This is a genomic window from Silvanigrella paludirubra (assembly GCF_009208775.1).
GTDB lineage: Bacteria > Bdellovibrionota_B > Oligoflexia > Silvanigrellales > Silvanigrellaceae > Silvanigrella > Silvanigrella paludirubra.
The window spans coordinates 408,996-466,666 of sequence record NZ_WFLM01000001.1 but is presented as its reverse complement, the minus strand read 5'-3'; the positions used below and the strand labels follow the sequence as shown (position 1 = coordinate 466,666).

Sequence of the window (57,671 nt, the reverse complement as noted above, 5' to 3'; positions counted from 1 at the left end):
GATCTGGATTTAATTCAATTGCTAGTCTTTTTTTTGCCCAATTTGAACATGACTTTCTTAATAAAGCAGAACCCATATTTGAAGGATATTGACTAATATCATCAATATTTTCAATTAATGCTTTCTTGATAAAAGAAGGAGTTGGCTCTTTAGGATCTCCTAATGTAAAATCAAATACTTCAATTTTTTGAGCCTCTAATTTACTTTTAATCTCTTCATTTTTTGTTAAACCAAAAGGATTTAAGGATAATAACCAAGAATTAAATTCATTTAAATTTGCCATAATCACCTCAAAAATGATAACTCCAATTAAGAGATATATCTTGAGGAGAGATATTCAGCAAGTAAAGGATTCAAATCGCTGTTTTTTTCTTATTTGATAAATTACTTAAAAAAAAGAGATAACTATCGGGGTTGTGATCAAATTCCATTTTTTGTTTGCAATTTGGGCATAATCTTTCAGGGCCATCAGTATAATTTTTTTCACCTGCTTGTATATCAAATCCTACAACTAGAGTTACAGTTTGAGAAGTATTGCAGTTTTCACATACATATCTTGCATCAAAAGATTCTACAAAACATTTTTTATTCAAAAACTCTGGAACCATAGACAATTGATCTACAACTGAAAAAGAACAGTTGATATAATGAATTTCAACATCTTTTAATTTATCTAAAGCTAAAACCCACTTGCGAACGCCACTACTATTAATTCTATGAATATTTTTTAAATCCAAAAATAGAACTTCATGATTTTTTTTAAATAATTCACTAAAATCAGAACTTTCGTCGATCATTCCACTTATCGTAACATAATCTTCTTTTTTCCATTCAAAAGACAACACATTTGTCATGCAGGCTCACCTGTATTGCGATTAGAATTCATTCTTTCAATAATATGAGCACAAAATTTTGATAATTCTTCAGGATTATCACAACAAGATATTAAGGTACCAAGTCTATGTGCTAAAATAGTCGAAATTTCATCGGGAGGAAGAGAGTCGTCTAAAACTCCTTTTTTAATTAAATCATCAATTTCCATTGATAATCGCCACAATCTAACCGTTTGCGCATCGGGAGCCTTCTTTTTAGATTTTGATAATTTTTTCTCTTTTTCTATTTTCTTTTGCGATAGATGAACAATTTCTCCCATGTACACCCCTTTTTTTATCAAAAGCCCATAGATCCCATCTTACCATAATAATTTATCGGCTTCTTCTGGGATATTCTTTTTAATCCACATCCCTGCCGCTTCTTTGACAAGTGGTTCTTTCGCTTCTTTCAATAACTTACGGTAAATTGCCTGAACTTCTTGATCTTTATTTCCTCTTTCCTTTTCAATACGTTGCACATATTGAAGCCAATCTTCTGCCCCTTTATCTATTCCTTGTTTTTCTAAAAAGGGTAATAAAATTTGACTATCTAAATAAACAGTTGGATTTCTTAAGGAAACAGTAAATAAGGCTTTAGCAAATGCCGTTTCACATGGCATTTTTTGTTCATTTTTTTTATCTGTTAATAAGTTTAACCATTCCTTTTTATCTTTTGTCTTAGCTATGGATTCCCATTTTTCCGAATTAAATTGAGAAGATGATCTTAACATCCAATAACAAAAAGTATTAGATGAATAAATTAATTTTGGTTCATTAAATAAATCTTGAGAAACAGCATTGTTCAATAAATTATTTGCTGATTTTGAGGTTAATAAATCAAATTTCATTAGCTCTCTTAAAGTTAACATTTCCCAAAAATCTTCTTTTAATATAGCTTCAAAACTAGATTTTTCTATTGTTTTTACTTTTTTTACCCAATTATCGCTCGATTTTTTCAAAGAGCTATATGCTAACAGAGCATTTTCAACAGAAGGTTTCTGAGATAAATTATAAAAAAATGTATGCAACGGCTCTCCATCTTTACCTATTTCCGTTTTTCTCATTTCTTTCCATAAAGAAACATTATTAATAAAAGCACTACATCTTAATAGCTTTAAATTTTCATCGTTCCCCCATTTTAATCCATTTACATAATGATGATTGCTATTTTTTAATTTTACAAGGGAGTCTTTATTTTTCAAATAATATTCAATTAATTTATTACAAGCATTTTCTGATGCTAAAAAAGTTCCAACAGAAAGTTCCAGCTCTTTTATTCTGTCTGTAAATAAAACTAAAAATTCACTATCTGGAAATTCTTTGGCATATTTATCAATAGCTTCTTTTTGTTTTAATGACTTTTCGACAACAGTCGTTTTAGTATCTTTAGCTGAATCTTCTTGTAAATTTTCTAAATCAACCTTTAACATACATGCTTTTGCTTGCTTTTTTAAGACATCTCTTGAATTTTTAATTTTTTCAACAACTTTTTGATATTCAACTTTTTTTGTGTTTTTAGTTAAGCCATTTTGGTATAAACAAAATAATCTAACTTGTGCATCTGCTGCAACAAAATGACTATTAAATTTTCTTAAAATTACTTCATAATAATTCTTTGCATTATTACTGTTACCTTTTCTTTCTTCAATCTCAGCTAAACGAAGATACGCCCAAGGACTAAATTCAGGATCTCCAATTAATTTTAAGAATCTTTCGTATGATTTTTGAGCTACATCATATTTACCATACCAATAAGCACTTTCACCGCCATAAATTAATGAACTTGGTACTTTTTCAGCAAAAGATTTTGAAAATAACTCTGCCCAAGAATAGGATCTTCTTGCCCACCTTAATAAGTCAAGATCAAAATAAGCATTTCCTGATAAATTAAACATAAGGGCAGATATTTCGGGATGCCCTTTTCTTAAAATACCACTTGAAATATATTCTAAGGATTTAGCAGGATCTTTTGCAATTAACATGGCTGTTGCTCTAAATAAATCGGTTGCTGCTAAAAAATCGGTATTATTTTTAGGCGCTATAAAAATTTCATTTTTTACTAATGAAGGTGATTTAACAATAAGCGGTGAGTCTTCTGACATTTTTGGGTAGTTAAAGTTTTGAAAATAATTTTCAATTTTTTGAGCAGAATTAAACGCTCTCTGCCAAAGCATTATTCCTTGATTCATAGCCATTGTATTAGCATATGCCAAAGGCATTACAGTTTGAACCCATTTTAATGGATCGATTGGATCTTTTAGTAAAGTAACAGAAGTTTTATTTCCCCATACTTTTGCTGTTACTCTAAAATAAACAGGAGATTCAAAAATATTTTTATAAATAGGTTCAATTATATCTGTTTTTTGTTTTGGTAAATAGATTGTATCATCTACTTGGGTAGAAATGTATGAAAAAAGTACTCTTGAAATAGCATAATGATCACCTTCAGTAAAATCTTGGGGAATTGGAGGAGCTGTTTTAGGGTTCCATATGTGAACATTTGTTACATCATTCGTTGCTAAATGTAACAAAAAAAAGGCATGTAATAAATTCACTTGAAGACGCTCTAAAGAATTTATCGGAATTTTATCATTTGCTAATTCAAGCTGTAGAAAGAAAAAACAGTCATAAGCAAATTGGAGTCTATTTTCAGCCCAAAATCCCTGACAAACGTTTAGTTTTGAAATATATGGATTTTCAGTAACAAAATAGGCTAATTTTGTTAAGTTATAAGCTGGGTAATAAATAGTAAGAGGAGGTCTTTTTAATTCTGGTGGAAATCCATATTTCAGTGAGTTATCTGGATTTTTATGTGAATCAAACCAATTTTTAGGCTCTTCTTGTTTTGTACTACTAATAAAATCAGCGATAAAGTAAAATGAGTTTAGTATTTTTTCTCGAATCTTTTCTTGTGGCATTTTTTGTATATCTTTAGTTTGTAACTTCTTAATTTGTTTTAACTCAGATTTATTTTGAGGAATGATATCTTCATTGATAAATAAACTAGGCCATTCTTGAGCAAATACTATGCCATTGTTTAAACTGAATAATAAGAAGATAAAATAAATTAATTTTAATATTTGTAATAAATATCTTATTTTTAACATTTTACCCTCCTAACTGAAAATCATCGGTTAAATCATCTTCAGTTCGAATAGGGAAAATTTGTTTATATATTTTCTGCCATCTGAGAATAAATTTCATGCCTATCTAATAGGGACTCTTCTTTTTCTTTCAAGTTAAGAGAATTCTCATACTTTATTCTTTCATCCATTTTATTCAAAATATCTTCTATTTTTTCACGGACTATAATACGAGCTCCACTTAATATGGTTATGGTAGTATCAGGAAGTGTTTCTATCCATTGAATGTTAGCTGTATTAAGAAATATCGCTTTTCCATCTAATCTCGTTAATTGGATCATAATAAACCCCCTCCTCCTTTTATATTTGCCAAATTGTTTGTTTTTATCCTAACGTACATTCTATAGAAATAGGTTAGCACTTTCTTTTCTAAGATAAAAATAATTTAAGAAAGAGCCTCCAAAGGAGTTTGTTTTGCAGCATGAAAAAATTCAAAATAAAATATTAAAAATTATCTTCTTTACCATTTTTATTGATCTAATTGGCTTTGGAATGTTTCTCCCTATCCTCCCGCAAATTGCCCGAGAATTCCATGTTTCTGACTCTCAAATTGCCTTGTTAGCTACTTGGTTTGCATTTGCATCTTTTATTTCAGGAGGACTTTTAGGATACACTTCTGATGTTTTTGGGCGTAAAAAAATTTTGTTGGCTACTATTCTTATATCTTGTCTTTCGCAATTTTTAACAGGTGTTGCGAATTCTTATTTATTTTTAGTCCTAGCAAAAATATTATCAGGAATAGGATATGGAAATATTGCGACCGCTCAAGCATGTATTTCTGACATCACAAGCTTTAAAGATAGAGGACGTTATATGTCAATTATCGGATTGGCATTTGGAGGAGGTTTTACGGTTGGCCCCATTTTCGGGACAATTGTTGTTTTATCAATTGATAAATTTCAATTATTTCATGGTAGTTACATATTCGGAATAGCTATGCTTGCTGTTTTTTTAAATGTATTAAATTTGATTTTTGTTGCTTATTATCTTCCCGAAACGCACTTTAAATTCGCTAATGTATTTTATAGAGGTATTTTCGAAAAAATAAATCCAGAGTATCTCCCAAAGAATACCACATTTAATTTAAATAAACAAAGTATAATGTATGCGATAAGGGATATTCTAAAAATAAAAATATTTATCGCATTTATGGTAATTTTATTTATACAAATTCTTGCATTTAGTGGTGTAGAAACTTTATTGCCTTTTATTTTAAAAGATGCCTACTTTTTTGGGAATTTAGATATCTACAAAAGTTATATTATCATTGGAGTATTTTCTATTATTGCCAATGCATTTATTGCTAAAAAAATTCTCAAAAATTTTAAGGAATCATTGGTATTAAAATGGGGGTACATTCTTTTAATTTTAAGTATGATTGGAATTCCCTTTTATGCACCTCATCCTTATTTTTTGTTTTTGAGTCTATCTTTTTTATGCGTTGGCATTGCTATTGCAAATCCATCCATAAATACATTAATAAGCATTTCCACCCCTCATAAATATCAGGGTTTCGGATTTGGATTAGCTCAAGCCGTTTCTTCCTTAGCAAGAATGATTGGCCCTGCTTTACTAGGTCTCACCTATCAAAATGGGATCGGGAACTCATACTTTATAAAAGAAAAATCTCTTTACATCTCAGCTATTATTCTTTTTACTGGTCTCTTAATTGGCATGGCCTTTTTAAAAGGCTCTCGCAAAAACAGTTAAATTATTATAATTATTAAATTTATTTCAAGGATTCTTTTAGAATGAACAAAAACATCTCTATTCCCCTAGTAAAAATTGGCAGTGAAATGATAGTTACTTTTGGTAAGTCGAACTCAAATCTTAAAAATGTATATCATATAGACACAATTTTATCGGAGTGGACAAAATCTTTTTTAAACGAATATTCTTTAATTTCGGATGACAAGGACTATCAGGAATTATCTGGAATTTTAAAATTGATTAAGGAACAAGGAGTTTATCGTATAGAAGGAAATATTGAGTTTGAACCTTTATTAGAATGTGTCCGCTCCCTTACCTTATTTAGAGAAAAAATTAGCGCCGAAGTTAAAGGTTTTTTTGTCCCAATAAACTCCCAAAAGTACCAACAATCTGGAATATCTAAATTTTCTAATGCAAATGAGAATGATGAAATAGAGCTTTCTGAAAGTGATTTAGAATCCTATGCTTTTCAAGGAAACTCAATTCAATTAGATGAATTACTACTTGATACTATGTTTTGTGCCTTACCAGAGCTCCCATTATGCAGAGAAGATTGCAAAGGTCTTTGTTCTGAATGCGGAACCGACTTAAACGAAACAGATATGGCTGGAAAGATAGTTATTGTTGAACATAATAAAAAATGCTCACACCACAAACCATTGAAAATACAGTAATAATTATTATTTTAAAAAATCTTTAAATATAATTTTAATAACAAAAGTAACTAAATAATAATTTTAAAATAATTTTATAATATTAATATAATCACAAATTAAATCCGAATACATATATAGTTTTTGCCCTGAATTTACAAGGGAGTTGTTCATTATGTTTCTTTTAAAAGTCATCAATATATTAAAAATACTAAAATACGTATTTATTATTAGTATTTTTATCGTATCTAGAGATGCAATGGCTTCCGATGATTTATTAGAATATAAGGTAATGCCAAAAGATACAATTACAACAATATTGCAAACACTTTCCTTAAAACCAATTTATGGTAAAAATGGTTCTCTAGCAGAAGTATTAAAATTAAATCCTAAAAAACAAGAAAGTTTAGGAAATTGTATTTACGTTGGTGAAATTTTATTATTGCCTAAAAAAATTGTTAAAATAGAAGCAAATAAATTAAATGAAAATATTAAAAAAGAAAAAGTTTTAACAAAAAATAAAGAAAAAGAAAGTGAAATCAAAATAATTCAACCTGAAAAAAAGGTTCTTATTCAAAAAGAAATTGTAAAAAATCCAGTTCCAATAAAACCTACAGAAAAACCTAAAGAGAAACCTGTCGTGATTAGTAATCCACCAGCACAAAGTAACAATGTAAATAAACCTGTTATTGCTAACATTCCACCCGTTCAAAATAACACTGTAAACAAACCTGTCGTGATTAGTAATCCACCAGTGCAAAGTAACAATCTAAATAAACCTGTTATTGCTAACAATCCAGCTGTTCAAAGCAACAATGTTAACAAACCTGTCATTATTAATAATTCAAATTCACTTGAAAAAAAATCAAATGAAATTTTTATAGCAAATCAGAATGGAAATTATTCAAACAAGAATAATATCAATTTAATAAATCCTCAAAATCAATCTTCCATCAAGAATGAAGGTTTCTTCTTTTCAAAAACTGCATTGCCTGCATTACCATTAAGAACTGAAAAAATTCCAGTTAATAATGAAGTTTTAAATAGAAACTCAAATACAAATAAAATGAGTCCCGAAAGTGAATATGAATTTAATTTGGACACAAAAAATAGCTGTAATATCAATCAAAGCTGCAAATCATGGTTATGGGAACCATCTATAAAATGCTGCAAACCTACTAAAAGATATTTTCTATACTATGAAAATAACTCACTTTAAAAAGTACTAATAAAGTCTTTGCAATAAAAAATTGATCCAGCCTTTAAGTTGCTGCCACATGGTAAGTGAATTTTCTTTTGATGTAATATGAAGTCCAATATAAATAGCAATAAATATAAAACACCAAAATAATAAAAAATTAAAGTATTTTTTTAGCAATGATAATAAAAACTTTTTTCTTACTTTTTTAAATTCTTTTTCAAGAGCGAATTGAGCATCAATCCATCCCGTTACATATTCTTCAAAAATGCGCTTTTCTAAATGACTAAAATAAAAATGAGAACTTTTTGAGTCTAAACCAGATAATTCAGTCACATTACATTGCATTAATAACCAATTAGAGCGTGTCTTTTTTATTTCTTCTAGAGCCGTAACTATAAATTTCTTTTTAAAATAATGATATGACAAAAAAGAGAACAATCTATAAGGAGAAATTTTTGAATTTGCGGCTAATGATTTTTTTAATAAAGATAGAAAAACATCTGAAATATCTTCGGAACCCGATTTGATATTTGAAAAAAGTGCAGCCTTAAATAACGCATTTGTGCCAATATCAAAAGCTTCTATTTCGCTTCCGATCACATCGGCTAAAATTAAATTCCGATTATTGCGCCCTTTTTTGCTATAGATGCTGGAAGTTGTATTCACAAAAGATCAATCTCACTAAAATTACTTAAACCACTCACTTCTGGCAAATACTCTATATCGTTCTTTGGTACAAGTACTTGACGTTCAGCACCTCTAATATGAGCAACATAACGAGAACATTCTTTATGAGAGTTTTCTTTGAAAGGAGCAAATGGACACTGCGCGCCACATGCCGATTTTACCCCACAAACATCACTAAGCACTAATTTCCCTTCCGTATCGACTAGACCTTGCTTAACATGATATGGGCATCTGCTTTCCTTCATATTTCACCCCATGGTTATTAATTTGGAACAAAATATTTCATGCGCAAAAATTTACGCATTTCTTATTTTGACACATTTTTAAGCTTGTATTGCTTTAAACTGAGTAAAGCATATTGGTTTTACCTAGTCAAATTTTTTTCAATTCAAATTAATAAACAAGACTTAATTTTACATGTCATTTTTTTGATTTAGTAAGAATATGGACAACCAGAATAAAATTCTACTCAAATTTTAAAAATCTATCTTTAATAAAACGAATAAAATAAATATTATTTTGATTTCTCTTTGAGTTTTCAACATATTTTTTAATAGAAAGAAATAAAATGATTAATTATAACAAATATACTAATATAACAAAAGAAGAACTTTGGCTTCTTCAATCAAAACTAAAAAACAATGAAATTAGAAAAGTAACAACTTATCTTACAAATAAAAAGGATAATTCCAATTTTAAATTTTCAGAAATTTTAGACATATGTAATATAGATAATAAATATGACTTATTAAATTTTTACAATGACTTAAAAAGAAAAGAAACTTCTATAGATAATAAATTCATAGATCGTTTTTATCTTGAATCCATATTACAAAAAAAACTACAACATCCTTCCTTACTCGCTTTTCAATATTTAGGAAATCCTAAAATTTTATCAAAACCTGTTGTTGCTATAATTGGATCACGAAAACCAACTTATTATGGAAGACAACAAGCGCAATATTTTAGTAAAGAACTCGCTATAGCCGGTTGCACCATTTTATCTGGTGGCGCAATTGGAATTGATGCCATTGCAAATGCCGTAGGCTACGAATATGGTTCCACTTGCGCAATTATAGGGAGCGGAATAAGAAATTTTTACCCCTCTTCTAATTTGAGCCTTTTTCAAAAAATAGGAAATTCAACAAATGGTTTAATTCTAAGTGAATTTAATTCGTTTGAAAAACCACAAAAATGGAATTTTCCAAGAAGAAATCTTTCTATTGCTGCTATTGCTCATTTTGTTTTAGTTATAGAAGCTGCAGTTACAAGTGGGAGTTTAATTACGGCTAATGCAGCGGCCGAATTTGGGATTGATGTAGGCGCTCTCCCAGGAGCGGTTAATCATGCAAATAGTTTAGGTGCTATTGAGCTCATAAAAAATGGAGCATTTTGTATTCAATCTCCAAGAGATGTATTAGAAAGAATTTCGTTTCTGAAACAATATAAAACTCTTGATTAGGGCTATAAAATTGAAAAAAGAATATGTTGAAAATTCTATGTTTCTTTGCAATTATAAATCATTGCAATTATTTGTTGATGAATTTATAAAACATTATAAAAATGATTTAAACACTCAATGGTCAATTGTTTGTGAAAGAAAAGAAGATTTAGTCACAATTCGAAATCAAGTTTTGTTTGAAATTGAAAAAAGACTATTTGATAATAAAACAAATACAAAATCTTTTTTTGGAATTTCAATGTATACTTTAGACAACCTTGCTCGTAATTTTTGTGCTTCTTTATCTTCTACATCTTCATTAAAAATTAAAAATGAAATTCCTAAATTTATTTCCTTACCTTATCTTGATGTTATAAATCAAGAACTATTAATTGAAAATATTTTAAAATTATATGGCTATAATAGTAATGACTCACTACCAATAGCAAAACAAATTTTATCCTTAATTGATATAAATTGGCCTGAAGATTATAGTTTTGCAAAACTATTAATCAGTACACAAAATAAAGAAAATATTAAAACAGTTCAAGAAATAAATGAAATTGCTTTAAGACAAATACTTGGAAGTTTTCAGTATGGCACATATGAATTAGCAAATTATAGTAGACTCCAAAGTTTGGTCAAAGACTATTTACAAGGAATATTTATCGATCACTTATCTGAATATTCAGATAAAATTGTATTACCTTATCAATTTTTGAATGGAAATATTTTATGGATTTCTGCTCCTGAGCTTTTAAATGAATTACCTATAATTGCCGAATCAAAAAAAGATTATAATTCATGCAATACGATAAAACCTGGTAATTTTCAAAGTTTTTATGTTGATGAATTTAAAAAATCTATATTAAAAGCTCGAAATATATTAAATATAAATAATTTATTTATTTCTTCGAGAACAATTTTAAAAGAAGCACAAAATGAAATTGAGCTTAAACATGATCATATAAGTTATTATATATCAGAAAATAGGCATTGTTTTTCAGAAAATTCCAAAAATATATTAAATGATCAAAATACATTTTGTATTTTAGCCGATTTTGATCCTGGTAAATTTAAAGAATCACAACCAGATGCCGCTGGTAATTATCAAATTACGAAACAAATGATATCAAATTGGGAAATGAATAATACAAACTATACAGATGCAAAAGAAATTTTTCCTCAAATTGATAACTTATTTGAAAAATTTATTGAACAATTATCTTTAATTGGAAATGAAAAAAAACTAAATGAAATTGGAAAAATTTATGATTTAGATGTCAAACAAAAAAATGATGAATTCATAAAACATCTCTTTTATAAATCTATTGAAAATGAAAAAATTCAAATTGGAAAACCACACCCTATTTCATTATATCCTAAAGCTCTATCTTATTTTTCAACAAATAAATTACCGCAAAAAATAGTCTCTATTGGCAGAGCGCATGCGCCAACAGGTTCAAGCTTTCATGTTAAAGTTTTAAATAATGCGATTTCAATTTTAAGAAAACAAGGAATTTCAATTGATCTTCCGGCAAGTGAAATTATGTATCGTGGTTTTTGGAAAAATATAGCTAATCTTGGCATTCCTCTTGAGTTTTGGCTAGAGAATCTTTCAGAAATAAATGATTTCCCAAAATATTTAATCCCCAAAAAAAATATTTTTAAATTTGGAATTTCTTTTCCAGAATCATCTGAAAGTCATTTAATAGAATTATTAACTCAAAAAACAGAAAATAATAATAATATTTTTCCTATTTGGAATGAATATCTTATTCAATGCAATTATAAAATTTCAATAACAAGTTTTGAAAAATATGTAAATTGTCCACTCCAGTTTTTATTGCAAGATGTTTTAGGAATTAAACAAAATGATAATAGCATTCTTAAAACAGATCATTTAGAAATTGGTAGTAAAATGCACCTCATTGCGGAACAATTTATAACACGAATTGTTACAACTTTAGGCAATAGTAATTATAGTAAAACTATGCTTCCCATCTATGAAGATATCATTTTTAATTTAAAAAATGAAAATATATTTTTAAGCAATAATAAATCAGATTGGATAAAAATATTTTGCAATGCTATTGAAAAACATGGATTTTTATTTGAAGTATTTCTCAAAGAAGCATCTATAGAAGCAATTGATAATTTATGGAATATAAATAAAAATAATGAAAAATCTAAATTCATACTTATACAGGAACGGGAGATATTAAAAAGAACATTTTATCGTTTTATCCAAATAGAGAAAAAATTTGCTGAAGATATTGATGAAAAACTGACAGGAATTGAACGAGAAAGACCAATATCGCTTTCGCTAGGGGGGCTCGTTTTTTCTGGTAAAATTGATAGAATAGATGCTACTCAATTTGGTTTAAGAATAATTGATTACAAGACATCAAATATTCCTAAAACAGAAAAAAAACTTTCTATACTACCATCTGAATTAATTGAAATGAAAAGCTCTAAATTAAGTGTCCAAGGTGCATTATATTGTTTAGCTTGGTCTCAAACAAAATTAGTAGAAGAAGATGATTTATTTCGCAATCAAATCAGGTCATTTTCATTATATCATTTAAAAAACCTAGATGAAAAAGCGAATCCTATATTAAATTATGAATTTGGCGGCGATGGATTAAAAAAAGATAATATACATTATCAAAAACTTTACAATGAATATTTAGTCTATGCAAATAACTTAAAATCTGGTAATTTTTATCCAAAACCAATCAAAAAAAATACATGTGAATTTTGTGATTTTAAATCAATATGTCCTATATCGAAAAAACAAAATGATGAAGATAATACAGATAATAATACGAATTAATTATTATGAGTTATTTTTAAAGGTAATTAAAATGAAAAAATTTACCATAGAGCAAGATAAATGCATCCATTTTTACCCAAATAAATTGGATTTAAAACAAAATTTATTGATAGAAGCAGGTGCTGGTGCTGGTAAAACAGCTGTATTAACCGAACGAACAAAATGGTTATTATCATATAAAAAATTAAATATAAGCCCATCACAATTATTTATAGTAACATTTTCTAAAGATGCCGCTTCTCAAATTCAAGAAAGAATTGAAAAAGAACTTTCACAAATAGATCAACTTTCTGATGCTATTTCTTTTATACATATTTCTACAATAGATAGCTTTTTTTCAGAACTTGTAAATTGCATTTATCCAACATGGTGGGAATTAAATCAAAAAAGAAAAAACTTTTATTCTATGCCACCTCGCCTGCAACTCATTGATGAAGAAATAATTTGTAATGAAGTATACAAAGCCATTCAAAATTATTTAATTAATAATAATTATAGCGAGTATCAGTTATCTTTAACAATTGATTTTATATTATCGGGAGCGCTAAAAAAGGGTTTTAATAACAATCGCGGAACACTAGATTCTATTTTAAAAACTTTATGTGACGCTACTTTTTTAGCTGCAAGTTCTGAAGAATTAAGAATCGCTGCTAAAAAAATACATCCTTCTACCCAAATATTAATTCATGATTTCCATAAAATTGCGCGTTTAGAATATGAAAAAAGAATTATTAAAGGTGAATTTACCTATTCAGACAGAACTTTATTTTTAAAAGAAAATTTAAAGAATCACGTACCAATTCAGCTTCAAGAATTGATTGTGGATGAATATCAAGACACAAACCAAATTCAACATGACATTTTATTTGATATGGTTCAGGAATGCAATGGACGCATGGTTGTTGTCGGTGACCCAAAACAAAGTATATACGGTTTTAGAAATGCGAGTGTCGATGTTTTTCAAAATTTAAAAAATAATAAATCTTGGGAACACATTGAACTAAAGAAAAACTTTCGCTCTAATCCAAATTTACTAAATGAAATTAACCAACTTTCAAAATTGGCATTTCAATGGGATAATCCTAACTTTCCCGATGAATTTAAAAATTCGTATTTTTATGAAGAAGCAATTAAAAAATATACCCCAGAAAATGCTCTTGAAGCAGGTAAAACAAATAATTCTTTAAATAATGAAAAATACATTCATCTGGTAACAGCATCACTGAATGCAGATCGTTTTACTTCAGAAAATCAAAATGACATCATAATAGAAAATGGTTTAAAATTAGAAAGATATTCAATAGAATGCTACGTTAATTTTATAAAAAACTATCAAAAAACAAATGACTTAAAATGGAAAGATATGGTTATTTTATGTGAAGAAAATAACGATGCATTTAAAGTTGTTCAATCTTTGAAAAAATCTTCTATCCCTGTTTTATATATATCAAAAAATGAAAAAGACATTGAATCTAATTTAGAATTTTTAGTTGCCCTTGCACTGGCTAAATCTCTTTTAAATGAAGAAGATGATTTAGATATATATCATATTTTGCATAGTCCTTTATCTTTTATGAGTCATTCAGAAATTGAAAATTATTTTTTTCATCGAAAAAATAATAAAATTATTTTTAATGAAATAATACAAAAAATTGAAGAACATAAAATAATAGCAAAAGATAATTTTTTTAAAGCATGGCAGTTATTACGATGGGGCTTAGTAAAAATACATAAAAAGATAAACTCAAAAACAAACGCAAGTTTATTTTGCGCAAGAATGGATTTATTTTCTTATACTTTAGCTCAAAAACTTGAATCCCCGACATTCAGAGATTCATTAGAAGATAAAGTCAAAACGAACTTAGACAATTCAATCCTTAAAAAAAATACAAATCCATTATTTCCTACCGCACTTTCACAATGGCGCTTAGATTCTTGGGAGAGTGAATCGACTGAGACGGACGATCTACTTGAAGTAAAAACAGTACATAAAGCTAAAGGCTTAGAATGGAAACATGTCATTTTTTATCCAAAGCATGGAAGGGCTAAAAATTTAGGAAAATTTGTGAGCTCTAATTCAGGTAAATATTTAGATATAACTTGGCTTCAAGATGATACTGAAAATCTTTCTGTAGTCCATCGAATTGAGAACAAGTACTTTGCTGAAACAGATTCATTTACCGAATATAAAACAAATGGAGATGTTAAAACGACCTTCTTTTTTCCTGAATTAAGGAAACAAGCTGAACAAGACTTTGAAAGACAGCGTGTTTTTTATACAGCATTTACTAGAGCAGAAAATGCATTTATCTTACTTCAGCCCAAAAGATTAAAAAAAGATGGTATAAGAGATGATTTAGGAAAAACGACACACAGAGATCCTCTTCCTTTTCAAAAATATATAGAAGAAGATATTTTTCTTAAATATTTAGATTTTCATTTTGACTTAAGAGGTTTTCCAAAGCCAAAAGGAAAACTTGCCAAAACAAACGAAACCAAACCACCTCCAGAGCCTTGGTTTCAAAATGATGAAACATATCCTAAACCCTATTTGAGTGAAAATAAGTTTGTTTCTTATTATGAATATGGACCTCATTTTTTAGAAAATATAATTTTAAAAGAAGCAAAATCAGAGCACTTTAATAATGAAAATTATTCCATTAAAAATTCAATTTCTTTAAATTATTTTTTAAATAAATACCCTTTTTTGGAAGATTCTAACTTAGAAAATGATTTGATTAAATCTGAAAATGTTGAAAATAATGAAATTCTAGAATTAAATGAAAGTAACAATTTACCAAAATATTCTAATTTAAAAAGTAAAATAGAAAATGCTAAAAAAACCAGAGATCTTGTAAATAAAGGCATATTATACCATGCTGCTGCAGAAAATAAAAAAGCTTCAAAAAAATCTTTACAATATTTAATAGAATCCTCTTCAATTCAAGTATTTCATGAGTTTGAAATTTGGTCAAAAAAAGATGATAAAAATCATTTTATAAATACTTCAAGACATATCATAGATTTCTTAGCTATTATTAAGATTGAAAATTTTTTAAAGCTCCCTTTTCAATCTCTCTTTTCCATAAAAGAAGAATGTTATTTTCCATTTCAAACCGCTTTAAACAATTATAAACCAAGCACTCATATCTTATTTGTAATTGATTACAAAACAGGTAAAAAAGAAAATCAACATATAGACCAGATTTTAGAATATATGGATTTAACAAAATCTTTAAGTAATTTAGAGTATTTTTATGGAGATAAACTTAAGGAAACAGAATTTATAACACTTGGGGGTCTTTGTTATAACAAAAAATCGGAGGCATCAAGCCCCCTAAAATACATGGGGAAAGATTTACCTCCAAACCTAATTTTTGAAGAAGAACAGGTCTATCTTTTTGTATAAAAATATTCCTAGCAGAAATCCGACGTATTTCTTTGACCAAAACGTTAAAAAAAGTAAGAATTTTATAAAATCATTATTATAAGGACAATGATGTCTTCACTTTGTTTTTATATAACAGAAAATCTTAGGAAAAATATTAACCAGAATCAGCTGGATGCGATTCAGCATGCCTGTCAATCGACCTCTACGACTCTGAGTAATGAATCCTTAAATACAGAAATTATTTCGAGCATAAAAAAAGATACCGAATATTTTATTTTATCTGACGCAATTGATTTTGTTTATTTCGTTTCAAAAGCTAAAAATCTTATTAGCTCAAATTTTATTATCATGCCTAACGATAAAGAGCTTTCTCTTTTTGAAAAATACAAAGAAGAGATGAAAAGTATAAGGTATTTAATAGGAATCATTCATATTGATTTATTAAAAACAATTTTAGTTCAAATAATAACTTATAAATCTAATGCAAGTAAACCACTTATTCATAATTTAAATTTGTTGAATCCAACTATATTTACTCATAAAGTAATGCATTCTTCTGAAAGATCTGAGCTTCAATCAAAAGTAACAGATTTTTTCCACAATGAAATTCAAAAAAATAAAGATAAACTTGTTGCGGGATCTAATTCATATTCTAAAATACTAGGTGATATTGTTGATGAATTTTTAATGAATGCCATTTGGGATGCTTGTCCTACGAGAAATAATATTGATCGAACCATACCTGTTGCCTTAAAAGATGAAGAAAGCATAGAATTAAATTGCTTTTTCGAGGGTGTTAGTTTTGTTATGAGTGTTTGTGATAAATTTGGCACTTTTCAAGGCGATGGTATTACGAAATATATTCGATTTGGAGTCGGATATAAAGAAACAGAAGCCGTTAAAGAAGGAACCCCTGGGGCTGGTCTCGGCATTTTTATGATATTGCAAAAAATAGGTGTTTTAGTTTTTGAAGTTGAAAAAGGCAAATTAACGAGAGCGATTGCCATAGCAAGAGGTGATCAGTCTATCCGAGATGTTCAAAAGAAGCCGAAAACTGTATTGTTTTTTGAGAAATAATCAAATTTAATGACTACATCCTGAGCGACAAATATGTCTCATTGCCATTTGCGCAGCTTTAGCAGATGGAGAATCCTTATTTTTATGAAAACTTTGATATAAATCATTTTCACTTAATGAGGAGTCTTTTGTTTTATTTGTTACACTAAACGAAGTAACAGCACGGTGAATTTTATGTCCGCACGTTGGGCAGGCTTGAAGAGGCTCGTCCTTAAATGATTGAATTATTTCAAAAAAACAACATTCTTTTACTTCTTCATTTTCAGACCATAATGTAGGTTCATAGAGATAAATTGGCAAAATAAAGCCTCACTTAATAAAGTAAACAAATTGTACAATAATAAAGAATATTTTATAAGTCAATCTTCTAAATTAAAGAACTCCATATTGATCTTTTAGATATTCAAATTTATGTTCATTTGTCTTTAAAATTTGTTTTATTCTAAGACAACAAAGAAAAAGGAATTTATTTTGGAAAAATATCAAGAAAAAGTAGCATACTATTTAAATGAATTCCAAAAATATGAAAAAAAATATGGCAATGGAATTCCTTATTCCATAACTATAAATAAGGGAAAACATTCTGGTCATATTATTTTTTCTTCTCTTGTTCATGGCAATGAAGTTGGCTCTTTGCCTGGTATTCTAAAATGCATTGATGATATTATATCAAATAAAATTAAATTTTTTGGAAAAGTTTCATTTTTTCTTGGAAATATTGAAGCGTGCCTTAAAAATTTACGTTTTGTTGAATCCGATTTAAATCGGAGTTTTGGAGAAAATTATAAAGGCGCATTAAGTAAAGAAAGAAAAAGAGCTCTTGAAATCATGCCTCTGTTAAAACAAGCTGATGTTTATTTCGATTTTCATCAAACCATTATGCCCTGTTTAAAACCATTCTATATTTTTGAAATGAATAAACAAAGCTATTATTGGGCAAGAGCAGCTGGAGTTGCAAATACTTTAGTCACAAGGAAAAAAGGTGTTTCTTTTTCTTCTGCAGGAATGTGCACCGATGAATTTGTAAGATCTCTTCATAAAGCAGGTATTACGATAGAGTTAGGTGAAAAAGGCTTTCATAAAGAATCGGAAATTATGTCGTATGAAATTATGAAACGCTCTCTAAAATGTTTAGATAAAGTCTTTCTAAACCATAGCTCAATTATAAAACTTTCTCGCAAAAATATAGATTTTGAATTTTTGAATATTGTTTACAGAGAACCTTTTCATCATGCTAAAATGCAACTGAATGAAGGAATTATAAATTTTAAATCCATAACGACAGAGACAAAATTAGGCGTGAATCAATTTGGTAAGGACATATTTTCTAAATATTCTGGTTATATTTTATTTCCAAAATACCCCAAAAGAACTGAAAATGGTGAAGCAATACCTCCATTACCTGGAGAAATATTTGTTGTCGCAGATAAAACAAAAGAACACCCCTTAGTTTGGAAAGAATAATATTTCTAAATAAAAACTTTATAAATCTAAATAAAAACCTAGTCGAACTCCATATTCTTGATACTGCAAATTTATTGGTGTTGTTTTTAAATTTAGAGAATTATAATAAAATTTACTTTTTATACCCCAATCATTTCTTTCGTAAGTAAAAAGAAGTGCTGTTTCAAATCCATTACCACTTATGTTACCATAATTCGAATCGTTATTAGGAAATACAAGATCATATGCTCCCTCTGCATGTATTCCAAAGGATGAATAATTTAAAAATGTAATCCCGCCACCCATATTTAATTTTGATATAAATATACTTTCAATTTTAACAGATTGAAGATTTAAAGCACGAAAAACAAGGATTCCTCCATAACTATATTCTGTTTGTAAATATAAAAAAGAGAAGAGATTATATTTAGCGCCAGCAACAAAATTTATTTCTCTATTAACACTATTATTTATAGTAATTCCTGCATTGGAGTCTGAAACTTGTAAAATTGAATAGTTTACTCCTAAATAGGATTTAAAATCTTTATGCCAATTTTGAATAAATCCTACTTCTTCAAGAGAAGCAGCTCTAAATGTTAACTTTTGTGAAACATTATAAAGCTGATCTGTACCAGATATAGAAAAATAACGAAACTCACCATCTAAATAAAATGAATTAAATGGTTTGTCATTCTCTTTTTTTTCTTTCTCTGAATTATTACTTGGGTTATTTAATTTTTCATTATTTAATTCTGATTTTTGTTCCGTTTTTTCAGTTTCTATTGCGGCAGCTGTTGTTGTCAGCTCTTCCGCATGCAAATCGTATGATAAATAATATGAAATTAAAATAAGTATAAGTAATTTAATATATCTTATTTTTCTATTAAACAATATGAATCCTCCTTATAATTCATATTAATTACCAATACTTAAGGGAACGCTAAATTCACCTATGATACCAAAATCATTTATATTTGATTTCACTTGAGGTGTATTTACATTTCTATTTAAATAATATAACCTGCTACCAAATTCAAAAATGGAAAATTGTTTGTTTATTTTAAAAGACAATTCATATCCATTTCCTACACTTACAGGATTATATCCAAAAGGTAATGTGAATATATAACCAGCTTCTGTTGCAATTTTTAATGAATCTGTCTTAAGAAAATAAACACCTCCAGATATTTTATTATTAAAAGTAAATATTTTTTGTAATGAATTATTGTTACTATAAGGTTTATAAATGACATCTTGTGAAAAAGATAAGTCATTTATTACATACAAATTTTTATAAAAATTATAAAATAAGCCTAAATGGAAATTAAATAAATAATTTGGATTATTTGCAATGTTATAAAAAGATGAATTTAATAAATCTATATAAATAAAACCTAATGAAGAGTAAGTGGAAAATTCTTTTGTCCAATCTAATGAATATTTAAAATCGAAACTAGGACTTACAGATGAATTTAAAACGACATCAGTATTATTCTGTGTATTATACTCATGATAAGAAAGATAAGAAGTACCTAATGAATATTTAAATGCTGAGGGAATATCAAAGCCTTTATATGAAGTAACACTAATTTCATTAGAATTAGCAATTTCAACTCCGGAAGATTTTGCAGTTATCATGTAGGTATATGTTTTATTTGGAGCAATAGATTCATCTGTGAAATTAAGTGAATCTAAATTATCAGCAATAACTCTATATTCTTCGCCTTTTACAGTTGCTCGTTTAACCTCATATGTTGCTTTATTATTTTTATCATATTCCTCCCATTTCAATTCTATTTTTTTCTCATTTAATTTACCTGAAAGACTTTTAAAAAATATGGGGCTGTATAAAATTGAAACTTCATTTGAAGTAATTGTTTTTCCAGATGAATCAACTCCATTTACAATATAATAATAAGTATTATTTAAAACCAAATCCATGTCTTTAAATTCATTTTCTTTGATATTTTGTGAAAGGATCCTATACTGAGTTCCACTAAATAATGATCTTTGGATTTCAAATGTAAGAGGTTGTTGTTGATCTTTTACATCCCAGTTCAAAATAACATCTCTTGAATCCAATTTAGATTTTAATTCAATAGTCGTTTTTACTTCGGGTGGTGGAGGTTGTAATTCTTCATTTTTTTGTTGAATTGTTTTTGCAGGTAATTTTTTATTCACTAATATTGGAATTTTTATTTTTTCTCTTGGGTAAATTAAATTACCTTTTGTTTTCTTTTTATTAGGGTTTAATTCAAGAGTCTTTTTTAAGTAACCCTTTTTACCAAATATAGGAAATAATTTATATTTTTTAAGAATTTTATATAGGGTATCGTGTTTTTTTACGTTATAAATTAAATAATTTTTTTCAGCCGCATTTGTAATATCGTGTATAAAGGATAAGGCAACTAATAATATTATAAATATTTTATTTAAAAATCCTTTAAAACGATTCAAAATTAGTCTCTCCAAAAAATTTAATCTTTTATAAATTTCGGAAAGGATCTGAATGTAATAAATTCCTAGATGTTAAATTATTGACACATAAAATAAATTTTATTTTATATGCGATTGTAAGTCCGTTAAAGCAGTTACGGAATCACCAACTTTTAAGTGATTTAAAATTTCCCAAACAACATAAAATTCATGAAATTTAGCTTGTTCAAGAGGATATATAGCTGCTGGATTGTCTGTATCTTTATTTTCATTAAATTTATTTATGTTTTTATAATTCATAACAGGACGCAAAAGAAGAACATCCCCGTTGCCATAGGATTGAATTTCATTGTTTTGGTCAATAGACATGAGGTGCAACAGGTTTCGGATAATACCACCATGGGTAGACCATATATAAATATTGTTTGAGGTATTTTCTATTAATTTTTTTGATAATTTATTTTGCTCTTTCTCAAATGAAATAAAATTATCATTTAATTTTTTTAAATTTTTTGAAATTCTTTTTGAAACCATATGCCAAGACTCAGCTTCTTTTCCAGGGAATTTCGTGTTCCAAGGATCTTCTTTATAGGATTTAAAATATTCTTCTATTACTTTAGGATATTTTTCTGAATATTCATCTATGGTATAATTTGTTAATTCACCAGAATGGTATTCACGTAAAGAAACAGTTTCTATAAAACTTAATTTGATATTTAAATTTTTTTCTATCAGTTTAGACACAGTTTGCGATGTTTCTTTTGATCTTTGAAGATCAGATGTTAAACATTCTATTATTTTAGAATTGCTATTTTTAGTTAAAAGCAATTTTAGCAATTCAGTAATATGTTCAGCGGTTTTATGAGCTTGTTCAATGCCATTTGGGTTAAGTGAGCAATTTATTTGTCCTTGAAAACGCTTTTGTGCATTGTAATCAGTCTGCCCATGACGAAACAAAATTAATATTGGTAAACGATGTGATTCCTCAATTTGCATTTTTATTCCATAGTTAATTCATTAATATTCTCAAAAAAAAGTAAAGAATCAGGATTTGCCATAGACTCTTTATTTTTTACTTCATTTTTATTTACAATATTTTTTACTGCAATTTCTACAATTTTACCCGATTTTGTTTTAGGGATATCTGGTACAGCAATAATTTTAGCTGGAATATGTCTTGGCGAACAATTTATTTTTAATTTTAATTTTATATCCTGAATAAGCAAATCACTCAAATTTTTTCCTTCTTTCATCTTAACGAAAAGAATAATTCGAGAATCATTACCCCATTTTTGATCTATGGCTAGAGATTCTATTATTTCGTCAAACTGTTCTACTTGCCGATATATTTCAGCAGTTCCAATACGAACTCCACCAGGATTTAATGTGGAGTCAGATCTTCCATAAATAATGATACCACCATGATCATTTATTTCCATCCAGTCACCATGGTGCCAAACATTTTTATATTTATTAAAGTAACTTGCTTTATATTTTGAATTATCTTTGTCATTCCAAAAATATATTGGTTGAGATGGAAATGGCAATGAGCAGACAAGTTCTCCTTTATCACTATAAATCTTTTTGCCCTCATCTGAAAAAACTTCAACTTTCATTCCTAATCCACATGACTGTATTTCACCACGATAGACTTTTCCTATAGGGTTTCCAAGAACAAAACAGGAAATAATATCTGTACCACCTGATAAAGACGATAAACAAATATTTTGTTTTATATTTAAATAAACATAATCAAAACTTTCAGCAACCAAAGGCGACCCAGTAGAGCCAATCGTATCTAAATATTGAAATGAATACTTTTCTTTAGGAATTAAATTAATTTTTCGAATGGAATCTATAAACTTAGCAGAAGTACCAAAAAATCGAGCTTGTTCCTTATCAATATATTCAAATAAAACATCTGGTGATGGATAAAAAGGAGAACCATCATAAAGCAAAACAGTACATTCTGAAGCTAAACTTGATACAAGCCATTGCCACATCATCCAACCACATGTTGTATAATAAAATACCTTATCTCCAGATTTAAAATCACAATGCAATTGATGTTCTTTTAAATGTTGTAATAAAGTACCACCTGCCCCATGAACAATACATTTTGGAATTCCCGTTGTTCCTGAAGAATACATGATGTATAAGGGATGATTAAATGGCAATTGTTTAAATGAAATTTCTTTACTAGAGTATTCATTTAAAATAGAATGGTAAAATTTAAAATTTTCTTTTAAATTTTTAGAAAGCAAAAATTCACTATTTTTCTCTGAAAAATAGGATATCTCAACAATTTTTTTAATTGTAGGAAGCCTTTTTAAGGATTCATTTACTTTTTCAATAGTAGATATTTTTTTTCCATTGTATAAATAATAATCTGAATATACAAATACAGTAGGTTCTACTTGACTAAAACGATCGATAATACCCTGCACCCCAAAATCTGGAGAACAAAAAGTACAAATAGCACCAATACTTGATGCCGCAAGAAGAAAGACAATAGCCTCTGGTATATTTGGAATAAATAAAGCAATACGATCTTCTGTTTTTATATTATTTTCAATTAAAAATTGCTGAATTTTTGAAACATTTTGATTTAACTCCAGCCAAGTTAAATTACGTGAAAGAATATTTTCACCTTTAAAAAGGATGGCATTATCGTTATTTTTTTTCCTTAAAATATTTTCAGCGAAATTTAGCTTTGCTTCTGGAAACCATTTAACATTTTCAAAAGAAGTTAAATTTTCTGCTATTATATTTCCTTTTATAGTCGATTTTATATTCGTATAATCCCATAAAAAGCTCCAAAAATTTTCTACATTTTTTAAATGATCTGTCCCAATTGACCAGCGATAAAGCTCTTCAAAATTAGTAATATTTAAATTAAATTTTAAGTTAACAGCTTTTATAAAATGATACAAATTGGAAGAATAAACTTTTTCTTGTGAGGGTTCCCATTGACATTCGGCAGAACTTGTAAAAAATGTTTTAAATTGTTGAGCTTTAAACATAAATTAGCTTTCCTCTAATACAAAATTATGGTGGGTAGATCGGCCAAATTTATCTATTTTCACAAACACGAGATCGCAGTTTAAGATAGTACGTAGTCTATCTTCTGTGTCAATCTGTTTTGCTCTTGTTACGCATTCTACCGTGATCGATGTTTTGCCAACAGATTTAACGCAGCACAAAAACTCTAGAACGTCACCTAGTTTAGCGGGCTCATTAAAAAGAACTTCCGATATTTTTTTTGTTACAACATGATGCGTTTTTAAAATTTCCATGACATAAATACCAGCACACTCATCAGCCCATTGAACAAGAAGACCACCAAAAAGATTATTCGCTGCATTTAGATGCGCACTTAAAACTAAATGAGAAGTGACTCGAATATAAACCTTATTATTAATCACTACTTCGCTTGGGCTTACGACCCTAATTGGATTATTTGTTGACATTAATGTGCCTCAAAAGTTTAGGTTGGCTAACTTAAAATGATAAAATAATGTTTAGTACGTAAAAAATCAAATTACTAAGGAAAAAACAAAATGACGCCTGCACAAAAAGCAGCAGCTATTCTTGCTTTAGCTGGAGAAGAAAATGCTAGTAAATTAATACAAAATATTCCTGAATTTGAAGTCAAAAAAATATTAAGATCTTTTTCAAGAATACCAATGCTAACAGAAACTGATATTGAAAATATTGCAAAAGAATTCTTAAAAATAATTAAAAATTTAAACTCAGATTCTGCTAAATTCTCAATAGAACATGCAAAAAAAATATTATACGCTGCTAATAATACAATAAAAGACCCCAAATGGATTGATAGTATTTCAGATTCTTTTTTAATTGATGAAATTAGAAAAATATTAGATGAACTAGATGAAAAAATTCTTTTTAACTGGCTTAAATTAGAACTTCCACAAACAATATCTCTTGTTCTATCTATTTCAAATCCAGAAAAATCAAGCTCCCTATTTAAACGTTTTGAAGATTTTATTCGCTGTGAACTTATTTTACGTATCAGCCAAATGAATCATGTCGATACTCCCGAATTAGAAAATTTATATGAGGAGCTTGATAAACTAAAAAGAAATGTAAATCCTAGAGAAATCAATGCGGGTGGTTTTGAAAAAATTAAAAGTGTTTTGCAAGTTTCTTCAAAAGATCAAAGAGAAAAACTCCTTGAAGGGATAAAATTAAGAGACCCTGAACTAGCAAAAAAACTCATAGAAGATCTCCTCTCTTTAAGCAGACTTGCCGATCTGGATCAAATTCATTTATCTTACTTATGCTCTAGTTTAACAGATCAAATTCTTTCGATGGGACTTAGGCTAGAAAGCCCTGAAATAAAAGAAAAATTCTTAAGAGGTGTATCAAAAAAAAGAAGACATCTTATTGAAGAGTCATGGGAAGGACACAAACAACCCAAAAAAGAAGCGGAAGAGGCCGCTGCTTTTATTGTTAAAAAAGCATTAGAGTTAAAGGATTCTGGAAAAATTGTATTTCCCTGGGAAGAAACTTTGGTATAAACAAAGGTGCAAAGCTTATGGCATTTAGCCTTTTTCCCTTTCAAGGAGAGTTCCCAAATGAGCAGTAATAAAGAATATCCCGTTACCGTTGTTACCGGTTTTTTAGGATCAGGAAAAACAACTCTATTAAACAGAATGCTTCAAGAAAATCACGGTAAAAAAATTGCTGTTATTTTAAATGAAATTGGGGATGTTAATTTAGATTCCGAACTTGTTGTTCAAAGCATAGGCGAAGAGCTTAAAATCATGAATAACGGTTGTGTTTGTTGCACAGTTAGAGGAGATCTTACAAAAATTTGTCTCGATCTTATTAAAAAGAAAATTGATTTTGATCATGTTGTTATTGAAACAACGGGAATGGCAGACCCTAGCCCTGTTGCACAAACTTTTTTTATGGACGAAAACTTACGTAAATTCTTTTATCTTGATGCTGTTGTTACTGTAGTTGATGCAAAACATATTGATATCAATTTAGCTGAAATAAAAGAAACTCAAGACCAAATTGGTTTTGCTGATGTCATTTTATTAAATAAAATAGATACAATTAGTGAAGATAAAGTAAAAGAAGTAGAAACAAAAATAAAATCTATCAACTCAATAGCTAAAATTTTTAAAACAGTAAATTCAAATATTCAAATTGGAGAAGTTTTAGGAATTAATGCTTTTGATTTACAAGCAAGAAGCGAACTCGATCCTGAGATAACAAAAGAATACCACGAACATAATCACGATGATTCCATTCAAAGTATTTACCTTGAAGAAACACGTCCACTAGACATGGAACGTTTAAATCGATTTATGCAACTTGTCATTAGTGAATTAGGCAACCAAGTGTTACGTTATAAAGGCATTTTATATATTAAAGATGAACCTAAACGCATCGTGTTTCAAGGTGTACACACCACAATGGGAAGCAATGAAGACAGAGCTTGGGAAGAAAATGAAACGAAAAAAACAAGAATTGTTTTTATTGGACGCCATCTTCCAAAAGATGTTTTAGAAGAAGGCCTTTCTCTTTGTGTTGCTAAATAAACAGAAAATTATTTTATTCTTTTAAAAACATTTTTTTAGCTACATTGCCAATGATGTTGGTGGTCACACCATCAAAAGTGCCACCAACTAAAGCTCCTACTAAAGGAACAGCCTTTCCAAAATTAATCACTCCCGTCCCACCAAATCTTGATAATAAACGAAATCCAACCGCTTTATTGATTTTTATAATTGTTTCTTGGCTAATTTTATGAAGAATATTATTCAAAAACTTTGTACTCAATTCTATTCCTACATTTTTCAAAATATCACTTCCAGCAGAGCCACACATACAAGCAAAAATCATGGTTTTTACACGGTCGTCTCGAACATCATATCCATTCATGATTGCAATGGCAGCAATCATACGAACCTGAACAAATAAAACACTTGCAAGATTTGCCGGAATAGTAACCGGAATAGCAATGATTCCGCCAAGCCCAGCAGCAAAACCTAAAGCAGCTGCTTTTGTATTTTGCCAACGGATTAAGGAATCAATTCTATTTTCCAATGAGCCTTCTTCTCTTAAATAGCTTTCTGCAAGAGTATGAGAGCTTTCAATACCAATTAAAGCATTTGAAGTTGCTTTTTCATAAGCCCAATCAAGGGCTTTCATTATTAAAGATTCACTCAGTTTTTCTGACATTTTATAAACCATTCTTTATTGATAAAACAATATAAATATTTCCTAACTTTTTTATGTAGGAAAATAATTTACCTCTATCAAAATTTTGAATAAATAAAAACTAAAAATATAAAAAAATTGTAACTTTCCGAATACCTATGGATGTTTTCTAGACAGAAAGAATTGTAAATTGAAAAGCTTGCATCCTATAAAATTGAAAATTTTTATTTTTATTACAATCATTCTATCTTTGTATTGCTCAAAATCTATAAAATCAGAAGTATTAATAAGTGAAAATAATTGTCAAAAATATACAGTATTAGAAAATGAAAATATAGTTTTTATCCTTAAAAAACACTCTTTATATCCTATTTTTGGAAAAGAAGGATCTCTTGCTAAAACTTATAAATTGCAAAGTAAAAATAAAAATGAAAATAAAAATTTAGTATACAAAGGAGATGTCATCTGCCTTCCTCAAAAAAACAATATTACTATAAACATTAAAACAATTGAGAATAAAAAAATAGACAATGTAATTCCTAAAATTGAAAATAATCCAAAAGAAAATATTGAGCAAAAAAATATTTCGACAAAAATATGTCAAGACTATACAATTCATAAAGGAGATACTTTATTTACAATACTAAGGGAAAAAAAATTATTTCCAATTTTTGGAAAAATGGGTTCATTAGAAGAAACATTAAAGTTAAATACTTTATCAGATAAAGATATTAAAAATTTAAAAATAAATAGTAATTTATGCCTTCCATTTAAAAACAACATAATAGCTAATAAGATCAATGAAGAAAATCATATTATTGAAAACACAGAAAAAATAAATGAAAATGAAAATTTAAAAATAAGTTATGAATTTAATCCAATTTTAAACAAAGAAAAAAAAGAGAAATATTTATCCACAGAGAAAAAAGAAATCCCTCATAATAAAATTATTACTGAAAATAAAAACAAAAATATAAAAACAAAAAAAATAAATGAAAACAAAAAAACAGATGATAAAATTAAACAAAACCTGCAAAGCGAACCCGTTGCAAATTTAAAATGCATGGAATATAAAACAAAAGAAGGAGAAAGCCTAATTGAAATTTTAAGATCCCAAAAAAGAATACCTATTTATGGAATAAATGGTTCTTTTAATCAAACTCTTTCATTAAATCCAAACATAAAAAAAAATAATCCTAAATTTAAAGAAGGAGAAGTGATTTGTTTAGAAAGTATTCAAAAAAGTCAAACTCTAGAAAATAGTTTAGTTCAAGAAAAACAAGAAGACAAAGATAACAGCAATCATATGGTTTATTTTGAAGGCGGAGGAAAATACCTAAGACTTATCGAAAAGGATAATGATAATGGAACATCTGCAAAGCTTCTCTCAAGATTAATGATAAGCGTAGAAGGCGGCCTAATTCAAAAATGGACACCAAGTTTATATTCCTATTTTGGAATTAATTTTGGGGTAACACAAATAATGCAATCAGATACTTCTGTGGTAATTGGTGATGATATCATTCGACTTACAAATTATTTTTTAGGTATTAAATATTATTTTTTTCCAGATTTTTATGGAAACATGGAGTATGGATATGGTGATGCGCTTTTATTTAGAGCTATCAATTCAAATACAATGCAAGTAGAAAAAATGGCAACAGCAAAAATAAAGATTTTAGGGGGATATACATTTCTAAATTTTGAAAAATTAAAATTTAATGGAGAAGCCGCTTTTTTAATAAATACCCCTTTTAATAATGAAATATATGCTTCTCAAATTGGAACCGGTTATGAAGCCGCTTTTGTCTCTAGTTATGAAACAAAAGATTGGGAAGTAAGAGCACGTCTACATTATTCAAGATATATTACAAATATTCCACCAGTTACTTTTGATTATACTGAGATAGGAATTCTTTTGAGATTATCTGCTTATTTACCTCAATAAATTATTTACCATCCAATACCTATAGCACCACTAAAACCATTTCCTGTTGCTGCACAAGAGCTTAATGAGCCATCTGTTAAAGAAATATTGCATTTAACCACAGAGCTATTTCCCCAATTTGCAATATATAAATAATTATTAATCACACTTACTCCCTCTGTACTGCTATAAAGACCTCCACTTGCTGCAATCGAACAGGCACTTAAAGTACCATCTGTTTTACTTACAGTACACAAAGTAACAGACGCATTACCTGCATTTGGAATATAAGCATAACCATTATTAATCACAATTCCGGTAGGACCATTAAATGCACTTCCCGTTGAAGTGCAACCACTTAATGTTCCATTAGAAGAATTTACATTGCATTTATAGACGCTACTAGAACTTCTATTTGTAAAATAAAGGTAGGGTGCATTATAATAATTAAATGTTACACCAGATGTATTTGAATATCCTGTTGCTTGATTTGAACATCCACTTAAAGATCCATCTGTTGTATTTATAGTGCACATTTGTACTATTCCATTTTGCACTTCGTATAAATAAGCTCCGGATAAACCATTACTCACTGCCAAACCATAGGGTTTAAATGAATTTACAGAACCACATGAAGATAGCTGACCCGTAACCGTATTAATTGTGCACCTCGAAGTATTTGATCCTGAATTTGCAACATAAAGAAAATTATTATATCGAGCCAAGCCAATAGGAGTAGAATAACCCGATCCCGTTGCCCCACAACCACTAAGCGCTCCCGTAGATTGATTCACATTACAAACACTAACGCTTTGTCCGGAATTCGCATTTCCAACATAAAGAAAAGATGGAAAATTATTTACAGAAGATGCAACAGTTGTTTGTGTAATTCTTCTTATGGTTTCTAATTGTAATGCAGTAAATGTGGTTCCGTTCCATGCAGAAACAAAAGTTAAGTAATCTTGCAATCCCGTATTTGCGGTATTATCTAAACTCCCAAGAATTAATCCACCTGTTTTTACAGTATCTATTGTATCTATATGCTGAAATTCATTAAATTGAGAAACAGCGGCTGTTCCATTAAGTGACAATCCCCAAAAATCAAATCTTCCCTGAGCTAAAGGAGTTAATAATGTCATATTAGTAAATTTTTCAAATAAAAGAGATGATGTATTTGCGCCATATCCAAAACTATTAATCGCTCCACCTGCTGTATAACCAAATACTCCTTTTCCTTGCGCTCCAACTGAAGGGCTTTTATTAACGGCTACTATTGTTGAATTGTTACTTGTAAAAATATTCGATATTGTACCTAATCCATTCGCATTTGAAATAACACCACCTGTATTATCCCATGTATTAATGGAAGTAGGAGTTGCATTATGTCCATTACAATAAAGATCATATATAACAGTTCCTGTACCCATATTTTGGCTTGATAACATACCATATAAAACATTTGGCAAAGGAAAACTATTTAAAATTAATTGATCTAAATAACTTTTAATTTGTGATTTTCCTGTTGCATTTGCATTTGTAGCTCTTAATGCATAATCACTTATTATTGAAGTTGTATTTATACCAACTGAATTATCTGGTGAAGAATTATAAACCGTACTTGTTCCTAATCCATTTGTACAGGTAACACTAAAAGATAATATTCCACAAACGTCAGATGACTGGGTTGTGTATGTTAAATTTGTCGCACCTGAAATTTGAATGTTATTTAAATACCATTTATAAGAACAACTATTTGAATCTGTCCAAGTTCCAATTGATCCTGTTACTGCAGTCCCTGCACTTGATACAATAGCAGATGTAGAGATCCCACTTATTGAAGGAATTGTTATATTTGTGGGAGCAGAAAATTTTATGCTAATAGGAGTTAAATTATTAGATGCAATAGATGTTCCAGATGAATTTTTTACAACAAGAATAAAATAATACGTAGTTCCAACGACAAGATTTGTCCCAGCAACCAGCGAAGTAGAGCAACTTAAAATAGAAATATTAGAACAGACTAAAGACCCTGTTCCAGTTGTTATAGAAGAACTTGTCGAAGCGTAAACATAATAAGTAACAGGGGCAGATCCATAACTATATGCACTCCAACTCAAACTTATTGATGTTGTATTTGGAATAGACGCCTTTAAACCAGTTGGCGCAGTTACTGGAACTGTAATTACTGTTAAAATATTTGAATTAATTGATGAACTATTAGCATTAGTAGCAACAACTTGAAAATTATATGATGTATTTTCAGTCAATCCCGTTATCGAACAAGAAACTGCTGTAGAAGGAGAAACAGAAGTTAATGTACATGTCGGAGATATTTGATTACCAGATTGATAAACAGTATAATTCACATTTGAAGAACCAACACTCAAAGTCCAATTTAAAGTTAAACTTGTTCCAGTTGTGTTGTTACTTTGTGTAATGGAAAAAGAAGTTCCTGATGTAAATTTAGTTGTCACAGACAATGAATTAGAAGTTATACTAGATGAACCACCAGTTGCATTATTAGTTGCAGAAATAGAAAATGAATAATCTGTATTTTGTATCAATCCATTTACAGTACATGAAACTTGAGTTAAAGTGGGAGTTTTAGCTGTCAATGAGCAAGTTGAAATATTAGATGCAGAGAGCGCACTTCCAGAAGATAAAACTGAATAATTGACTGAAGCATTTCCAACGTTCATAACCCAATTTAATGTAACAGATGTATCTGCTACGCTTCCAGATGATAAAACAAAAGAAGTACCCGCTGTAAATTGAGTTATGACTGTTATAGGTAAAGTGGTGACAGTATTACCACCTCCAGTAGCATTATTTGTTGCCTGAACTTTAAATATATAATTTGTATTTTGTGCCAATCCTGTTACCTGACAACTCACAGCAGTTGAAGAAACTGAAACATTTGATAATGTGCATCCAAGAATTTGTGATGCAGAGACGGGGCTTCCATTAATTAATATGGTATAATTCATAGAAGAATTTCCATAATTAAATACCCAATTTAAAGTAGCTGTTAAATCGGTAACTGGGGTTGCCGATACCGAAAATGTTGTTGAAGCAGAAATTTGTGTAATAACATTTAAAGTATTTGAAACAATACTTGTACTTCCTCCCGTTGCCGAATTTGTTGCCTGAATAGAAAATGCATAACTGGTATTCTGTGTTAATCCTGTTACTGTACAAGAAACTTGAGTTGATGATGGTGTTTTTCCAGTTAAGAGACATCCTGATATACTTGAAGCCGATACAGAAGTACCAGAAGATAAAACTGAAAAATTAACAGAAGATGTTCCTACATTCATAATCCAAGTTAAAGTGGCCGTTGTATCAGAAGCTGATCCTGCTGATAAAACAAAAGTAGTTGCTAAAGTAAACTGAGTAATAATACTTACTGAATTTGAGGTAATTGTAGATGTAGCTAAAGAAACGTTTGTTACTTTAACAGAAAATGCGTAAGAAGTGTTCTGACTAATTCCAGTAACATTACAACTTACTTGTGTACTTGAAGGAGTTTTATTTGACAAAGTACATGTAGATACTTGACCAGAAGTAACAGCTACACCATTTTGTAAAATTGTATAATTAACATTTGAGTTTCCATAATTAAATACCCAACTTAAAGTAACAGAAGTATCTGAAACATTTGAAGCAATAGGTGTAAAAGTTGTATTTGATGCAATTGGCGTTACAACAGCTAGATCATTTGATATCAATGTTGTTGAACCAAGAGGAGCATTATTAGATGCTTTTACAGCAAAATAATATTGTTGATTTTGAGACAAGCCTGATACATTACAAACGTTTGTTGCCGTTGGCAAGGAACTTGAAACAGCAGGAGAACAATTAATAACAACACCAGTTGATGCTGCTGATGCAGAATTTGATTGAAATACAGCATAAGAAATAGACTCACTACCTACATTTAAATTCCAGGTCAGTGTTAAAGAAGTAGAAGTTAAATTCGAAACACTTAAACTGTAACTATTTGTTGGATTAAATTGAGTTGTAACAGAAATGGCGCTTGAAGAACTTGAAGAAAGAGATGAAATAGAAACTACCGCATCTGTAACTGCGATAATTTTATAATAATACTTTGTATTCTCAGTTAATGTTGGTGTTGTATTATCAACACAACTTAATTGTGATGGAGATGATGAAGCTGTATAAAACCAACAAGCAAAAACAACACCAGAATCTGTTATATTAAAACTACTTTGAGAGGAACGATATACTTTATATGTAATTCCTAAATTTGTTACGTTATTATTCCACTGCAAAGTTGAAGTATTATTTGAAGCTCCTAAAATAGAAAATCCAGAAGGCGAAATAGGAGTTGTCACAGTAATATATTCAGCATTAGCATTAACCGAGCCATTTGAATTTTTTGCTCGAACCATAAAATAATACGTTGTGCCTGCACTTAAAGATGCAATCGTAGCTGACTGACTAGATCCAGCGACAGCAACAATATTTGAAGTATTTGTATAAGTTCCAGAAACAGTTCCATAAGTCACATCATAACTCGTTGCTCCAGAAGAGGTTGTCCACGTTACATTAGCCGTGTTTGTTGCAGAGAGAATAGAAGTTATGGATAAACTTCCAATTGGTACACCAGATGCTTCCGTTCCAATAAAAGTTCCACCAATACTTCTTGTTACAGAAAGAGCAAAATAATATGTTTGACCATTTGTTAATCCAGAAATTGTGCAAGACAAAGTTAACAAGGCATCACATCCCAATACATTTCCGCTGATTGCTTGGCCTGATGTTGAAGAATAATAAATTTTATAATTCGTTGCGTTTGTTACTGAAGACCAACTCACAGTAATTTGAGAATTTTGCGCTGTTACTTGTAATAACGGAGAATTTAAAGGAGTCGCCGAAGCTTCTGCAGATTGAGTTGTTGCTGTTGTATTTGTTCCTGAGTTTGAAGCAACAATAGTATAATAAATCGTTTGACCAAGAGTTCCTACCGTAAAATTGCATGGAGAAGAAGAACAAGCCGTTAATGTTCCTGTGGCTGGAACAGAGCCTCCAACCGTTGTTGAACTATATACCTTGTAAGAAGAAGCACCCGTTGCGCCACTCCAACTTAAAATAATATTTGTTGATGATGTTACTGTTGTAACAGAAGTAATTGGTGTTATTGGTGTTACCGTAGTTGCAGAACTCGCAGCTAAAGAATCTCCGCCAGGAGTAAATGCTGTTACTTTATAATAATAAGGACTTCCATCAACTGTAGGAACAATATCAATACAAGAGCGACTTGAATCTGAAATATTTGTACATCCATTTACATTTTGATATCCAGAACCTAATACTCTAGATCTTTGAACATAATATGATGTAATTGCCGATGTTCCAGATCCTACACTGGAAGCCCATGTTATCGTAACAGAACCATCTGTTGCACTTGTTGTGGGTGCTGTTGGTGTATTTGGTTTTGTTGTTACTGTAATAACAGTGGAGGTAACTGTATTTTGTGAGTTTGTTGCCGTAACAACATAATAATAAACTGAACTTGATACCATTGTACTATCTGTGCAAGTATTACTAGCAGGATTTGTACAAATAGCCCCTCCTGAAGTACTGACTGGTAAAGAAGTCGAACGATACAAAGAATAATTTACAGATCCATTTCCAGAGACTGCATTCCATTGAAATGTTCCCGTTGTTGTTGAATAAGCAATATTAGTTAATACAGGAGGAGTTGCTAATGCTGTTGTATTTGTTTGAGTTGTAGAATTTTTTGTTGTTGGCGTAATTGTTGAGTTGGAAGCTGTTACCATATAATAATAAATATTATTTTCACTTAATCCCGAATCTGTAAATGTTGTTAAAGCGGATGGGGTATTTATAGGTGATCCCCAGCTTCCTACAGCACCGGTTAAAGATCGATATAATTTATAAGTAACTGTTCCATTATTAGCAAAAGAATTCCAATTCAGAGTAATGGAGCTTGATGTAATATTTGTTGCTGAATTAAATGTTGGCAACGATTGTAAGTCTGTTGTTACTGAATAAGTTGTAGAATTAAGAGGCGTTGCCCCTGGAGCATTATTGCTTACTGTTAATAAATAATAATAAATCGTATTTTCATTTAATCCTGTATCTGAATAACTTGTCCCACTCGTTGTGGTGTTAATTGCAGTGCCCCATGTACCTGCAATTCCTGTTGTAGAGCGATACAAACTGTAAGTAACAGTTCCATTATTCGGAATTGTACTCCATGTCAGTTGTATAGAAGTTGCAGTGGCCGTTGTCGATGATATAATAAATGATGGTAAAGTTGCTATTGCTGTCGTAACTAAATATGAATTTGAATTTATATTTGTTGCACCAGAATTATTTGTTGCAGAGACCATATAATAATAATTTGTATTTTCACTTAAACCAGAATCATTATAAAAATTTGCACTTGAAGTAGAATAAATAGCTGTACCCCAACTTCCCGCACTCCCCGTTAAGGAACGGTATAAATTATAGGTAACAGAACCATTACTTGGTGCTGAGCTCCAACTTATTTTCAAAGCAGAAGAAGTAACATTTGTAACTGAAATGATAACTGGAGTTGTGACAAGAGCTGTAGTTACTAAAAATGTCGATGATGTTATTGTTTGAGCACTCGGTGCATTATTCGTAACAGTTAGTTGATAATAATAATTTGTATTTTCACTCAATGCGGAATCAGAATAAGAAGTTGCTGAATTTGTGGTAAAAATAGCAGAACCAAAACTTCCCAAGGCCCCTGTTGTTGATCGATATAATTTATAAGTAACTGTTCCATTATTTGGAATTGAATTCCAATTCAATTTTAAACTAGAAGTTGTTATACTAGTTGCAGGTGTAATAAAAGTAGGAGTTGTCGAAATCGCTGTAGTTACCTGAGTTACCGCAGAGTTTATAGCGGCAGCTCCTGATAAAGAATTAGATGCTGAAACATAATAATAATAATTTGTGTTTTCAGATAAACCTGTATCTGAAAATGAAGTTAAACTAGATGGTGTATTAATAGGACCTATCCAAGGGCCTGTTGCGCTTGTTGAGCGATATAATTTATAAGTAACGATTCCATTATTTGGTGCTGAATTCCAATTTAAAGTGAGACTATTGTCTGTTACGTTAGTAGCTGGAGTTATAAATGTCGGAATAGTAGATAAAGCAGTAGATATAGAAAGAACCGAAGAACTTAATGGAACAGCACTTGGAGCTGTATTTGTTGCAGAAACATAATAATAATAGTTTGTATTTTCAGATAAACCAGTATCTGAATAAGTTAATGCAGTTGAAGATGAGTTTATTGGCCCTGTCCATGGACCAGTTGCACTTGATGTAGAACGATAAAGTTTATACGCAACTGCGCCATTATTAGGGGCAGAATTCCAATTTAATGTCATAGCAGATGGAGTAATATTTGTTGTTGTATTAAATGATGGAATTGTACTTAATGCTGTAGTTGTAGAAACTATACTTGATTGAGCCGATTCTCCTAGTGAATTAGATGAAGTAATTACATAATAATAATTTGTATTTTCGCTTAAACCTGAATCCGTACACACATTATTTGGCGAACTTGTTGAAACGATAGAACAAGCAGCGGCTGATGGATTTGCAACAAATGGGGAAGAGTTGCTATTTGAACGATAAATATTATATGTTACATTAGGATTTCCTGAAAATATATTCCAAAATAATGAAGAAGAAGATGAAGTCACACTAGAAACAGAAAGGCCCGTTGGCGTACCAACTTGCATTTGTAATTGCTGTTCTGCATTTGCATTAACCGAGCCATAGGCATTTTTTGCAACTACCATCACATAATATAAATTTCCTGCAGAAAGCCCAGAAAAAGAATACGGCAAGGTAACTGAAGAACTCACCGTGGGCAAAGTAACAGTATAATTTCCAGAACTTGTTCCATAAATAATATCATAGCTAGTTGCACCTAAAGAAGTACTCCAATTAATATTTGCGGTTGTTGCACTTGTGGGAGATATAGATGTAATATCAAAATTGCCTATAGGAATACCAAGCTCTTCTGTTCCATTAAACGTACCACCAATTGATTTTGTAATAACGATAGCAAAATAATAGGTTTGCCCATTTGTTAATCCTGTAATTGAACATGATAGAGATAAATTTGCATCGCAGCCTACAACACCTCCACTAATTGCAGTCCCAGATGTTGAAGAATAATAAACTGTATAATTTGTTGCATTTGCTACAGAACTCCAAGTTAAAGAAACTTGATTAGGTTGAGTTATTAAAGTTCCTATTGGAGAAGAGTGAACAACAGCAGAATATTCATTTGATGTTGTAGATGCAGAAGAGTTCGTTGCTGAATTACTTGCAACAATTGTGTAATAAATTTCTTGCCCAGAAGAAACACTAAAGGAACAAGGTGAGCTGGTACAACCCGTATTTATTCCACCATTACTAGGAGCAGATCCTGCTGCTGTTGTTGATTTATAAACTGCAAAATTACTTGCTCCTGTTCCTCCACTCCAACTTAAAGTGACATTACTTACCGTTACAATTACACTCACGGATGAAATATTAGTTATAGGAGTCACTGTTGTTGCCGAACTTGCAGCAGGAGAAGAACCACCTGCAGTCATTGCTGTTACTTTATAGTAATAAGGATTTCCATCAACTACAGGAACAATATCTGTACATGTTAAACTTGAATTAGAAACACTTGAACAGCCACTTACATCTTGATAACCCGTTGCAAGAGATCGAGAACGCTGAACTAAATAAGTCATTAATGACGGAGTTGCTGCACCCGAACTTTGCGCCCAATTTAAAACGACTGTTCCATTTGTAGCAACTATTGTTGGAGCTAAAGGTGTATTAGGTAAAGTAGTGACCGTTATAGGAGAATTTGCGGTTATGGTATTCTGTGAATTTGTTGCTGTAATTAAATAATAATAAATATTACTTGCGCTTACTGTAGAATCAGTACAAGACGTTAATGTTACATTAGAACAAATCGCTCCAGAAGCTGTACTTACTGGCAAAGAGGTAGAACGATAAATATTGTATTGAACAGCTCCATTTCCATTTGAAGCATTCCATTGTAAGGTAACAGAAGCTGTAGAAACTGTACTTGCATATAAAGTAGGGGCATACAATAAAGCAGTTGTTACGTTTGTTGAAGAAGAACTTCTCGTTGTTGGTGTTGGTGAAGAATTTGATGCTGAGACCATATAATAATATTTTGTGTTTTCACTAAGTCCAGAATCACTAAATGAAGTTGCACTTGAAGAGGAATTAATAGGACCGCTCCAAGTTCCTGCTACGCCCGTTGTAGAACGGTATAAACTATAATAAACAGTTCCATTATTAGGAACGGGGTTCCAACTAATTGTGAGTGAATTGTCTGTCACACTTGTTGCAGGCAAAATAAAACTTGGTGAAGAAAGCAAATCTGTAGTTACCGTAAAGTTATTTGAACTCAATGTAACAGCGCTTGGTGATAAGTTTGTTTCTGTAAGCATATAATAATAATTTTTATTTTCTATTAATCCAGTGCTATCTGTATATGTCAGTGCTGAAGTTGTTGTAAAAATAGCGGATCCCCAGCTACCAGCCAAACCGGTTGTTGATCTAAATAATTTATAAGTAACTGTTCCGTTATTTGGCGCAATATTCCAATTTAAAGTTATAGAACTAGATGTGACATTTGTTGCAGGAGAAATAAACGATGGTATTGTTTGTAAAGCAGAGGTAACTTGTAAAGTAGTTGAATTAACTGCTGTTACTCCTGGTGAATTATTTATTGCTGAAACATAATAATAATAATTTGTATTTTCTGATAATCCAAGACCATTATTATTATCAATGTAAGTTAATGATGAACCTGTATAAATAGGATTTCCCCAGGTTCCTGAAATCCCACTCGTTGATCGATATAAATTATATGTTACAGCTCCATTATTTGGTGATGCATTCCAATTTAAAGTAATTGAAGATGAAGTTACATTTGTTGCCGTATTAAATGTGGGAATAGTATTTATAGCCGTGGCTACCGAAATTATATTTGAACTCAATGCCGTTGCACCAGTAGCATTATTTATAGCCGTTAACATATAATAATAATTTTTATTTTCTAATAAACCTGTACTGTCTGTATACGTAAGTGCTGAAGTTGTCGTAAAAATAGCAGATCCCCAACTTCCTGCTAAACCCGTAGTAGATCTAAATAATTGATAAGTAACTGTTCCATTATTTGGTAAACTATTCCAATTTAATGTAATTGAATTATAAGTTACATTTGTAGGTGATAGTAATGAAGGAGGCGTTTGTAAAGCAGTTAAAGTACTAAATACTGATGAAACCTGTTCCGTTGCATTTGGCCTTGAATTTAATGCGCCAACTTTGTAATAATAATTCGTATTTTCCGATAATGAACTATCTATAAACGAAGAAGATGTTCCAGAATAAATAGGACTACCCCAACTAGCTGGCGAACTTGTCAATGATCTATAAACATTAAAAGTTAATGGAGCGTTTCCAACACTTAATGTCCAATTTAATGTTAGTGAATTTGAAGATACAGATGAAGAAGACAATAAAGAAGGCGCTGTTAATAAAGAAGAGGGTATACTTTGTTCAATTGAATTTGAAGAAGTTCCACTTATGTCCGTTGCTGTCAAAGTATAATAATATATTTTATTTTCTAAAAATGAAGTGATATCTAAATAATTTAAATTAGGTGAAATATATGTTGAACTTGAAGTTCCAATTTTATTTCCAATTATAATCCCAACAGGTGATGATATTGATCTATATATATTAAACGTAATATTAGCATTTCCATATAAAGATGACCAACTTAATAAATTACTAGATGCAGAAGCAGCTGAGACAAGTAAAGTATTTGGTATTGCAGGATATGTAGTGATGTTTATTTCTGAAGAAGAAGGAGAGTTTCCTCCTTCATTTGTCGCAATTAATATATAATAATATAAATTTGCAGGAATTAAATTTACTGCATCATCAGTACAAGTTAAAGCACTAATAGATGAACAACTAGGGACAATTTCATATTGACTTCCAGAAACTAAACTACGATATAATGAATATGTTATTGTTCCCGATCCGGCTGCGGCATTCCAATTTAAAGTAACTAAATTTGAAGTAATGCTTGGTGATCCATTCCAAGTAGGAGTAGATGGAGGATTTATGATAAGCGCTGATACTGTGTTACTTGCTACATTTCCAGAGTCATTGCTTGCAATAATCTGAAAATAATAAGTAAACCCATCAATGAGACCTGTTACCAAATAAGAACTTGTCACTCCAGAAATACTTTGAGACACACTTCCTGGTGAAGTTCCATATTGAAGTGTATAGGTTGTATTTCCTAATCCACCATCAATATTGCCCCAAGTTATCAAAGCAGTTTGAGAACTTGGTTTAACAATAATTGAAAAAATTGAAGGCGTTAATGAAACTTCATTTGTTGAATTAATAGAGCCATATTTATTTGTAGCTATGATACTAAAATAATAAGTAACACCATTTGATAAATTATCGACTAAACATTTTTTTAACTTTATTGAACTGCAAGATTTAACTTTATTCGGATAATTTCCGCTAGAACTTCCGTAAACTACAGAATAATTATCAGCTCGAAGTGAATCGGACCAGTTTAAATAAACTTTGCTATCATCCGCTAAAGCTGATGTGATATAAAACGATGCTGGTGTATTTAAAAATGGAGTATTTCCAATATCCACATGTGAATTGGAACCCCCTAAAGGATTATAGTTACAAGAAAGACAAAACATATTAATTAATATCATAAATATATAAAATTTTGATATAATATTAATTTTCAATAATCTTCCTCATGATAAATTAAACTTAATGAATTATATTATGATTTAAATATTTTAATTTTATTTGTTCAAAATTTTAACTAGATAATTAATGAACAGTCCTTCTTAAAGCCTGCTCTATTTCTTCTTGTGAATATAATTTCGAATTTTTATTTATATAAAAATTTGGTGAGTTTTTAATTATGAATGAGTTGCTTAATTGATGTTGTATCAATTGATTTTCAATTAATGTTTTTTGAGAGTCTAAGCAAGATTGAAAGATCTCTGAATTTAAATTTGATGACTTTGCAATTTCTATTACTTTATTCTTAATATCTTTTATGTTAGATAAATTTTTTTCTTTCCATAAAGAAAGTTGAAAGATCATCTTATTATATTTTAAAAATGAAGTGGTCCCTTGTTTTTGAGCACAATAAGCTCCGTTTATTAAAATTTCATTCATTTTATTATTATTTGACGAATAATGTATTGAAACAAAATTAACCTTGTCTCCATATTTTTTGAATATTTTTTCAAATTTTTCCTCTTTTTCTTTACTTTTTAATTCATTATAATCATAAATATTTAATAAGGTTATTTCAGATTGCTTTTTTCCTGAGGAAGGAAAAGATGAAATATCAATATTTAATGGAGGATTTTCTAAGTCAGGGATTAGAATTTTAATTCTATTATTTTTAAGAAGTTCAGTTATTTTTTTCTCAGAAATTTCTATCATTTTTTGATTTATCAACTGATTTTTCAATTGTATTTTGAGATTTTCAAATGTTTTTCCTTGGAAAACACCAACTCCTTCTTTTTTTAAAATATCATCATAATAGTTTTTCACAATTTTATCATCAATATAATCTAACTTAATCAAGTCTTTCAAAGTTAAAAAATCTTCCTGTTTTGCATTTTTTTTATTAAAATCATTTGTTAATGCAATTCTTAAAGCTGTCTGGTTTAAGAAATTTTTTTCAGCATGATAAATATTATTTTTTAGGTTATAATAATCATAAATGGATTCTTTTGGTAATGAGGTTGAAGTAAAACGAATCCCATCTACTTCAATTAGTTTTTTCCCAAATATATCATCAATGTCAATTTCTTTATTAAAAATGGGCAAAATTTTATTTGAAAAACCAACACCTAAAATAAACCCAGCCAATAAAATTAAAAATAGGGTAAATATTTTTTTAATATTCATAAATAGCTCCTCTTTTTTTAATTATAACAAAAAAGAAGTTAATTTATAAAATAGATTCATCAAATTGACATAAAAATATCATATTTTAGAGATAGCAAAAAACTGATTTTTTTCGGTTATGGATATCATAACGAATTTAATTTAAATTTTTGATTTCAATTCATTTGTTTGACTCCGAAAATTTTGCTTATTCATTTCAACTATAATTAAAAAAAAACAATAAATGAATAATATTTTCCCAATCATAATAAAGACATATTTAATAATATATTCAAAACTAAAAGCAAACATACCGAAATATATATGATTTTTTAAGTTTTATAAGGACAAGGTTTGCTTGAGTAAAAATAAATTAATATATTATTTATATTTAATCATATATTTTATTAGCAATTGTATTATCATATCAAAAACTGAAGCCGAAGAAAATAATTATGAATCATACATTATTCAAAAATATGATACTATAGAATCTATTTTAATTAAAAAAAATTTAAGACCAATTTATGGTAAAAATGGGAATATTGAAGAATTTATAAAATTAAACAAGAATAAAAGAAAAAAAAATAGCCATCTAATTTATCCAGGAGAAGTCGTAATTTTGCCCAAAAAAGCAAATTATGAAGTGAAAAAAGATGAATTTGCAATTAATTTAAAAAAATATGAGTTTAGCACATCAATTCATTATAAAGAAGCTTCCCTTGAAACATTAACTCAATTACCTGAAGGTTATGTTTACATAGAACATACTGTAAAAAAAGGAGATATGATAAGTATATTACTTAAAAAATACGGCGCTTCTCCAATTTATGGAAAGAATGGGAATTTATTTAAAACTCTAGAATTAAATCCTAACAAAAAACCATCAAAAGGCGATTTAATATATCCTAAAGAGATTATAATTATCCCTATTCTAATTTCAAAGCTAAAAGAAATTAATGAAATAGATAGAGAAAATTTAATTATATTAAGTTCATCAAATTCAGAAAAAACGGATCTTAAAAAACTTTCTTTCAAAGAATTTTTTGAAATTTATGATAAAAATAAAACTAATATACCAGATGATAAAAAAGAAATCATAACAAAAAATAAGACAAATAGTAATAAAATAGAAAATTCTGAAATTATACTTAAACTTAAATATGACAAAAATCATATTATATTGAATTGGAAAAAAAGAACAACTAGAAAAAATTACACCTATGAAATTTTAAAATCTTCTTATGATGAAGATAATTATCAGATCATTGAAAAAAATATACAATCTCATTTTTATGAAGATTTATCTATTAAAGATGGCATGAGCTATTACTACAAAATCATTGGTTATGATAAAGAAAAAAATAAAATAGAATCTAATATAGAAATCATTCATACAAGACCCACTCCTGCTCTCAATTTAATATCAAAACTAGAAAAAAATAAAATTATTTTAAAATGGGATGAGGCAAAATCATATCTACCAATTACTTATGAAGTCAAACGATCTTTACATAGTCAAAAAGGTTATTATTCAATAAAAAAAGGTCTAACTAATTTATTTTTTGAAGACAATACGGCAAAACCCGGTGTAAAATATTATTATATCATTAAAACATTTGATACAAATGATAATTATTCTCTATCAAATGAAGTATTTATTAATACATCACCAAATAAAATAGAATTAAATGGCTATTCAAAAAAGGAATATATTTATTTGGATTGGAAAGATGGAAAATCTAAAATACCAATTAAATATGATGTATTAAGATCTACATCACTAAATGATGAATTTAAAACAATTGCTTCTAATTTGAAAATGAAACTATTCAGAGACAGAGGAATTAAACATGATAGTAATTACTTTTATCAGATTATTGGTAAAAATGAAGATGGCGTCGAAATATATTCTAATATTTTTTCAACAAAAACAGAACATAGTAAAATTAAACTAAATATTTCTTATGAAAACTCAGAAGTCCATTTAAATTGGAACAAAAATTTAGGAAATATACCATTAAAATATTCTGTGTTAAGATCGCCAAATAATTTTAATACTTATGAAGTTATAACTGAAAATTTAAATGAAACCGATTTCATTGATAAATCCGCTTTAAATGGTTTTCAATATTTTTATAAAATCATTGCTGAAAATGAATATAATAAAAAAATAGAATCAAATATCGTTCGCATTTTAACAAAATCAAATTCTGTCAATAATATTAAATTGAATCTAATTGAAAAATATGATGTTGAAATAAATTGGGACAAATTAATAACAAACTCAAATTATTTATATTCTATTAAACGTTCCTATGAAAAAGAAAATAACTATGAAACTATCGCAAAAAACATTAAAGACAACCATTTTATAGACAAAAAAGTAAAACCCGGAAATGAAGTATTTTATATTATTTCAGCAATAAATAAAGAAAATATAGAAGTGAATTCTGATATCGTCTCAATTATAACAACGCCAAAAGAGCCTATTGATTTAATAGCATATTCAAAAGATAACTCTATATTTCTAAGCTGGAAAAAATTAGAAAGTAATATCAAAATGGAATACGAAATTTTTCGTTCAGAATCTCCAAATTTTGATGATTTTATCTTAATTCATTCTTCTGAATTAGATGGACAATTTGAAGATAAATCCATTTTATATGAAGAAAAATATATTTACAAAATTTTAGTTAAATGTGAAAATTTAAAATCTAATTTTTCTGAAAAAGTTACTATTATGAGTCATAATGGGAGACATACTCCTCATACTTTAGATATGAATCTAGGAGTAAGATACTTAACTTTTAATGAGTATAATAATAATTCTAACTCACATGCTGCTCTCTATTCTGCAGCAAGTCCAAGCTTATCTGCCGCTTTAAACCAAAACTGGGAAGACAACTTGTATAGTTATTTTGGCTCAGAAGTTTTATATGTAGATTTATTAAAATCGCCTATTTACGATATTATTAATCGCCAAAAATATTTATTTAGTACTTTTTTTGGGGTCAATTATAAAACAAATTATGATGTAATTTATAATGCAGAAAGCTCAATTTCACAAGATATTGTATATGAATCCCAGGGTTTTAATACGATGCAAGATAAATTAGTTTATATTATAAATAATAAACTTTCTCTTGGATATCAATTTTTTGAGAAAGAAAATATAAAAGCCCTAATTGAAGGAAGTTATATTTTGACATTTCCAATTAATTATGGATTTAAATATATTGGAAATGGTTATAAAGGTGAGTTAAAAATAAATCATCAAAGTTCTGCTTTTGGTTTCGGAGCAAAGTTATTTTATTTAAGTAGATATACAAATACAGATTCCATTAAATCGAATATAATTGAAACAGGTATTATTGGTGAATTTTCATTAGAACTAGGATATAATTAATTGTTAAATTTTTTATTTATAAAAAAGTTTTCCATAAATAAGCACCAATAATACCGCCAAGAACTGGCCCCAAAACAGGGATCCAAGAATAAGTCCAATCCGATTTTCCTTTGCCTGCTATAGGTAACAAAGCATGTGCAATTCTTGGTCCTAAATCTCTTGCTGGGTTTATTGCATAACCAGTTGAGCCCCCTAATGAAAGGCCAATGGCCCAAACTAATATACCGACAAGATAAGGTCCCATTGCAGGAGATATAGCACCGTTATTTGTGGCCTTACCAAAAATAGCACCAATTCCAAAAACCAAAATAGTTGTTCCAATCACTTCGGTCATTAAATTTGAAGGTGAGTGTCTTATTGCTGGGCCTGTTGAAAAAACAGCTAATTTAAGAGAGGGATCTCTTGTTTCTTTCCAATGTGGTAAATAAGTTAACCAAACTAAAGTAGCACCTAAAAAACATCCAGATATTTGGGCAAGCATGATAGGAAATAAATCGGATAAAGAATAAATTCCACCCAATAAATATTTTGCTAAAGTAACAGCAGGGTTTAAGTCCGCTTGAATGGATCCAACCGATTTAGCAACAAAAACGCCTCCCATTACAGCAAATCCCCAACCTGTCGAAATGGCAAGCCAACCCGCATTTAATCCTTTTGACTTTGAAAGCAATGTATTTGCAACAACACCACCACCAAATAAAATTAAAAAAACGCAACCTAAAAATTCGCCTAATATTCTATCATCCATAATGATTCCCCAACAGAATAAATTATTTATCCACACAGTAGTGATAACGAACACGATTTTTAAGTTTTTGTCTATAAAACATTTATTTTTTTTAATTTGACAAAAAAGAGGAAGCACTTTAAATAACCAAAAAATGTGTTCAAATTTTAAACATATTTTAAATCAGGTTTCATTTTTAATTTTTTATTTTCCTAGCAAAAGCTTGTTTAAATCAAAATATGTTATGATCTGATATCTAATTTAAGACTCTTGTTTTATAGATAACTTGATTCATATGTAAAGGATTCGTTCATGATTGGATTTTTAAGAGGAATCTTGATAGAAAAAAACCCCGAAAATATAGTTATAGATGTAGGTGGTGTTGGCTATGAAATTGAAGTTCCTGCTACTACATTATGTCAATTGCCGACACTTTTAAATGAGGTTCAATTGAGTATTTTAACTCATGTACGTGAAGACGCCATTCGATTATTTGGTTTTTCATCTTCATTTGATAAAAAAGTTTTTCAAGAATTGATTCAGGTTTCTGGTGTAGGACCTAAAGCGGCATTAGCTTTATTAGGACCAGTAGATGGTTATGATTTATGTGAAATTATTACAACAGCTCAAATAACGAAACTAACATCTATTCCAGGAGTGGGTCCTAAAACTGCAGAAAGACTTGTCTTAGAATTAAAAGATAAATTACAAAAGAAATTAGCGCGAAAACGGGATGATATTGAAATTCAAAAAACTAAAATTTCTGAAAATATGGCAGGATCTATTTTAAATAGCAATAAAGCATCTCAAAAAATTGAACAAAAACTTATAAGAAAACAAATAGTAGAAGATTTAAAAAGCGCATTATTTCATTTAGGTTATAAAGACAAACAATATTTTGAAGTAGTAAACAGCGTTGAACAACGCTTACAACATGGAGAAAATATTTCTTTTGAACTTGCATTAAAAGAATCGCTTTCAAAGCTTTCTGAAAGAATGATCTTAAAACATTAAGGTTACAAAATATGGATACCAGTGTACATACCAAATTTGATAATTCAATTGTTTTACCTGAATTAGCAAATGATACGATAGAACCACATTTAAATTTGAGACCCAAAAATTTTGATGAATATCCTGGTCAAGAAAGGGTTTGTGAAAATTTAAAAGTTTATACACAGGCTGCAAAGTTACGTGGAAAAATGTTAGATCATTGTTTATTTCATGGACCACCCGGTTTAGGTAAAACAACTTTAGCTGGCATTGTTGCCGAAACAATGGGCTATCAAATTAAAGTAACATCTGGTCCCGTCATAGAACGCGCCGCAGATCTAATGGGTATTCTTGCAAGCATTGAATCAAAAACAATCCTATTTATAGATGAAATTCATAGATTACCCTCTAATGTTGAAGAAATATTATATTCAGCAATGGAAGATATGAGATTAGATATTTTAATTGGACAAGGACCTACAGCAAGAACGGTAAAATTTGATTTACCTCCATTTTGTATCATAGGAGCAACAACAAAAGCAGGTGCCATTTCCGCTCCCTTAAGAGATAGATTTGGAATTCAAGAACACCTTGACTTTTATTCGCCTGAATCATTAACAAAAATATTAATGCGAAGCGCGAAAATAATGAATGCGCAACTTGAAAATGAAGCAGCCTTTCTTTTATCAACCCGATGCCGTGGAACGCCACGTATCGCAAATCAATTATTAAAAAGAATATTAGATTTTGCTTTAGTTTCTAATAAAATCTCAATTGATTGTGATGTTGTTAATTTAGCACTAAAAAGATTAGGTGTTGATAGTGAAGGTCTATGTATTATGGATAGAGATTTTTTAAAAATAATGAAAGATCGATACCAAGGAGGACCCGTTGGTCTAGATGCCATAGCTGCTGCATTAAATGAAGAAAAATCCACATTGGAAGATGTTTATGAACCTTATTTAGTTTATAGGGGATTTGTGTTAAGAACAGCAAGAGGACGCATGCTTTCAGATTTAGGCAAAAACCATTTAGATAATTAATGTAAAGTTATCTTCTATTTTTAAAGAGATTTTCATATTTTTCAATAATATCATTATATTCTTTTGAATTTATGATTTCATTTAATTTTCTCTCAAAATATAATCCTCTATGTTTACTTTTTTTTGCAAAAGCAATATATCTTGGTACTTTTTTAATTGAAGAAGGTAAAAAGCGAATTTTATCATTCAAATTATTCTTATTTGATATAAATAAAATTGTATTAAAATCACCTATAATAAAATCGACTTTGTTATTTATAAGGCCATTTAAAAGATCATTCATATTATTAAATTGAACTTTAGTAAAATTTTTTGCGGTATCAAATTTGTGATCATAACTATAAGTTTTTATAACACCTGCTTTCATTCCATCAAAATCTCGCATATTTTTCCAATTCGTAATATTTGAAGTACTTTTTACAACAAATACATCTAGTCCATAACGAATAGGTCCAACAAAATAGAAATACTTTCGTCTAGCAGGAGTATCAACAAATTGCCAAGCAAAATCATATTTATTTTCTTTTAGATTATGAAAAACATTATCCCAGGTATCCGTATGAATCGAAAAATTAATTTTTAATTTTTTCATGACTAATGTTACTATTTCTGTATCTATTCCTATATATTTTCCATTTTCAATATAATTATAAGGGGGAAAATCTCTTTCACACGCACCAACCCATTCTAATGCAAATAGATTCTGCGGTATTAAAAATAAAATATAAATTATAGTCTGACAATATTTAAGCAAATTATTTCACCTAATGAAAACCAATTTCGTAAATCGTTTTCCCTTAATTCAATATTATTTTTTAATTTATGAATTCCAATATATTTTAAGTTACTGACAATTCTTGCTATTGCACGAAACTCTGTTCCTTTACAAGTAGGAAGCTGATCATCTAAGTCATCTGATTCTGTTGTTTCTTTAAAAGGCAAATAAATATTTGTTTTTCTAAATGAAATGCCATTACTTTCTTGAAAATCAAAAGTAACGGATTCATTTATATTAGGATTATCTAATACAATGATTTCTATTGGCATATAATCAAAAATCCACAGTGAAGATAAAGATTGCATATTTTTACCGTCAATATAATCAATTTGTTGAGTTATAAAACGCCACTTTTTTTTGTCGTAATAATCAAATAATACTCTTTTAATAGGAATATATACATACTCTTGAGAAGAAACAAGTGGAGATAAATGAGTGATATCATCTTCTTCAACGGATTGGCAGGAAATAAAAAAAGAAGGTAGCATGAAACAGATAAATTTTGTTAAAGGTTCATATTGAAAACGTAAGAGCATAACAGTCCTTGCGAATTACAAACTATTGAGTATGTTTCCTTGGGTTATGCTATCGGCAGAAATTGATTTTTATTTTAACTAAGGTAGAAAAGAATGAGCAAAACAACAAATGCTGAACCAGATCTAATAAGAAACTTTTGTATTATTGCCCATATAGATCACGGTAAGTCTACTCTAGCCGATCGCTTATTGGAACTTACGGGGGCTGTGGCTGATCGCGATAAACAAGCGCAAATACTTGATAGTATGGACTTAGAGCGCGAACGTGGGATTACCATCAAAGCTCAAACAGCAACTGTAGATTATAAAGCAAAAGATGGAAAAATTTATACATTAAATTTAATTGATACTCCTGGTCATGTGGATTTTACTTATGAAGTAAGTCGAAGCCTAACTGCTTGTGAAGGAGCACTCCTAGTTGTCGACGCCACGCAAGGTGTTGAAGCACAAACAGTGGCAAATGTTTATTTAGCAGGTGATAATAATGTTGAAATTATTCCTGTCATAAACAAAGCCGATCTTCCCAGTGCAGACTATGATCGAGTTTGTTTTCAAATTGAAGAAGAGCTCGCCATAGACACCTCTAACGCAATAAAATGTAGCGCTAAGACGGGTATGGGTGTTGCTGACGTTCTGGAAGCCATTATTCATTACGTCCCCGCCCCAGAAGACACACGCAGTAAAGATCTCCGTGCACTTATTTTTGATAGCTGGTTTGACCCATATCAAGGCGTAATTGTATTAGTGAGAGTAGTAGATGGTATTGTAAAAATAGGTGATCAAATTAAAATGATGCACTCTGGCAAAACATTTGAGGTCCAAAAAGTGGGCATTATGTGTGTTAAAGCTTATCAACGTGACAGTTTAAGCGCCGGCGAAGTGGGTTATATTATAGCAAATGTAAAAGACGTTAAAGATTCCCGCGTTGGTGATACCATTTGTATGGCAAATTCAAATGTTGAGCCATTACCTGGTTTTAAAAAAGCAAAACAAATGGTTTTTGCAGGAATTTTTCCTGTTGAAACCAATCAATTTGAAAACTTAAAAGATGCTCTTGCTAAACTTACTTTAAACGACAGTTCGTTAAGTTATGAGCCTGAGACTTCTGTTGCACTTGGTTTTGGATTTCGTTGTGGCTTTTTAGGTCTTTTGCATATGGAAATTATTCAAGAACGTTTAGAGCGCGAATATAATATGAATGTTATTTTTACGGCTCCTACTTGTGTTTACATTGTAGAAACCACAAAAGGGGAAGAACTTCGCGTCGATAACCCATCCAATTTACCACCACCCGCAAATATTGCTAAATTTTCGGAGCCCGTTGTAAAAGCAACATTCCATATGCCTCAAGAACATCTTGGTGGAGTTATGGCTTTATTAGCAGAGCGCCGTGGTCTTCAAACAAAAATGGAATACCTCTCGCAAAGTCGTGTCATGCTTCAATATGAACTTCCTTTAAACGAAATGGTTTTTGACTTTTTTGATAGAATTAAAAGTATATCTCGTGGCTATGCAAGCATGGATTATGAATTTCATGATTATAAAGAAAGTGACCTCGTGCGTCTTGATATTTTAGTAAATGGAGAACCTCTCGATGCTCTTTCTTGTATTGTGCACCGAAGCAATTCCTATGAAAGAGGCCGTTTACTTGTTAAAAAACTAAGAGAAGTTATTCCAAGACAACAATTTGAAGTCCCTTTACAAGCAGCAATTGGTTCAAAAGTCATTGCACGTGAAACGTTAAGTGCCATGCGTAAAGATGTTACGGCAAAATGTTATGGAGGCGATATTTCACGTAAACGTAAATTACTTGATAAACAAAAAGAAGGTAAAAAGCGTATGAAACAAGTTGGAAGTGTCGAAATACCTCAAGAGGCATTTATGGCAATACTAAATTTATCCGACGTGGAATAATGGCTAAAAGTAACAAAAATATTTATTTTTTGATTTTTCTCGTTTTATTTGAATTTGCTGTATACATGTCCAATGACATGATTTTACCTGCATTAATAGATGTTGTAAAAGAATTTCAAGTTTCGGAAAGTCTTGTTCCTTTATCATTATCCATATTTTTATTAGGATCCCTTTCAATTCAACTTTTTGTTGGACCTATTTCTGACAGATATGGTAGGCGCTCTACCATGTTTGTTGGAGGCGTCATTGTATTAATTGGAAATATAATTGGAATTCTTGCTTCTAATATGCCTAATTTTTTTGTTGCACGCATTCTTCAAGGTATGGGTCCCTGTTTTATAGGTGTTGCAGGTTACGCTTGCGTCCATGAACTCTATAAAGAAAAAGAAGCCATCAATGTGATTTCTTGGATGGCTTCCGTTGCTTTATTTGCTCCTATGATAGGCCCTCTTGCAGGTAGTACTGTTATGCTTTTTGCAGGCTGGCGCTACATTTTTGTTACGACATTTTTATTGTCATTGATAGGACTGATTGGTTTATGGTTTTTTATGCCAGAAACACTCACAAATGACAAAAAAATAAAAATAAGATTGAAACCTATTCTTACTATATATTTAGATTTAATTAAAAATAAAAATTTTATATTTGGCAGCATTAGTTTTGCTCTATCATTTGGTTCTGTAATTGTATGGATTTCAAGCTCGCCTATTGTTTTAATGAATCTTTATCATTTAAATAAAAGCGAATTTAGTCTTGTTCAAATTCCCATATTTATGGCATTTATATTAGGCACATTTACTTTAAGATATTTATCAAAATTTATGAACTCCTTTAAATCATTATCCATTGGATTTATGATTACATTTATTTCATCAATCGTAACAGTTTTATTTTCTTACATTGCTCCTAATAATTTGTATTTAATTATAGCTGCATTTACATGTTTTAATTTCGGTTATGGTATTCTTTCGGCTCCTTTTACCAGACTTATTCTAGATTCAACGACACAGTCTAAAGGCATGGCTTCTGCGTTACTTTATTTTATGTTTTTTATAATTGGTTCTTTATTTTCTGCCATGTTTGGAATTTTTTATAATGAGACTATTTTCTCATTTACATTATATATTGCAATTATTTTATTCTTATCTTTAATAATTGGGTATAAATCTAAAATGATAAAATTTAATTTTAAAGAATTAAATTAAATTTAAAGGTTTTTATCCACTCTATTGTATATTTTATAGCAACAACGAGAACCTTTTTTAACTTCCGATTTTTTTTCAATATCATTCAATATATTTTCATATATTGATGTCCCTTTTTTTTCATCATTATCATCGCTTGAACTTTTAGAGCTCTGAGCCTCCTCTGTTTCTTTATTTTCATTAAAATTATCTAATGAATCAATTTGTCCACCACTTAATGAAGCCATTTTCACTTTTACTTTAAAACTTTTAAATTTTTTATAAATTTTTGTATTCGATTTGATTTCAATTGAATTTAAAGTTTCTAAAGCACTTTTAAGATCTTTATTTCGAGCGTGAGCAAGAGCTAAATTATATGTGATTAATCCTTTATAGTCATTTAAATCTTCTGTTAAACTTTCTAATGCATTTTTATAAAGTTTAATACCATCTTCAAAATTTCCCGAACGAATTCTTGCAACGGCATCATTATTTATCAAGCCAATAACGCCTGTTAATGAATTCAAATTTTTTAGAATTTGAGACGCTTTTTGATTTTCTGAATTTTTAATTGCGATTCGATAGTCCGTTTCAATCACTTCTGTATTCGTTGGGTCAATCTTTTTAGCATCGTCCAATAATGATTTTGCTTCTGCAACCTTTCCAGATTCTTGTTTTAAGTCAACAAGAGTAAGGATACGATCCATGTTTGTAGGTGAAAGTTCATGAGCTTTTTCAAAACATTTTAATGCCGTTTTAAAATCTTTTAATTTTATAAAACATTTTCCTAATAAAGAGAAAAGAAGAACAGATCCACCCGTAGATTTAAGAACACTGAGTGCGTGGTTACTTGCAACCCCATAGTTTCCCGTTCCATATTCAAATTCTGCTTGCATTTGAAGTTTAGAAACTTTTGAAATTTGAGGACGTTGCATATATTCCATCAATGATTTTTTTGCATCATTGAATTTTTTAGAAGCTAATAAAATTCGAATTTTTCTTTCTAGTGGTCCTTGTTCTAAGGGCTTACGAGCTCGTTGTGTCACACCAATAAGTTCTTTTGAAAGTTTAGCCCCATCAAAAGGTTTTTCGATCACAGCTTCAATACCAAGTTCTTGCAAAAGTGGATGTTCCGTTGCTTTAACAAGGGAACTTATTATAACAATAAAACACCGATTAAAACCTAACTTTCGTATTCTTTGAACTAATGCAACCCCACTCAGTTTTGGAATTTTCCATTCCATTATAATTAGATCTGGTTCTTTATTTTTACTTAAATATTTATAAGCATCTTCGCCATCCATTATACTTTGATATTCATTAACTCCAAGTTTTTTCAATGTTTCACACACATAAAATTGAACATCTGAATCGGGATCTATAATAATACAATTTTCAATACCTAAAATATTTTGATTCGCATTATTTGAAATTTCTTTTAAATTTTTTAAATATTTATCATAAATAATATTACTTAATTTTTCAGACTCAGGATCAATAAATTTAGCTTGTGCTATTGTTTTCACAGCAGAGGAAAAGTTTTTATTTAAACATTCAGCCTCGGCAAGATGAATTAAACACCTTGAGGAACCAGGAAAAAACTCTAAAACAGATTTTTCAAACTGCAATAGTTCTTTAAACATTTTATTATTCTTTAATAATTCTCTTATAAAATTTGAACATACTAAAGTATAATTTCCTTTAAGAAGATCAACTTGTTCTAATATTTTCTTTAATTGTTCTTCAAAGTCGTCTAATGAGGATGGCTTAATAAAATTCGAAAATAATCCTATTTCAAATAAAGATAATATAGTATTTAAATTTTCATTTTCTTTACTTATAATACTAATGAGCAAAGATTGATTTTTAGAGGATTTAAATAAATTATCAAATAGATCTAAAAGATTTACATTAATTAAATGATCTAAACTTAAAAGACACCAATCAACATGAGTATCTTTTATATGTTTTATAATATCGTTAAGTTCAGTAAATGGTGTTGTTAATTTATAATCAAGATCTATAAAAGAAGAAATATAAATATTTTGCATTGGTGTAATAGTTTCTAATATTACTATGGCACACTTCTCTTTATCTAAAAGCGAAATGTTCGTCATTTTATATTCTCCAATTACTTTCCATTTGGAATCACTTCAATTTTTTCTATATTTTTTAAATTATTTATCCAAGACTTCATTGTATCTGGACTAAGATATTCAAAATAAAGACCATATTCATCCGATTTCCCATCTGGATTTTCTTTTTTCCAAACAATATTACCACTTCCTTCAAACTTTTTAATATCTCCATTACTAAATTCAAACTTAAATGAAATAGAATCGCCAATTTCAAAGGCTAGTTTTTCAATCCCTAAATACATCCCTCCCCGTCCAAAAGAAATTTCTCGAAGATTTTGATCATCATAAGAACATGAAAAATTTTTCGAAATATGATGAACAGGAGCATTTTTTGGAGGAGCAGACCAACGCTTTTCTAAAGGAAGACATATTTTTTCAAGAATGATTTCTAATTTTTCAGGATTTAATGGTTTCCCTAAAAAACCATCCGCTCCCATTGAATAAGCATCTTGAATTGAAAGATCCGCAAAACCAGTCATAAATATAAAGGGAGGAAAACACTTTTGAGTTTTTCTAAGTTCCGATAAAAACCATTGACCATCTTTATTTGGCATACGAATATCTGAGAGAATAAGATCAAATTTAGATTTATTTGCTTGCTCTAAACCTTCAAGCCCGTTTTTTGCCGTCATGGCCTCAAATCCATGAAATTGAATTTCATCAACAACCGCTTGAAGAAATGCATCTTGATCATCAACAACAAGCACAAGTAGCTTATTTTGTGTGTTATTCATAAAAGACCTCAAATTAAATAAATGAACTTACATTTAAGAATACATTTTTAATGAATGAGTTTCTATAACTATCCTGAATTGATTTAAAATTAAATTTGAATTTTCTATTTTGAAACAAAAAATAAATGACGCCATGTAATGTTTGCTGGGTATGTAATAAGACCTAATGTTAAATTTTGATAGTCTTCACCGATAGTATCTGAAATAATCATTTTATTGAAAAGGGCTGGAGAATGATGCTAAAACTACCATTTATTAAAATTTCCATCGCAATTTCAATAATATTTTTGATGTTTACAAAAATCGCATTTGCAGAAGATCTTTCTCTTGTTAAGCAAGGAGTTCTTACGATTTCACATGATGATTCTTTTGCTCCGTTCGGTTATGCAGAAAAAAATGCGCAAGGTAAATATAATGTATCCCAAGGTTTTGAAATTGATTTATTGAAAAATGTGGTTCAAAAAATGGGACTTAAATCAGAGTTTATTCCTAACGCTTGGGCAAAAGTTCTTGTTTCTGTAAAAGTAAACACCGCAGATGCAATAGCAACGATTGGTATTAATGAAGAAAGAAAAAAGAGCTATGATTATTCAGAACCATATGCAAATTATGCTGCTATTCTTTTTGTTCCTAAAGAAAAAAATATTTCAAATTTAAGCGATTTAAATGGCAAAAAAATGGGAATACAAAAAAATCATTTCTCAGTTCCTTGGATAAGGGATCATTATCCAAAAATTGAGATGGTTACTTTTGAAAATGCAAAAGATTGTTTTATGGCTGCACTTAATGGCAAAGTAGAAGGAGCTGTAGCAGATAAACTTGTAGGTCTTTACACGATAAAACAAAATTCAGAATTGACAGACAAATTAAAACTAGTCGGAGAAGAATTTGCAAGTACTCCTGTCGCATTAGCATTTGCAAAAGGTCAAAAAAAACAACTACGTATAAAATTTAATGAAGCATTAGTTACCTTTCAAAAATCAAATGACTATACAGAAATATTCAATAAATGGTTTGGTATTAAAACTAAATAAAATTTAAAATGACTAAAATCAATTCATCACCAAATACTCTTGCAAAATTAATCTATTTAATTATTTTAATATTTTGTTTTTCAATTTGTCTCTTGAGTTTTTTTATATATAATACCTCATCAAATTTAGTAACTCTTCGTGCTGAAAAAGAAACTTTAAATATATCACATCAGGTTGCTGAGCAGCTAAATGATTTTATTATACGAGATATTAGTATTTTAAAAAGTATTTCTCAAATGATACAAACTGCTACCAATATTAATGATGCGATTGTAGAACAATTAAAAGTTTTAAATCAATTTGAACATATATTTATCGTAAATGACAATGGAAGAATTGCTAATATAGGACCATATAAATTTAATAAAATTGGATTAAATATTAAAAATACTTCCTATATTAAATATGTAATGAAAGAAAAAAAACCTTTTGTTTCAACACCTCAAGAAGGATTTTGGGGATACAAAGCAATTGTAATTGCAATTCCCATTTTTTTAGATGTTGGCTCTGGAAAATGGGAATTTTCAGGCGTGATCTGTGGTACTCTAAAACTTGAAAATATGTTTAAACCTCTTAATGAATTTAAAGCAGAAAATTATGGTTTTGCATTAATTATGGATGCAAATGGAAATATACTGAATAATTTGGAAAAAAAGTTTTCCTCAGTTCATAAATTTAGAGATTTAGATAACGATAGTTCAAACATAAAAAACACTGAAAAATATATAATAAATAATAAAAGTGGGATAAGCCATTTTTTTATGAAAAATATAGAATATATTGTTGGTTTTAAAAAAATGGAAATTCAAAATTGGAGTGTATTAGTTTCTCTTCCCGTGAATGAAGTATTAATTGACGTTTATCAATTAAGAAGAAATACGTTTATTTTAACTTCTATTTTTCTTTTAATATCAATAATATTTACCGTTATTATTCAAAATCGAGCTCAAAAACTACATCTATTAGTTAGCCAAGCTCTGATTTCGCTTCGTAATTTACAAACAAAATTAGTAAGCTCATCTAAAATGTCTGCTCTTGGTGAAATGGCTGGCGGTGTTGCTCACGAAATAAATACTCCTTTAGGTGTCATAACGTTACGAGCATCACAAATAAAAAGAGTTTTAGATAAAGAGCCTATTA

39 protein-coding genes (2 of these 39 cut by a window edge) are annotated in these 57,671 nt (G+C 29.4%); 18 read left to right on the top strand and 21 right to left on the bottom strand.

What is annotated here, in order from left to right; translation table 11 throughout:
• The 5 genes from GCL60_RS02165 to GCL60_RS02145 form a co-directional block, all read right to left on the bottom strand.
• Positions 1-283 carry the 5' end (the start) of an aminotransferase class I/II-fold pyridoxal phosphate-dependent enzyme gene (locus GCL60_RS02165; protein ID WP_153418221.1) on the bottom strand. The gene continues 920 nt to the left of window position 1, outside the view, so the window shows 283 of its 1,203 coding nt (coding positions 1-283); it begins with the start codon at positions 281-283; the stop codon falls past the left edge of the window.
• Between the two features lie 70 nt (positions 284-353).
• Positions 354-854: a hypothetical protein gene (locus GCL60_RS02160; RefSeq protein ID WP_153418220.1), complete on the bottom strand. Its 501-nt coding sequence runs from the start codon at positions 852-854 to the stop codon at positions 354-356.
• Entirely contained in the window at positions 851-1,153 is a 303-nt protein-coding gene (locus GCL60_RS02155; RefSeq protein WP_153418219.1) for a hypothetical protein, read from the bottom strand. Before GCL60_RS02155 ends, GCL60_RS02160 begins: the two co-directional genes overlap by 4 nt.
• A 39-nt stretch (positions 1,154-1,192) precedes the next feature.
• Complete coding sequence (locus tag GCL60_RS02150; RefSeq protein WP_153418218.1) at positions 1,193-3,979, bottom strand: tol-pal system YbgF family protein; 2,787 nt, start codon at positions 3,977-3,979, stop codon at positions 1,193-1,195.
• A gap of 62 nt (positions 3,980-4,041) precedes the next feature.
• Positions 4,042-4,296, bottom strand: a complete 255-nt coding sequence (locus GCL60_RS02145) for a flagellar FlbD family protein (RefSeq protein WP_153418217.1) — start codon at positions 4,294-4,296, stop codon at positions 4,042-4,044.
• 133 nt (positions 4,297-4,429) lie between these two features.
• On the opposite strand from GCL60_RS02145, the gene GCL60_RS02140 reads away from it, so the two are divergent.
• The 3 genes from GCL60_RS02140 to GCL60_RS02130 all read left to right on the top strand — a co-directional run bounded on the left by GCL60_RS02140 (position 4,430) and on the right by GCL60_RS02130 (position 7,597).
• Entirely contained in the window at positions 4,430-5,725 is a 1,296-nt protein-coding gene (locus GCL60_RS02140; RefSeq protein ID WP_153418216.1) for an MFS transporter, read from the top strand.
• Positions 5,726-5,766: 41 nt separating this feature from the next.
• Positions 5,767-6,399 (top strand): YceD family protein, encoded by a 633-nt coding sequence (locus GCL60_RS02135; RefSeq protein WP_153418215.1) that lies wholly within the window; start codon positions 5,767-5,769, stop codon positions 6,397-6,399.
• A gap of 154 nt (positions 6,400-6,553) precedes the next feature.
• A complete protein-coding gene (locus GCL60_RS02130; RefSeq protein ID WP_153418214.1) occupies positions 6,554-7,597 on the top strand; it encodes a hypothetical protein in 1,044 nt (347 codons plus the stop codon).
• A 6-nt stretch (positions 7,598-7,603) separates the two neighbouring features.
• Here GCL60_RS02130 and GCL60_RS02125 read toward each other — a convergent pair whose 3' ends face one another.
• Positions 7,604-8,245, bottom strand: a complete 642-nt coding sequence (locus GCL60_RS02125; protein ID WP_153418213.1) for a hypothetical protein — start codon at positions 8,243-8,245, stop codon at positions 7,604-7,606.
• Positions 8,242-8,448, bottom strand: coding sequence for a hypothetical protein (locus GCL60_RS02120; RefSeq protein ID WP_153418212.1), 207 nt, complete (start codon positions 8,446-8,448; stop codon positions 8,242-8,244). Before GCL60_RS02120 ends, GCL60_RS02125 begins: the two co-directional genes overlap by 4 nt.
• Before the next feature lie 386 nt (positions 8,449-8,834).
• On the opposite strand from GCL60_RS02120, the gene GCL60_RS02115 reads away from it, so the two are divergent.
• The 4 genes from GCL60_RS02115 to GCL60_RS02100 all read left to right on the top strand — a co-directional run bounded on the left by GCL60_RS02115 (position 8,835) and on the right by GCL60_RS02100 (position 17,011).
• Entirely contained in the window at positions 8,835-9,728 is an 894-nt protein-coding gene (locus tag GCL60_RS02115) for a DNA-processing protein DprA (RefSeq protein ID WP_153418211.1), read from the top strand.
• A gap of 10 nt (positions 9,729-9,738) precedes the next feature.
• Entirely contained in the window at positions 9,739-12,543 is a 2,805-nt protein-coding gene (locus tag GCL60_RS02110; protein ID WP_153418210.1) for a PD-(D/E)XK nuclease family protein, read from the top strand.
• A gap of 31 nt (positions 12,544-12,574) precedes the next feature.
• Positions 12,575-15,952 (top strand): UvrD-helicase domain-containing protein, encoded by a 3,378-nt coding sequence (locus tag GCL60_RS02105; protein ID WP_161998044.1) that lies wholly within the window; start codon positions 12,575-12,577, stop codon positions 15,950-15,952.
• 90 nt (positions 15,953-16,042) lie between these two features.
• The gene (locus tag GCL60_RS02100; protein WP_153418208.1) at positions 16,043-17,011 is read left to right on the top strand and encodes a hypothetical protein; all 969 of its coding nucleotides are present in this window, start codon (positions 16,043-16,045) and stop codon (positions 17,009-17,011) included.
• A 6-nt stretch (positions 17,012-17,017) separates the two neighbouring features.
• Here the strand turns inward: GCL60_RS02100 and GCL60_RS02095 are convergent, their stop codons facing one another.
• Positions 17,018-17,311, bottom strand: a complete 294-nt coding sequence (locus GCL60_RS02095; RefSeq protein ID WP_153418207.1) for an FmdB family zinc ribbon protein — start codon at positions 17,309-17,311, stop codon at positions 17,018-17,020.
• 171 nt (positions 17,312-17,482) lie between these two features.
• Here GCL60_RS02095 and GCL60_RS02090 point away from each other — a divergent pair, with 171 nt between their 5' ends.
• Complete coding sequence (locus GCL60_RS02090) at positions 17,483-18,475, top strand: M14 family metallopeptidase (protein ID WP_161998043.1); 993 nt, start codon at positions 17,483-17,485, stop codon at positions 18,473-18,475.
• A gap of 18 nt (positions 18,476-18,493) precedes the next feature.
• Here GCL60_RS02090 and GCL60_RS02085 read toward each other — a convergent pair whose 3' ends face one another.
• The 5 genes from GCL60_RS02085 to GCL60_RS02065 form a co-directional block, all read right to left on the bottom strand.
• Entirely contained in the window at positions 18,494-19,345 is an 852-nt protein-coding gene (locus tag GCL60_RS02085; RefSeq protein WP_153418205.1) for a hypothetical protein, read from the bottom strand.
• Positions 19,346-19,369: 24 nt separating this feature from the next.
• Positions 19,370-20,911, bottom strand: a complete 1,542-nt coding sequence (locus tag GCL60_RS02080; RefSeq protein WP_161998042.1) for a fibronectin type III domain-containing protein — start codon at positions 20,909-20,911, stop codon at positions 19,370-19,372.
• Positions 20,912-21,010: 99 nt separating this feature from the next.
• A complete protein-coding gene (locus GCL60_RS02075) occupies positions 21,011-21,886 on the bottom strand; it encodes a histidine phosphatase family protein (protein WP_153418203.1) in 876 nt (291 codons plus the stop codon).
• A gap of 2 nt (positions 21,887-21,888) precedes the next feature.
• Positions 21,889-23,913: an acetoacetate--CoA ligase gene (locus tag GCL60_RS02070; RefSeq protein ID WP_153418202.1), complete on the bottom strand. Its 2,025-nt coding sequence runs from the start codon at positions 23,911-23,913 to the stop codon at positions 21,889-21,891.
• A 3-nt stretch (positions 23,914-23,916) separates the two neighbouring features.
• A complete protein-coding gene (locus tag GCL60_RS02065; protein ID WP_153418201.1) occupies positions 23,917-24,360 on the bottom strand; it encodes an acyl-CoA thioesterase in 444 nt (147 codons plus the stop codon).
• Between the two features lie 90 nt (positions 24,361-24,450).
• On the opposite strand from GCL60_RS02065, the gene GCL60_RS02060 reads away from it, so the two are divergent.
• Complete coding sequence (locus GCL60_RS02060) at positions 24,451-25,434, top strand: FliG C-terminal domain-containing protein (RefSeq protein ID WP_153418200.1); 984 nt, start codon at positions 24,451-24,453, stop codon at positions 25,432-25,434.
• Between the two features lie 57 nt (positions 25,435-25,491).
• Entirely contained in the window at positions 25,492-26,466 is a 975-nt protein-coding gene (locus GCL60_RS02055; protein WP_153418199.1) for a CobW family GTP-binding protein, read from the top strand.
• Positions 26,467-26,479: 13 nt separating this feature from the next.
• Here the strand turns inward: GCL60_RS02055 and GCL60_RS02050 are convergent, their stop codons facing one another.
• Complete coding sequence (locus tag GCL60_RS02050) at positions 26,480-27,109, bottom strand: EcsC family protein (protein WP_153418198.1); 630 nt, start codon at positions 27,107-27,109, stop codon at positions 26,480-26,482.
• Positions 27,110-27,278: 169 nt separating this feature from the next.
• On the opposite strand from GCL60_RS02050, the gene GCL60_RS02045 reads away from it, so the two are divergent.
• Positions 27,279-29,036: a LysM peptidoglycan-binding domain-containing protein gene (locus tag GCL60_RS02045; RefSeq protein WP_153418197.1), complete on the top strand. Its 1,758-nt coding sequence runs from the start codon at positions 27,279-27,281 to the stop codon at positions 29,034-29,036.
• Positions 29,037-29,041: 5 nt separating this feature from the next.
• Here the strand turns inward: GCL60_RS02045 and GCL60_RS02040 are convergent, their stop codons facing one another.
• Both GCL60_RS02040 and GCL60_RS02035 read right to left on the bottom strand, forming a co-directional pair.
• Positions 29,042-40,876 carry a fibronectin type III domain-containing protein gene (locus tag GCL60_RS02040; RefSeq protein ID WP_153418196.1) on the bottom strand — a complete coding sequence of 3,945 codons (11,835 nt, stop codon included), beginning with the start codon at positions 40,874-40,876 and terminating at the stop codon, positions 29,042-29,044.
• Between the two features lie 88 nt (positions 40,877-40,964).
• The gene (locus GCL60_RS02035) at positions 40,965-42,062 is read right to left on the bottom strand and encodes a thioredoxin domain-containing protein (protein WP_153418195.1); all 1,098 of its coding nucleotides are present in this window, start codon (positions 42,060-42,062) and stop codon (positions 40,965-40,967) included.
• A gap of 337 nt (positions 42,063-42,399) precedes the next feature.
• On the opposite strand from GCL60_RS02035, the gene GCL60_RS02030 reads away from it, so the two are divergent.
• Positions 42,400-45,450, top strand: a complete 3,051-nt coding sequence (locus GCL60_RS02030) for a fibronectin type III domain-containing protein (protein ID WP_153418194.1) — start codon at positions 42,400-42,402, stop codon at positions 45,448-45,450.
• 16 nt (positions 45,451-45,466) lie between these two features.
• On the opposite strand, the gene GCL60_RS02025 is transcribed toward GCL60_RS02030, so the two are convergent.
• Positions 45,467-46,198 carry an MIP/aquaporin family protein gene (locus GCL60_RS02025; protein WP_153418193.1) on the bottom strand — a complete coding sequence of 244 codons (732 nt, stop codon included), beginning with the start codon at positions 46,196-46,198 and terminating at the stop codon, positions 45,467-45,469.
• Between the two features lie 291 nt (positions 46,199-46,489).
• Here GCL60_RS02025 and ruvA point away from each other — a divergent pair, with 291 nt between their 5' ends.
• Positions 46,490-47,191 (top strand): Holliday junction branch migration protein RuvA, encoded by a 702-nt coding sequence (ruvA, locus tag GCL60_RS02020; RefSeq protein ID WP_153418192.1) that lies wholly within the window; start codon positions 46,490-46,492, stop codon positions 47,189-47,191.
• Between the two features lie 11 nt (positions 47,192-47,202).
• Positions 47,203-48,213 (top strand): Holliday junction branch migration DNA helicase RuvB, encoded by a 1,011-nt coding sequence (ruvB, locus tag GCL60_RS02015; RefSeq protein ID WP_153418191.1) that lies wholly within the window; start codon positions 47,203-47,205, stop codon positions 48,211-48,213.
• A gap of 7 nt (positions 48,214-48,220) precedes the next feature.
• Here ruvB and GCL60_RS02010 read toward each other — a convergent pair whose 3' ends face one another.
• Together GCL60_RS02010 and GCL60_RS02005 are read right to left on the bottom strand one after the other, a co-directional pair.
• The gene (locus GCL60_RS02010; RefSeq protein ID WP_153418190.1) at positions 48,221-48,967 is read right to left on the bottom strand and encodes a substrate-binding periplasmic protein; all 747 of its coding nucleotides are present in this window, start codon (positions 48,965-48,967) and stop codon (positions 48,221-48,223) included.
• Complete coding sequence (locus GCL60_RS02005) at positions 48,943-49,527, bottom strand: hypothetical protein (protein WP_153418189.1); 585 nt, start codon at positions 49,525-49,527, stop codon at positions 48,943-48,945. Before GCL60_RS02005 ends, GCL60_RS02010 begins: the two co-directional genes overlap by 25 nt.
• 93 nt (positions 49,528-49,620) lie before the next feature.
• Here GCL60_RS02005 and lepA point away from each other — a divergent pair, with 93 nt between their 5' ends.
• On the top strand, positions 49,621-51,441 hold the full coding sequence (lepA, locus tag GCL60_RS02000; protein WP_153418188.1) for a translation elongation factor 4: 1,821 nt from the start codon (positions 49,621-49,623) through the stop codon (positions 51,439-51,441).
• Positions 51,441-52,646 (top strand): Bcr/CflA family efflux MFS transporter, encoded by a 1,206-nt coding sequence (locus GCL60_RS01995; RefSeq protein WP_153418187.1) that lies wholly within the window; start codon positions 51,441-51,443, stop codon positions 52,644-52,646. The genes lepA and GCL60_RS01995 overlap by 1 nt, the downstream gene beginning before the upstream one ends.
• 2 nt (positions 52,647-52,648) lie before the next feature.
• Here GCL60_RS01995 and GCL60_RS01990 read toward each other — a convergent pair whose 3' ends face one another.
• On the bottom strand, positions 52,649-54,742 hold the full coding sequence (locus tag GCL60_RS01990) for a tetratricopeptide repeat protein (RefSeq protein ID WP_153418186.1): 2,094 nt from the start codon (positions 54,740-54,742) through the stop codon (positions 52,649-52,651).
• Positions 54,743-54,756: 14 nt separating this feature from the next.
• A complete protein-coding gene (locus GCL60_RS01985) occupies positions 54,757-55,497 on the bottom strand; it encodes a response regulator (protein WP_153418185.1) in 741 nt (246 codons plus the stop codon).
• 233 nt (positions 55,498-55,730) lie between these two features.
• Between GCL60_RS01985 and GCL60_RS01980 the strand changes: the two genes are divergently transcribed.
• The gene (locus GCL60_RS01980) at positions 55,731-56,531 is read left to right on the top strand and encodes a substrate-binding periplasmic protein (protein ID WP_153418184.1); all 801 of its coding nucleotides are present in this window, start codon (positions 55,731-55,733) and stop codon (positions 56,529-56,531) included.
• An 8-nt stretch (positions 56,532-56,539) separates the two neighbouring features.
• On the top strand, positions 56,540-57,671 hold the 5' portion of the coding sequence (locus GCL60_RS01975; protein WP_153418183.1) for a sensor histidine kinase. The gene runs 560 nt beyond the window's last position; the window shows 1,132 of its 1,692 coding nt (coding positions 1-1,132); the start codon lies at positions 56,540-56,542; its stop codon lies off the right edge, out of view.

Excerpts from the sequence above, each read along its gene's own strand:
- GCL60_RS02160 (WP_153418220.1), bottom strand. The coding sequence starts at position 854 with ATGACAAATGTGTTGTCTTTTGAATGGAAAAAAGAAGATTATGTTACG.
- GCL60_RS02155 (WP_153418219.1), bottom strand. The coding sequence starts at position 1,153 with ATGGGAGAAATTGTTCATCTATCGCAAAAGAAAATAGAAAAAGAGAAA.
- GCL60_RS02150 (WP_153418218.1), bottom strand. The coding sequence starts at position 3,979 with ATGTTAAAAATAAGATATTTATTACAAATATTAAAATTAATTTATTTT.
- GCL60_RS02145 (WP_153418217.1), bottom strand. The coding sequence starts at position 4,296 with ATGATCCAATTAACGAGATTAGATGGAAAAGCGATATTTCTTAATACA.
- GCL60_RS02135 (WP_153418215.1), top strand. The coding sequence starts at position 5,767 with ATGAACAAAAACATCTCTATTCCCCTAGTAAAAATTGGCAGTGAAATG.
- GCL60_RS02130 (WP_153418214.1), top strand. The coding sequence starts at position 6,554 with ATGTTTCTTTTAAAAGTCATCAATATATTAAAAATACTAAAATACGTA.
- GCL60_RS02115 (WP_153418211.1), top strand. The coding sequence starts at position 8,835 with ATGATTAATTATAACAAATATACTAATATAACAAAAGAAGAACTTTGG.
- GCL60_RS02105 (WP_161998044.1), top strand. The coding sequence starts at position 12,575 with ATGAAAAAATTTACCATAGAGCAAGATAAATGCATCCATTTTTACCCA.
- GCL60_RS02100 (WP_153418208.1), top strand. The coding sequence starts at position 16,043 with ATGTCTTCACTTTGTTTTTATATAACAGAAAATCTTAGGAAAAATATT.
- GCL60_RS02075 (WP_153418203.1), bottom strand. The coding sequence starts at position 21,886 with ATGCAAATTGAGGAATCACATCGTTTACCAATATTAATTTTGTTTCGT.
- GCL60_RS02070 (WP_153418202.1), bottom strand. The coding sequence starts at position 23,913 with ATGTTTAAAGCTCAACAATTTAAAACATTTTTTACAAGTTCTGCCGAA.
- GCL60_RS02065 (WP_153418201.1), bottom strand. The coding sequence starts at position 24,360 with ATGTCAACAAATAATCCAATTAGGGTCGTAAGCCCAAGCGAAGTAGTG.
- GCL60_RS02060 (WP_153418200.1), top strand. The coding sequence starts at position 24,451 with ATGACGCCTGCACAAAAAGCAGCAGCTATTCTTGCTTTAGCTGGAGAA.
- GCL60_RS02055 (WP_153418199.1), top strand. The coding sequence starts at position 25,492 with ATGAGCAGTAATAAAGAATATCCCGTTACCGTTGTTACCGGTTTTTTA.
- GCL60_RS02050 (WP_153418198.1), bottom strand. The coding sequence starts at position 27,109 with ATGTCAGAAAAACTGAGTGAATCTTTAATAATGAAAGCCCTTGATTGG.
- GCL60_RS02035 (WP_153418195.1), bottom strand. The coding sequence starts at position 42,062 with ATGAATATTAAAAAAATATTTACCCTATTTTTAATTTTATTGGCTGGG.
- GCL60_RS02025 (WP_153418193.1), bottom strand. The coding sequence starts at position 46,198 with ATGGATGATAGAATATTAGGCGAATTTTTAGGTTGCGTTTTTTTAATT.
- ruvA (WP_153418192.1), top strand. The coding sequence starts at position 46,490 with ATGATTGGATTTTTAAGAGGAATCTTGATAGAAAAAAACCCCGAAAAT.
- ruvB (WP_153418191.1), top strand. The coding sequence starts at position 47,203 with ATGGATACCAGTGTACATACCAAATTTGATAATTCAATTGTTTTACCT.
- GCL60_RS02005 (WP_153418189.1), bottom strand. The coding sequence starts at position 49,527 with ATGCTCTTACGTTTTCAATATGAACCTTTAACAAAATTTATCTGTTTC.
- lepA (WP_153418188.1), top strand. The coding sequence starts at position 49,621 with ATGAGCAAAACAACAAATGCTGAACCAGATCTAATAAGAAACTTTTGT.
- GCL60_RS01995 (WP_153418187.1), top strand. The coding sequence starts at position 51,441 with ATGGCTAAAAGTAACAAAAATATTTATTTTTTGATTTTTCTCGTTTTA.
- GCL60_RS01990 (WP_153418186.1), bottom strand. The coding sequence starts at position 54,742 with ATGACGAACATTTCGCTTTTAGATAAAGAGAAGTGTGCCATAGTAATA.
- GCL60_RS01985 (WP_153418185.1), bottom strand. The coding sequence starts at position 55,497 with ATGAATAACACACAAAATAAGCTACTTGTGCTTGTTGTTGATGATCAA.
- GCL60_RS01980 (WP_153418184.1), top strand. The coding sequence starts at position 55,731 with ATGATGCTAAAACTACCATTTATTAAAATTTCCATCGCAATTTCAATA.